We start from the raw sequence: 55934 nt of genomic DNA, 5'->3' as shown, positions 1-55934 counted from the left end.
TGAAATGCATCTCGACGAATCGACCATCGCGGTGGCGTTGCTGCACGATACGATCGAAGACACCACCGCAACTCGCGCTGAAATCGACGAATTATTCGGCGAAGACATCGGCCGGCTGGTGGAAGGGCTGACCAAGCTCAAGAAGCTTGATCTCGTCACCCGCAAGGCGAAACAGGCGGAGAACCTGCGCAAGCTGCTGCTCGCCATTTCCGATGACGTGCGCGTCCTCCTGGTGAAGCTCGCCGATCGCCTGCACAACATGCGTACCATGGAATACATGCCGGCCGACAAGCGCAGCCGCATTTCCGAGGAAACCATGGAAATCTATGCGCCGCTCGCCGGCCGCATGGGCATGCAGGACATGCGCGACGAGCTGGAGGACCTGTCCTTCCGTTATCTCAATCCGGAAGCCTATGAGACGGTGACAAACCGTTTGCAGGAACTGGAAACGCGCAATGAAGGCCTCATCAAGAAGATCGAGGACGAGCTGCGTGAATTGCTCGTGGCGAACGGCCTCATCGGCGCGGGCGTCAAGGGTCGGCAGAAAAAGCCTTATTCGGTGTTTCGCAAGATGCAGTCGAAGTCGCTCTCTTTCGAGCAGCTGTCTGACGTCTACGGTTTCCGCATTCTGGTCGACGACATTCCCTCCTGCTATCGGGCGCTCGGCATCGTGCATACACGCTGGCGTGTGGTGCCGGGCCGCTTCAAGGATTACATCTCCACGCCGAAGCAGAACGACTATCGCTCCATCCACACCACCATCGTTGGCCCGTCGCGCCAGCGTATCGAGCTGCAGATCCGCACCAAGCGCATGCATGAGATCGCCGAATTCGGTATTGCCGCCCACGCGCTCTACAAGGACGGCGAAAACGGGGAGGGCGATCTGCTTTCGCCGGAAAGCAACGCCTATTCCTGGCTGCGCCACACCATCGAATCGCTGGCGGAAGGCGACAGCCCGGAAGAATTCCTTGAGCATACCAAGCTGGAACTCTTTCAGGATCAGGTGTTCTGCTTCACGCCCAAGGGCAAGCTGATTGCCCTGCCGCGCGGCGCGACGCCCATCGATTTTGCCTATGCGGTGCACACCAATATCGGCGACACCACCGTTGGCGCCAAGATCAACGGCCGGATCATGCCGCTCGTCACCCGGCTGAACAATGGCGACGAGGTGGAGATCATCCGCTCCGGCGTGCAGGTGCCGCCCGCCGCATGGGAAGAGGTGGTGGTGACGGGCAAGGCCCGCTCGGCCATCCGCCGCGCCACCCGTATGGCCATCCGCAAACAATATTCCGGCCTTGGTTATCGCATTCTCGAGCGCACCTTCGAACGCGCCGGCAAGGCCTTCTCCAAGGAGGCGCTGAAGCCGGTCCTGCATCGGCTGGCGCAGAAGGATGTCGAGGACGCCATCGCGGCCGTCGGCCGTGGCGAGGTTTCCTCGCTCGATGTGCTGCGCGCGGTATTCCCGGATTATCAAGACGAGCGCGTGACGGTGAAGATGACCGGTGACGACGGCTGGTTCAACATGCGCAGCGCCTCGGGCATGGTCTTCAAGATACCGGGCAAGTCCCGTTCGGCGCTGGAGGATGACGGTGCGGCCGAAATGCTTGACGGGCCTGACCCGCTGCCCATTCGTGGCCTTTCCGGCAATGTCGATGTGCATTTCGGGCCGGCCGGCGCCGTTCCGGGGGACCGCATCGTCGGCATCATGGAAAAGGGCAAGGGCATCACCATCTATCCAATCCAGGCGCCGGCGCTTCAGCGCTTCGATGACGAGCCGGAACGCTGGATCGATGTGCGGTGGGATCTGGACGAAGCGAACAAGTCGCGCTTCATGGCGCGGGTGATGATCAATGCGTTGAACGAGCCGGGCACGCTTGCCTCGGTGGCGCAGTCGATCGCAACGCTCGACGTCAATATTCGCGGGCTGAACATGGTCCGCATCGGTACTGACTTCTCCGAGTTGGCGCTGGACGTGGAAGTCTGGGATCTCAGGCAGCTGAACCAGCTTCTGTCGCAGCTCAAGGATCTGGATTGCGTCTCCACGGTCACGCGTGCCTTTGATTGAGGCATTTTTGATGCCTTTGAGATAGCGGAAGGCCGCTGTTATGCGTTCTGTGCATGGCAGCGGCCTTTTCCTGTCTCTGGTGGTTAATGCGGTTTGCGACTATTTTCCTCTCAGAAATTGAAGAGAAGGAAACGCGGCGTGCCGGTGGATGAACACCGATGAGAAACGCCCGTTCCAAACCGAAAGGACCGAAAATCATGTTTACTCCGCTTCGCAAGATCGCTCGCGCCGTTCGTGGCAAGACCACCCAGGAACGCGAATTCGAATATCTCAGCGGCTCGGTATCGAATGTCGACCTCGAGTTCCGTCAGCGCGAAATCGACCGCGGCCTGTTCCGCCGGTAATGCGCTGAGCGCATGGCAGCCAATCGCCATGCGTATGGACACGGATAGCGCGGCGGTAATGGCCTGTGTTTTCCTGTGCACCGCAAGCCCAGGAGATACGCGCCTCAGCGCGTCTCCTCCATGCCGCTGTCCAGTGTGACTGATCGGGTATGCTGCATCTGCAATGATCGCGTGGGATAACCGGGCAAAAGTTCTTTGTTGCCTACCACGCTCTTGGCTCGGCCGGGGTGATGAAATAGACTGCCCCCATGCCGTTTCGCCGCCGTGAACCCCTTGGTTTTTCAGAGAAGATTCGCGACCTCTTCTGGCCGCGAACGGGTTTTTCCCGTTCGTTGCGCTATATGAAGTTGCGCCTGCTCAGGCTTTCCGCCTCTCCCCATTCCATTGCCGCCGGTGTCGCCATCGGTGTGGGTGTGGCGTGGATGCCGTTTCTCGGTGTTCACATCATCATTGCCATGGCGCTCGGTTTCCTCATGCGCGTCAACCTCGTGGCGGCGGCACTCGGTACGACTTTCGCCAATCCGCTGACATTTCCTTTCATCTGGGCCTCCACCTGGGAGCTGGGACATGTCATTCTCGGGCGAAAGACGTCGGAAAGTGCTGCGCATGTGGATTTCGTGGCGCTGTTTAGCCATCTTGAATTCCGGCAGATATGGACGCCGGTGCTGGAACCCATGACCATTGGTGCGGTTCCGCCTGCCATCATCAGCGCGGTCATCGCCTATATCGCCGTTTATGGGCTCATCAACGGTTTTCAGCGCCGCAAGATGGAAAATCTCGCGCATCGCGCCGCCAACAAGAATGCTTCTCTGGAGATGTTGAAATGATCATTGGATTGGGAAGCGACCTGATAGACATCCGGCGCGTTGAAAAATCGATCGAGCGCTTCGGCGAGCGTTTCACCCATCGGTGTTTTACCGATATCGAGCGCGCCAAATCCGATGGCCGCAAGAACCGCGCCGCGTCCTATGCCAAGCGTTTCGCCGCCAAGGAGGCCTGTTCCAAGGCGCTTGGCACCGGCCTTGCGAACGGCGTTTTCTGGAAGGACATGGGCGTCGTCAACCTTCCGGGCGGCAAGCCCACCATGGTGCTGACAAACGGGGCAGGGGAGCGACTGGCGGCCATGCTGCCCGCAGGCCATCGCGCCAATATTCACCTGACGATCACGGATGACCACCCTTACGCTCAGGCATTTGTGATCATCGAGGCGCTTCCCGTGATCGATTGAGGCCTGGGGGCACCGTTGGGCGCGCTCTATTTGCACGGCTGTCACAGAAGCGCTTCCCTTCGGGCTGGAAAGGTTCTAGAGAAGTCGCAGAAATATGAAAGCGTTGCGGGCCGCGTGAAACAGCATCACCCGCCCCAGGCGCGATAAGCAACGGCCCGTCAGCTTCTTGGATCGAAGAAGCCGGGAAACAATCAGGCAGGTCTTTAAGTGTCGGAAAAAGCGGAAAAGAAGCAGAACGCCCTTTGGGAGAACGTCAAGGTCATCATTCAGGCGCTGCTGCTGGCGATGGTCATCCGCACCGTGCTGTTTCAGCCCTTCACCATCCCGTCGGGCTCGATGATGCCGACGCTGCTGGTCGGCGACTATCTTTTCGTCAACAAGTTCTCCTACGGCTATTCTAAATATTCGCTGCCTTTCTCGCCGAACCTGTTTTCGGGCCGCATTCTGGAGTTCAGCAAGCCGAAGCGCGGCGATGTCGTGGTCTTCCGCCTGCCGCCCAATCCTGAAGTGGATTACATCAAGCGTCTGGTCGGCCTGCCGGGCGACCGAATTCAGGTCACGAACGGCGTGCTGTTCATCAACGGCCAGCCGGTGCCCAAGCAGCCCGACGGCACCTTCACGTCGGATTATCGCGCCGATCCGGGCGCCAACGTGCCCGTTTTCCGCGAAACGCTTGACAATGGCGTTACCTACGACACGCTCGATCAGTCGCCCGACTCGCGCGGCGACAACACCCGCGAATTCGTGGTCCCCGAAGGCCATTATTTCATGATGGGCGACAACAGAGACAATTCGCTGGATAGCCGCTTCGATGTCGGTTTCGTGCCGGAAGAAAACCTGATTGGCCGCGCCAGCGTCATCTTCTTCTCTTTGGGCAACGACACGCCGTTCAGCCGCATTTGGGAATGGCCGGCCAACATGCGTTGGGACCGCCTGTTCAAGGTTGTGGGATGAGCAAGACCAAGCCGCTTTCCGCGGACGAGATTGCCCGTCTGGAAGCGTTGATCGGATATGAGTTCAAGGAAAAGGCCCGGCTCGACCGGGCCTTGACCCATGCCAGCGCCCGCTCCGCCGCGGCGGGCAATTACGAGCGTCTGGAGTTTCTGGGCGACCGCGTTCTGGGTCTCTGCGTTGCAGAGCTTCTGTTCTCCATCTTCCGCAATGCCTCCGAAGGTGAGCTTTCGGTGCGTCTGAACCAACTGGTCAGCGCCGAATCCTGCGCGTCGATCGCTGACGAGATGGGCCTGCACAATTTCATCCGCACCGGATCCGACGTCAAGAAACTCACCGGCAAGGCGATGCTGAACGTGCGCGCCGATGTCGTCGAAAGCCTGATTGCCACCATCTATCTGGATGGGGGCCTCGATGCGTCGCGCAAATTCATTCTGAAATATTGGCAGGGCCGTGCCACGAGCGTGGATGCCGGACGGCGTGACGCGAAAACGGAACTGCAGGAATGGGCGCACGCAAAGTTTGCGGTCACCCCATCTTACCGGGTTGACGATCGCTCCGGACCGGATCACGATCCCCGCTTTACGGTGACTGTCGAAATTCCCGGCGTAAAGCCGGAAACCGGCGTCGAGCGTTCCAAGCGCGCGGCCGAGCAGGTGGCGGCAACCAGATTGCTGGAACGCGAAGGCGTCTGGCAGAAAAGCTCTACCTGAAACTGAGCTGACCGGCGACGGCAGCTGACTATCAAGCGCATGGCGAGCCCTCTGGCCGCATGTTGAATACCTCTGACCTTGAATGGATATCATGACCGATCACGAAAACCCCGCCTCGACAGGCGAAGACAATGCCCTTCCGACCCGCTCCGGCTTCGTTGCCCTCATTGGCCCTACAAATGCCGGTAAGTCGACGCTGGTAAACCGGCTGGTGGGCGCCAAGGTTTCCATCGTCAGCCACAAGGTGCAGACGACGCGTGCGGTCATGCGCGGCATCGCCATTCACGACAACGCGCAGATCGTGTTCATGGACACGCCCGGTATCTTCAAGCCGCGCCGTCGGCTGGACCGCGCCATGGTCACCTCCGCCTGGGGCGGCGCGAAGGACGCCGATCTCATTCTTCTTTTGATCGACAGCGAGCGCGGCCTGAAGGGCGACGCTGAGGCGATTCTCGAAGGCCTGAAGGACGTCCCCCAGAAGAAAATCCTCTGCCTCAACAAGATCGACCAGGTAAAGCGCGAAGACCTCCTGAAGCTCGCCGCCGCCGCCAATGAGACGGTCGCCTTCGACCGCACCTTCATGATCTCGGCGACCAATGGCTCCGGTTGTGAAGACCTGATGAACTATCTGGCTGCCGAATTGCCGGAAGGCCCATGGTATTATCCGGAAGACCAGATCTCCGACCTGCCCATGCGCCAGCTTGCCGCCGAAATCACCCGCGAAAAGCTGTTCCTGCGCCTGCACCAGGAACTGCCCTATGCCTCGCATGTCGAGACGGAAAAGTGGGAAGAGCGCAAGGATGGCTCGGTGCGTATCGAGCAGGTGATCTATGTCGAGCGCGACAGCCAGAAAAAGATTGCGCTCGGCAAGAACGGCGATGCCATCAAGGCGATCTCCACCGCCTCGCGCAAGGAACTCTCGGAAATCCTCGAACAGCCGGTGCATCTATTCCTGTTCGTCAAGGTGCGCGAGAACTGGGGCGACGACCCGGAGCGTTTCCGCGAAATGGGGCTGGAATTCCCGCGAGGCTGAAAGCGCGTCATTCCCGCGTTTCTGTGAGGATACAGAAACGCGGTGGGAGGAGCGCGATGTCTTTGTTCCCGGCAGGGAACCGAATATCCTTGGAACGGGTTGTTCCAAAAACAATTGGGCGCAACCTTTTTTCATGATGGATAATCATGTCACCCAAAAAACCGAACGGGATTTCCACCACCCCCTGCCAGCAATGCCCGCTGCGCGATCTACCGCATTTCAGGGACTTTTCTTCTTCGGAACTGGATTTCGTGTCCCGTTTCAAGACGGGGGAATTGGCGGTGGAGAGCGGCTCCGTCATTCTGATGGAAGGCTCGCACAGCGCTCACCTCTACACGGTGCTTGCGGGCTGGGCATTTCGCTACAAGACTTTGGAGGACGGCCGGCGGCAGATCCTGAATTACGTGATGCCGGGCGACCTCGTCGGCCTGCAGGGCACGGTGATGGGGGAAATGCAGCACTCGGTTGAGGCCTTGTCGCCGGTCACGCTGTGCGTCTTCGAGCGATCGCGCCTCAACAATCTCTTTACCGACCACCCGACGCTTGCCTATGATCTGACATGGATTGCGGCGAGCGAAGAGCGCATGCTCGACAGTCATCTGCTCAGCATCGGCCGTCGCACGGCGCTTGAGCGCGCGGCCTACCTTATCGCTTTCCTTTACAGCAGGGCGAAAGCGGTCGCGCTGCTGCAGGGGGAGGCGACGATCCCTGTCACCCAGCAGCACGTGGCCGATACGCTCGGCCTCTCCATCGTCCACACCAACAAGACGCTGAGAAAGCTCGTCGATCGCGGGCTTATCCGCTGGACGGACAAGGGCTGTCTGGTGCTGGATGACGCCGGACTGGCGCAAGTTGCGGGCTGGGAAAGCGACGGCAAGCGGCAGAGACCGTTTATCTGATCTTCCGACATGTCTTTTTTAAATGACGGGCGAGCCGCAATTTGCGACTGCTCCCATGATGTCTCACTGGAGAATCGTTTCGAAGACGACGGCTTCGAGCCTGACGGCTCTCTTTGTTAGGAAGAAAAATATGGTGCCACAACGGGTTATCATCGTTGAGGATGAATATCTGGTGGCGCTCGATGTTGAGGCGGTTCTCCAGTCGATGGGTGTGGAGACCGTTATCATCGCCACAACGCTTGCGCAGGCGAGGAAGGCTCTCGAAGAGGATGGCGCCGATTGCGTGCTTCTCGATGTCAGCCTTTCTGACGGTAAAAGTTATGATTTTGCACGCCACTTGCGGTCTGCGTCCATTCCTTTCGGTTTTGTCAGCGGTTACGGCGACACGACCGGATTCCCCGAAGATCTCCTGCATGCGCCCTTGCTCGGCAAGCCTTTCGGAGAAAATGAAATCACCGATTTCGTCCTCCGCCTCGTCGATGCGGCGCGTGTTACCGTAAAAGAATAACGTTTCGCCGCCGGATCGGTTATGATCGGGCTTGAATCGAAATTCGGACAGGTTTCATGCAGTGGCAGGATGAGGCGATCATTCTCGGCGTAAAACGCCATGGCGAGACGAGTGTCATCGCCGAGGTGATGACCCGCACACGCGGCCGCCATCTCGGCATGGTGCGCTCCGGGCGCTCCCGCAGCATGCAGCCGGTGCTGCAGGCGGGAAACCGGGTAGACGTCGTCTGGCGCGCGCGCCTTGACGATCATCTCGGAGAATACCGCATCGAGCCCCTGCAACTGCGCGCGGCGCAATTGATGGAAACGGCCACCGCCGTATACGGCGTCCAGGCCATGGGGGCGCTGCTGAGGCTTTTGCCGGAGCGCGATCCGCATCCGCATCTTTATCAGGCGCTCGATATCATTCTCGATAATCTCCACGACCCGGCCGATGCAGGCGAACTTTTCGTGCGCTTCGAGTTGGCGGTGCTGAATGATCTCGGTTTCGGGCTTGATCTTACCGAATGTGCGGCGACGGGGCTGCGCAACGATCTCATCTATGTGTCGCCGAAAACGGGAAGGGCGGTCTGCCGCACGGCGGGAGCGCCCTATGCGGACCGGATGCTGTCGCTTCCGGCTTTTCTAGGCGAAGGCCAGTCGAAAGCCGCTGATCCCGAGAGCCTTGCGGCAGCTTTTCGCCTGACCGCCCATTTTCTCAACCGCCATGTCTACGATCCGCGCGGGCTCAATGAAAACGCCGCCCGCGACGGTTTCGTGCAGGCGGCGCTGAAGGCTTTGGAGCGCAGGGGATCGCCGCCCGCACTGGACAGGGCGGGTTAATTCCGGGCCATCGCTATTGGGCGAAGGCCGGCCGTGGGGCGGGGCGTTCCTCAATGGGCCAGTGCACGACGGCCGCAAAAATCCCCATGCCGACGCCAAGCCACCAGACGAGGTCGTAAGAACCGAACCTGTCATAAAGAAAGCCGCCCAGCCAGACGCCAAGGAACGAGCCGATCTGGTGGGTGAGGAACACGACGCCGCCGAGCATGCCGAGATGGCGCGTGCCGAACATGATGGCCACCAGCGCATTTGTGGGCGGCACGGTGGAGAGCCAGAGGATGCCCATGACGGAAGCAAAGAGAATGACTGAAAGCGGCGATTGCGGCAAAAGCAGAAAGGCAGTCACGACCACGGAACGGGCAATATAGATATAGGCCAGGAAATAGGGCTTGGAATAACGCTGTGCGATGACGCCGGCGGCCAGCGATCCGATGATGTTGAAGAAGCCGATGAGCGCCATGGCAATCACCGCGTAGCGTGGTTCGATACCGATATCGCCGAGATAGGCCGGGAAATGCGCGGTGATGAAGGCCACCTGGAAACCACAGACGAAGAAGCCCGTCGTCAGCAGCAGATAGCTCTTGTGGCCAAGCGCTTCCTTCAGCGCTTCGCCCGCGGTCTGCTGGAACTGCGCCTGCGACTGGGTGCCGGAGGACGAGTTTCCGCGCATGAAAAAGGCGAGCAGCGGCACCAGCATCATCATGGCGGCGAGCCAGACGAGACTATCCGACCAGCCATAGGTGGAAATCAGCCCCTGGCTGATAGGTGCAAACAGGAACATGCCTGCCGAACCCGCCGCCGTGCCGATACCAAAGGCGAATGAACGCTGCTGCGGCGTGACATGGCGGGCGAAGGCGGAAAGGATGACGCTGAAGGACCCTGCGGCAATGCCAAGCCCCACGAGAACGCCGCCGCCGAAATGCAGCCAGAAGGGCGATGTGCCGAAGGACATGCAGATGAGGCCCGTCGCATAAAGAAAGCCCGAGAGCACGAGCACGCGGCCCGTACCGAACTTATCGGCGATGGCGCCGAAGAAGGGTTGGCCGAGACCCCAGAAGAGGTTCTGCAGCGCCATGGCAAGACCGAAGGTTGAACGATCCCAGCCGGTATCGGCCAGCATCGGCAACTGGAAAAAGCCCATGGCGGAGCGGGGGCCGAACGTCATGACCGCAATCAGCGACCCGGCTGCGATAATCAGCCAGGGCATGCTCTGGCGAGTGGCTTGCGACATGAATATTCCCCCCTCGCAGCGCCCGCCTCTGAAAGAAGCGCAAAGCATGCCGCGGATTCCACAATGATGGGATGAATATTATCTTTTGTCAGCCGGCCCCACTAGCGACTTTTCTTGACGGCCATTATTCATGCGATTGATGGAATGCGGCCTAAGAGGCGACGATGAAACAGAATATCTACGACGATCCCGGGTTTTTCGAGCGCTACAGCGCCATGCCGCGTTCCGTGGAAGGTCTGCGTCAGGCCGGTGAGTGGCACGAATTGCGCGCCATGCTGCCCCCGCTGAAAGACAAGTCCTTTCTCGACCTCGGTTGCGGTTTCGGCTGGCATTGCCGCTTTGCCGCGGAGCAGGGCGCACGCCATGTCGTCGGCGTCGATCTCTCGGAGAACATGTTGCGCCGCGCTGCCGAGATCAATGGTGGGCCCGGCATCGAATATCGCCGCGCCGCTATCGAAGACATCGATTTTCCGCGGCAGAGTTTCGATGTGGTGCTGAGTTCCCTTGCCCTGCATTACGTCCGCGATCTCGACGTGGCATTCGCAGGGATTTTCGCCGTGCTGAAGTCGGGCGGCGATTTCATTTTTTCCATCGAGCATCCCGTTTTTACGGCGCTGGAAAAACAGGACTGGTTTTACGGCGAGGACGGCGAAATCCTGCACTGGCCACTCGACAACTACCAGAACGAGGGCGTGCGCCACTCCAACTGGATGGCGGACGATGTGGTGAAATATCACCGCACCGTGTCAGCTATCGTCAACGGCCTCCTGTCCGCTGGTTTCACCCTGACGCGTCTGGCGGAACCACGACCGGATCCGGCTTTGGTGGCCGAGCGCCCGGAGCTGAAGCATGAAGACCGCCGCCCGATCTTTTTGATCGTCGGTGTGAAGAAGTCGTGACATGACCCGTGCGTTGTATCGCCGGGGTGCACAAAGATTGAGATCGGCGCGTCAGGCTCGAAGCTTGCCTTGTTCATAGTGCTCCGTCCTCTCCTTATCTCTGTGCTTGTCACAGAGATTCAGCCAGCCCAAGTCTTTGGGCTGAGGGATTGTTTCGCCGTGCAGACGCGCATCGGCTGGATTCCTGTGACAAGCACAGGATGAGGGGAGCGAGGGTTTGACGGCAGGTTAAAGCGCTGCCTGATGCCCAGAGGATTCCGTTTGAACCGGACTGACTTAGCGCCTCTTGATCGCCCAGCCTTCGGGCCTTTCCTCGATCACCTTTGCGACGTCGCCGACAGACAGCCTGCCTTCACCGCGCGGCGTCACGTTCCAGCCGAACAGCGGGCCGGGCACGCGCCGGTCTGCGGACATGCGGATGCGGCCCATGGCCTTCATGGGAGAGGGCACATCGCGGGAGCCGGTCGTCTGGTCCTGCGTGGTCATGATGCAGCGGGCGCAGGGTTTGACGAGATCGAAGCGAATGCCGCCGATCTCGATGGCCGCCCACCCGTCTTCCGCCCATGGTTCGTCCGTCTCAAGCACGATATTGGGCCGGAACCGCTCCATGCCAACGTCGTCTTCGCCATTTTCGCGCATGTTGTCGTTCAGCGCGGCGAGCGAGGCGGTGGTGGTGACAAGGATCTGGTAGCCATCCGCAAAGGTGACGGGCGTTTCATTGCCTGTCCACTCGAGGCTCGCGATGCGTTTGGAAGCGTTATCGAAAAAGGCGAGCTTCACTTCGCGTCCGAGCCATGCCGAGAGCGTGTCATTGGTCACAGCGTCGGCCATATTGGCGCTGACTATCGATTTCCATACCGCCACATCCATGCGCTCGCCGGATGGTCTTGCGACGATCTCGCCATGCTGGTCGCGCGAAAGCAACATGCCCCCGTCCTCGTGCCGCGCCAGAACCGTGGCAATGGCAGGCAATTCACGCTGGGTGATGAAGTGGCCCGACGGGTCCACAAGCATGGCGCGACGGTCACCCGGCAGACCCTCGGCCGACACGGCGCTGTCCGGGAGGGAAATGCCGCGCGCGCTTTTCAGCGGGTAGATATTAAGCTCTGTCACACGCATCATGCTTCCTCATATTTCATCGAGAAACAGGTCCAGCACCTGTTTCAGCCGCTCATGGCGGGCTCTGGCCATCTGCCTGCCGGTCTCTGTGCGAAAACCATCTGCCAGCTTGAACAGCTTGGTCTCGAAATGGTCGATGGCAAAAGCGCGGTCATCAAGCGGCCGTTCCTTCGCCAAGGGGTCGACCGGATCGTAAAGTGCGGAGCCCATGCGTCCGGCAATATAAAAGCAGCGCGCCGCGCCCACCATACCGATGGCGTCCAGCCTGTCGGCATCCTGAAGGATTTTCGCTTCCAGTGTCTGCGGTTCGATATTGGCGGAAAAGCTGTGGGTGATGATCGCATGCGTGACGGCGTCGATATCCTGCTTCTTCCAGCCGAGGCCGGCCAGAACGCCTGAAGCCTTTTCTGCCGCCAGCCGCGATGCCTGTGCCCGCAAGGGCGAGTTTTTCTCCACCGCCACACAATCATGCAGCAGCACGCTGGCCGCCAGCACGTTGCCATCGCCGCCTTCACCCGCATGGATGCGCATGGCATTGCGGAAGACACGGTGAATATGGGCCAGATCATGCGAGCCGTCGCCCGCATCGGCGGCGTGCGGGATCAAATCCTGCGCAAGCGCCGCATGGGGCGCGAAAGCCTCCGCCGCGATCATGCCTGCGGCTTCCGGGTGAGGATTTTTTGGTAGAACAGGCCGATGCCGATGAGCACCGCGCCGAGCCCGATGAAGGACAGCGCCCGGAGCACGCCTTCGAGGTTGCTCATGTCGATCAGGAAGGCTTTGGCAACCGATATCAGCACGAAGGCGGCCGATGCCAGACGCAGGCTGCGGGCATTAAAGCGCGAGCCAAGCACGAGCAGCAGGACGCCGATCAGCAGCCAGACCACCGAGTAGCTGTAGGTCTCGCCCTGCATAAAGCCCTTCCAATCAGCAATGTTCTCGCCCTGCCAGAAACGGCGCACCGAAAGCGTGGCCCAGGCAAAACCGAGCGCTGCTCCCGCCACCGCCAGCATGCTGACATAGGGCGGCGGACGTTTTCCGCGCGCGTAATAGGCAAGGCCGCCATAAGCGAATGCCGGCAAAAGGTAACCGATCAGCAGCAGGTTGAGGACCGGGATGCGGCCGGTATTCTCGCCGGTGAAATAGGGGTTGAGCGTGAAGAAATGCATCGTCAGCACGTTGATGACGGCGATGACGCCGGCGATCATCGAGCCGTAACGGAAGACGGGGCTGGGGCTTTTCAAATCCAGCGTCATCAGGACACCGGAGAAGCCGATGGTCAGCAGCGTGTAGATCGACTGCTCGCCGAGCGTCGGCACATTGCTGTCGAGCGTACCGCCATTCATTGCGTGGCGAACGAGGATGGCCACGGCCAGAAGTCCCATGACGCTGGCGATGGCCTGCAGGAAGTTCTTGATCCGCATGCCCGGCCAGTCGCGCAACAGCCACGCGGAGACGATGGCCAGCAAGGCAGGGATGCCATAGCCCGGCAGCAGCGCGTTGAAGACCGGCGTCGTGCCGAGATTTTGCGGCCCGACGATTGTCGGCTCCCAGGCGATCCGGCCAAGAACGGCAACACTTGCGACAGCCATGACCCAAGGCAGTATATCCCAGTTGCGGTAGCGGCTCGCCAGCACGTAGACGAAGCCGATGACGGACAGCAGCACTGTCGTCGCGAGCCCTTCCGTCAGCGTGTGCAGGCAGAGCGCGAAGGCGGCGAAGGAACCGAGCACAAGGATGTTCAGCGGCTTGCGATAGGCCTCACTGTTGCGCCGGTGCAGCCATTCAGCACCGGCAAGCAGCACGAAGCCAAGGCCGAGACCATAGGCCGCGTGCAGCCAGTCGCGGCCGAGATTGCCATATTCGACGAAGCTCGCCGTCGCGAGCCAGACAGGGAACAGGGCGGCAATGCCAGCCCAGAGCTGGGCGAAATCCGCATCTTCTGCGCCCTTGCGTTTCAGGAAGGAAAAGGCGCACAGCACGAAGATAGCCCCAAGGCCGAGCGCCATGGCAATTTCCGCAGCGTAGCCTGTGCCCACGGGCGGAAGCGTCACGCCGGTATCATTCACGAGACCAATAAAATCGATGCCACGCCGCGACATGAGCGACACCGCAGACTGCGCGCCGAGCGCGGCGATGATCGCCGGCCAGACGGCATAGTGACGGGCAGCACCGAGTGCTGCAAGAGCTGCAATAAGCGCTGAAACGATGAGCGCCGGGTGAGTATCGACGCTGCCTTCGGCAAAGAGGAAGCCAATGGCCGGCAGGATCACCGCCATCGATACGGTGAGGTTGAGGGCGAGCGACGGGCGCAGCAAAAGCCGCATGATGCGAATCGCGCGCCGCTCGGGAGCTGCCGTTTCGGCAGCGTCCGGAGGCGTGGTGTCGTACTGTTTTCCGGGCCAAAGGAAGATCGTGCCAGCGAGCATAATGAGCAGGGCAAGAGTCGGCGGTTCGGCACTGATTGCATCCGAAAAGCCGATATATCCGAGAGCCCAGAGGCCGAGTCCGGCATTGGCAAGCGACGGGACCACCGTCCAGCCCTGCCGACGCGCCGCTGCCGCGGTTGCGAGCCAAGAGACGGTGAGGAAGACGAAGAGCGCCCAGATATTCGGCGTTTCGGTGGAAATCAGCGCCGGCGTCAGCATCGAACCGAGAAGTCCGAGACCGGCGAGCGCCTGTCCGTGCAACAACGACAGGCCGATGGTGGCGAAGGCGACGAGGCCGAGCAGGATAAAGGCGGTGCCGGGGCCGATATAGTCGTAGATGCCATAAGCCGCATAAACCACACCGAACAGCGTCAATGCGCCGGCCGCGGTGAGCACACCCGGTATCATGGCGTTGGAGTAGGTGGTGGCGATGCCTGGCACCGCCTTGCGGCGGATCGCTTCACCGGCAAGCCCGAGAAAGACGCCGAAAATCGCGGCGAGCGACAGCCTGACCGCCGGGCTGAGCAGGCCTGATTCGATTGAATATTTGACGAGGAAAATGCCGCCGAGCGCCAGCGCCAGCCCGCCCGCCCAAACCGCCCAGCGCGCGCCGAGCAGGCTTTCGAAGCTTTCTTTCGCTGCCGGGGCAGACGCGTTATCAGAAGCCGCCACGGATACGGCATCGGCGAGTGGCGCAGCGGGGGCGTCTTCGCGCGCCACGTCTTGATCCGCCGCAGGGGTGCTGGCTTCTGAACGCTCGAAGGCGTCTTCATCCCGGATGCCCGCTGGTTCCAGCGCCGTTTGGCCTTCCGTCTCTGCTGCGAAATCAGTCTTTTCGGCGGTTTCCGTGTTTTCCGCCAGTGCCGCAGCAGGAGCGGCCACGCCCGCCGCCATCAGCCGCTTGAGGCTGTGAACCTCCCGTTCGAGCGACTTGATGCGGCTTGAATTGCGGATGCTTGCGACGAGCGTGTAGATGAAGGCCGCGACAAGGGCGAGGATAAACAGCGGGATTTCCAAACGGACTCTCCAATTATGAAGCTGTTTTTAAAGCCCTTTTGGTGAATTTATGCAAGGCCCGGTTGATGAGGTTGTGGGTAACGGGGGGAGCGAGCGCTCGCATCCGCGTCTTCTCCCCGAGGGGAGAAGTCTGCGGCAGTGGGATGAGGGGGCGAGGGTGGAAATAAACCGAGAGCTTACCCCCTCAACCGACCCTTCAGACCACTTTCTTCCCTGGGCGAGAAGAAATGGGCGGCATCCGCTCGGCTTATGCGCATCCCCCGAAAATCAGGGAACATCCGCCAGCCAGCGCCGCGCCACTTCGATATCCGTGAGTCCGAGTTCGTGCCCGTCCTCCAGCGTTTCCACCTCAACCCTTGCGCCGTTTGCCGCAAGCCTGTCCTGCAGCACGCTCGCCCCGTCGCGGTATTTGTCGCGTTCTCCCGCAACAAGCAGGAAGCTGCGGCCGGAAAGATCACTCTCCGGCCATGTTTCGAGAACAGGCATCGGGCGGTACAGCAGGGCGTCCCCGGCAAGCTCCGGATAAAGCGCGGCAAAGGCCGCATAGAAGTTCGCCCCATTGGAATGGCCGATAAACCGCAGTTTCGAACGATCGAGCCCATAGGAGCGGATTGCCCCTTCCACGAATGCGGCGAAGGCTTCCGCTTCCGAGACGATATCCTTCTGGTCGAAGCTGAAATCGGGATAACGCCGGAACCACCGGGCAATCCCTTCTTCCGTACTGCGGCCGCGGACGCCGAGAAGCGTTGCGCCCGGTGCTGCCCGGTGCGCCAGCGGCATCAGGCTTGTTTCACTTCCGCCGGAACCGTGCAGCAGAATCATGGTGCTGCCATCAGGCTCTTCGGGCGTGTAGAAACGGTGTACGAAGGGCAGGTCGCGATAGACGATGCGCTCTTCGCCAGGCATCGCAAATTGCGGCAGGGCGACACGCACGTCCGCCTCATCCTTCATGAAGAGCGGCGGGATGAACAGTTTTTCGCCGAGCGATTCCAGCGGTTCGTCCACCGTCATACCCGGCCCGTCGGTCGCCATTTCGATCAATACCCCGCCCGGTTCGCGGACGTAGAGCGAATGGAAATATTTACGGTCATGGGCGTTGGTGGTGCTGGAGTTCAGTGATTTCAGCCCGGTTAGAACCGAGTTCAACTCATCCATGTCTTTTGCGCGGAAGGCTATGTGATCCACCGTGCCGGTGCCCGGCGCGCTGGACCAGAAGCCCGTGGCGTCGCGCACATCGATAATGTCGCCGCTATCGGAAACGAGCCGGCGAATTGCGCCCGTCTGGCTTACCTGCCTATATCCGAAGTGTTTTTCGAGAAAAGCCACGGTTTCTTCCGGCACTTCGCTCAGCACGGTTGCACCGTAGATGCGGCGAATGGCGTCATCTTCGGTAATGTCTTTCGTCACGTGCGGCGTGGCGTCGTCAAACGCCTGAGTGCCGACCAGCTTGACGATCAGGCCGTCAGGGTCTTTCAGCCGAATGACGGGCTCGCCGAATTCGTCGGAGGGACCTTCCGCCCGGATGCCGAATTTCAGCGCCCGCGTCAGCCAGAAGCCGATCGCGGCAGGATCGATCGCCACGGAAATTTCCAGTGTCTGGCCATAACCCACACGGCCTTGGCCACCGTCCTCCCACACCAGAAAAGTCAGCAGGGAACCGGGCGAGGCGATATCATCGCCGTAGAGCAGATGAAGCTGCATGGCGTCTTCGAAGCCCGCCGTGCGTTTGGCCAGCCGCATGCCCAGAAAGCCGGCGTAAAAATCCACATTCGCCTGCACCTTTCGGGTGATCATCGTGATGTGGTGTATGCCCAGTGCAGAATTCATCTTGCCCCCGCTGTAGCCGCCTGCTGTTCGTGGCCTATTTGTCTCACGCTGCCCCTGATCCGCAACCCCGGCAAATGAGAACGCTGTGTTCTCTGCGTGAACGATGCTGCTCTCGCTTCGTTGCATGCGCGATGTGCAGAATGCCGGCTTTTTGCCTGGCTCGCGAGTAATTGTGCATATAAAATAAGCATACAAAATAACGGCTATTTTGTATGCAATTTTGTCTTGCCTTGGAGGTCGGAATTGGGTCTTATGCAACCAATCCAACAAAACCATCAGGGGGAACAGATGATTTTAACGCGCAGGTTGTTGACCAGAGCTCTGGCCATTAGCGCCATCGGTGTATCCGCCGGCTTTTCGCTGCCAGCGGGGGAGGCGCGGGCAGAAACGCCGGTGAAATTCACGCTCGACTGGAAGTTCGAAGGTCCGGCCGCCGGTTTCCTGCTGGCACTCGACAAGGGGTACTTCAAGGCCGAGGGCCTCGACGTCACCATCGACAGCGGCAACGGCTCGGTCGAAGCCATTCCGCGTGTCGCGACCGGCGCCTACCAGATGGGTTTCGGCGACATCAACTCGGTGATGAAGTTCCTCGATGAGGATCCGAGCCAGAAGGTCAAGGCCGTCTATATGGTTTATGAGCGGCCCACTTTTGCCGTTGTTGGCCGCAAGTCGCTTGGCGTCACCGGCGATCCCAAATCGCTGGAAGGCAAGAAGCTCGGCGCCCCGCCGCCGGATGGCGCTTTTGCGCAATGGCCGGCTTTCAAGCAGGTCGCCGGTCTCGATGACAGCAAGATCAAGATCGAATCGATCGGTTTCCCGGTGCGTGAGCCGATGCTCGCCAAGGGTGATGTCGATGCCGTTTTCGGTTTTGCCTTTTCGGTGATCCTCAATCTCAAGAAGCAGGGCATCGGTGACGATGATATCTCGACCATTCTGATGGCCGAGCACGGCTTGAATCTCTATGGCAATGCAGTGCTGGTAAACACTGATTTCGCTGAGAAAAACCCTGAAGCGGTGAAAGGTTTCCTGAAAGCGCTGGCCAAGGGCTTTGCTGATTCCGTCAAGAACCCCGAAGAGGGCGTGGCTGCTGTTCTCAAGCGCAACGAGACACTCGACAGCGCCATTGAGCTTGAACGCCTAAACATGGCCAACAGCATGAACATCAAGACGCCCTATGTGGTGGAAAACGGCATGGGCGGCGTCGAGCCAAGCCGGCTTGCCGCCTCGCTGGAGACGCTCAAGGTGTCCATGGGCCTGAAGGGCAACGTCAAGGCGGAGCAGGTCTTCGACGCGACCTACCTGCCGGCCAAGGCAGAACGCATGCTTCCCTGATGGGTAAAATGAGTGGGTGCCGCAGGTTTCTTCTCCCCGCCGGGGAGAAGTCCGCGGTAGCGGGATGAGGAGGCAAGCTCTCGGTCTACCGCTGACGTTTCCCCCTCATCCGCCCCTTCGGGCCACCTTCCCCCCCTCGGGGAGAAGAAACAAGCGGCAACGCCGGGTATGGCCGGCAGCCTAAGGAATTGCGGCGGGAGTAACGAAGGCCATAAGCGCCCGTTCCAGCCTGAAAATGGGGATCGCGATGTCACATCTCGTGGAAATAGATAATGTCGACATGCGCTACGGCGGGTCGGCCGGCACGCTGGCCGTCTCCGGCTTGAACCTGACGGTCGACAAGGGTGAATTCGCGGCCGTGGTCGGCCCGTCTGGCTGCGGTAAGTCGACCCTGATGAAACTGGTGACGGGGCTGCATATTCCGCAGAAGGGCAATGTCATCGTCGCCGGACGGCAGGTCACGGAGCCGGTTTCCATTGTCGGCATGGCGTTTCAGAACCCGACGATGCTGCCCTGGCGCACGACGCTCGAAAATATCCTGCTGCCACTGGAGATCGTCGAAAAACATCGCCGTCGTCTGCGCGCCCACAAGGCGGAATATGTCGCGAAAGCCGAGCGACTTCTGGAAATCGTCGGCCTCAAAGGTTTTGGCTCGAAGTATCCGTGGCAGCTTTCCGGCGGCATGCAGCAGCGCGCCAATCTTTGCCGTGCGCTGATTCACGAACCGGAACTGCTGATGCTGGACGAACCTTTCGGTGCGCTCGATGCCTTCACCCGCGAGGAATTGTGGTGCGTCATACGCGACCTGCACGCCGCGCAGCGCGTCACGATCATCCTGGTGACCCACGATCTGCGCGAGGCGACATTTCTGGCCGACAAGATTTTCGTGATGAGTGCGAGGCCGGGCCGGGTGCTCGCCGAACACCGCGTGCCATTTGCACGCCCGCGCCAGCTCGACATCATGTATGACAAGGGTTTTAACGACATGGTGCAGGAACTGCATGGCGAAATCGCGCAGGCGAGGGTGGCGGCATGAGCGCGATCGTGGAAAGCACCGTGGCGGCCGAACCGCCGAAGCCGCTGATTGCCCGCGTCAACTGGGTGAAAGCCGCTCCCTGGCTTTATACGCTGGCGCTCTTCGTGGTGTGGGAACTGCTCGTCCATGCGCTGAAAATGCCGCCCACGATCCTGCCATCCCCGGTAAGGGTGGGCCAGGCCATCATGCAATATTGGTCGCCGATCTGGAAAAACTCGCTGCAGACACTTTATACGACGACGCTGGGCTTTGCCCTTGCCGTGGTCGCCGGTCTTGCTATTGGCCTGTTCATTGGCTGGTCGAAAACCATCTATGCCGGGCTTTATCCGCTGATGATCGGTTTCAACGCCATCCCCAAGGTGGCGCTGGTGCCCATCCTCGTCATCTGGTTCGGCATCGGCACGGTTCCCGCCGTTCTGACAGCCTTTTTGATCTCCTTCTTCCCGATCGTCGTTAATGTGGCGACCGGGCTTGCCACCATTGAGCCGGAAACCGAAGACGTGCTGCGGGCGCTCGGTGCCAAGAAGATGGACATCATGTTGAAGGTCGGAATTCCGCGGTCCATGCCCTATTTCTTCGGCTCGCTCAAAATCGCCATCACGCTCGCCTTCGTCGGCTCGGTCGTCTCGGAAACCGTCGCCTCCAATTATGGCCTCGGCAACATGATGAGTTCGGCGCAGAGCCAGTTCAATGTGCCGCTGGTCTTTGCCGGCCTGCTGATGCTCGCGGTGGAAGGCATCGTCATGTATGCCATCATGGCCTGGCTCGAAAAGCGCATGACGGGCTGGGCGCATCGCTCCACCATGGGGCAGTGAATCTTTCTTCTTCCCCCAGGGAAACGGTGGCCCAAAGGGCCAGATCAGGGGGCGACGGCAGAGATATGCGGAGAGCTTGCCTCCTCAACCCGCTGCCGCGACCTTCTCCCCGGCGGGGAGAAGGCGAAAGACGTGTTTGCTCGGCATTCCTCACGCTCCGGAAAGCCGCGAGCCTGCTATAGTTCAATGCGCCGCCATTTCCTTGACGATATCGGCGCCGTCCATCAGGAACGGATAATACGTTGGCCAATTGGTCACTTCGTCCAGCAATGCCTTGCGGTCGTTGCCCCAATAGAGATGGTAATGGCCGGCCTTGACCGGGGCGATGGAGTGATCGCTGAACTGAATGAATTGCGGTGCGGCCTCATCGCCGCCGGTTTTCTTGAAGATGTAGCGGACCCCACGATTGCCCTTCTTGTAGGTCAGGATTTCGTGGCCGTCGCTGACATAGGTGCCTTCAGCGGGTTTGCCATCTTTATAAAACGCCACGCTGTCGCTCTTGATGACGATACGGTTCACGTCAGTCTTGTAGCCGACCTCGTAGTAGGCGCGGTATTCGGCGGCCGTCTTGTCGCCATGAGCCGCCTTTTCCGCCATGACGGGATCGAGCGAGCCGTTCAGCAGGTAGGGATAAACGGATTGCCAGTCGCCTTCCCAATCGGAAAGTGTGCGTGGTTTCACCTGGGCATCCTCGAAATAACCCTTGTAGATCTGCTTTTCAGCTTCGGTCATCTGATGGCCGTGATCGTGCCCGTGCTCATGGCTGTGGGCTGCGGATTTGTCGCCACCGGCAGCCATTGCCGTGGTCGCCGCCAACAGCATGGAACCAAGTGCGACAGCGCCGGTGAGGCGGGTGATTGTCTTCTGCATTGTTTCGGCTCTCTCCTAAGACAAGTTACGTAATAACATTACGTATGAAGCTATAGAGATCGCATCAGCCGGATGCAAGTGCGCTACAGGGCGAGGCAACGAAAAAGCGCGACGGCTCTTGCAGCCATCGCGCTTGCAGCAAAATGGGGGTGACGTCTCAGGCCGGCTGTGCGCTCACTTCCGCCTTACGCTCGTCGAACGCGAGTTTCATCGCTTTCGTCACATCGCGGGTCGTCGCGAAATAGCTGTCGCTACGCACCCAGTAACGCAACTTGACGGTGGCGCTGTCGGCGCTCACAGAATCGACAAAGGTGACAGGGGCTGGGTCAAGCAGCACCCGGCTTTCCGAGCGTACGACATTCATCAGCATGTCCTGCGCAGCGGCGAGATTCTCATCGTTTTTCACCGTCAGGCTCAATTCGTGACGGCGAGAAGGAAAGCGGCTGAAATTGGTGATCGGCACGTTCCAGAGCGTCGAGTTGGGCGCCAGACGGTAAAGGCCGTCGCTGGTCTTCAGCTCGGTCGCAAACAGCCCGATCTCGATGATCGTCCCGCTGACGCTGCTGGTTTCGATATATTCCCCGACCCGGAAGGGACGCAGCACCAGCAGCATGATGCCGGCGGCAATGTTCTGCAGCGTTCCCTGCAGCGCGAGGCCAATGGCAAGACCGGCGGCGCCGAGGGCCGCCAGAATGGAGGCCGTCTGCACCCCGAATTGGCCCAGCACCATCACGATGACGAGAATGAGGACGACATAACGAATGGCGCCCGCGAAGAATCCGGCGAGCGTCGCATCGAAGCCGCGAATGCGCGACAGGCCCTGAAAGGCCCAGCGTTGAAGAAAGGCAGCGGCCAGCCAGCCGACGATTAACAGCAGAAGTGCACCGATCACCGAAAAGGAATATTGCACCGCCAGTGCGCTCGCCTGTCTTACGGCCGCTTGCGATGCGACAATGATATCCGTTGCCTGTTGTTCCATGAATCGTCCCGTGATTTTATTTGCGTTCAGGGTTGGTAACGACTGCGTTCCGAAGGGGTTCCGCCAAAACCGGTTGTCAACTGCGAAGTGGCAGCACGAAAGGCACATTGCCATCTGTGTCCGCGCCCCTGCCAATCGCCTTGATAGCCGCCTCCAGACGACCCTTCCGGCCGAGCAGCCGGTCGCCGATGGCGATGATGCGGGCATTCGGAGTGGCATAGGGCGAGGCGGCGCGCAGACGCAGCGCAAGTTCAGTCTCATCCTGATCAGGGTAAAGACTGAGCGCGGCGATGACGGCAGCCGCAGGCGAGCGCGAAACGCCCATCCAGCAATGGATAAGCAACGGGGCCGTCTGATCCCATTCATGCGCGAACTCGATGAGCTTCAGCACATGCGCATCGTCAGGGGCGATAAGATTGCCGGTGCCCTTGAAGGAGATGTCGTTCATCGCAAGCGTCAGATGCCGTTCGGCGGCAATAACCGCGGGGCGGTGAAATGTCTGCTCCCTGGCGATCAATGTCACCATTTCCCGGGCCTTGTGCTTCACGGCCATTTCCGCGATCCGTCCGAGCGGTGAAACCACGATGGCCGTCATTTGGCACCCCCGGGGTTCGTCCCGCGCATGGCCTCGATGGCCTCAAAACGCTGGATGAACAGCTTTTGCGCTTCCGTGGAGGGAAGCGGCGTGATGTCGAACATGTCGCGGGTAATACCGCGTGGCAGGCCGAAAAATTTTTGCGCCTCGGCCGTGGAAAAACCGGCAAGCTCCGTCGCCTCGAAAAAGGCGGCGACCGTGTCGGCCTTCTTGATGCGGTCCTTCAATTCGCGCGATGCATGCGGCGGCAGGCCGAAGCGCAGATGCACGGCGGCCTCAAGCCGCTTTTCCACAGTCTTGTAACCGCCGCCGACCACGGATTTGAACGGAGAGATCATGTCGCCGATCACATATTCCGGCGCGTCGTGCAGAAGCGCCATCTGCATTTCATCGGGGGTCGCGGCCGTGCACATGCGGCAGAAGATCGTCTCGACGATGAGGCAGTGCTGAGCGACTGAAAAGGCGTGGTCGCCACGCGTCTGGCCGTTCCAGCGGGCAACGCGGGCAAGCCCATGGGCAATATCGGCGATTTCCACGTCGAGCGGCGAAGGGTCGAGCAGATCGAGCCGCCGTCCGGACAGCATGCGCTGCCAGGCGCGCGGGCCTTTGACGGAGGCCACCTCTATTCCTCCGCCTGTGCCGCCGGATCGGCCGCCGGGAAGGAAAGACCGCTCCAGGCGGGCAGGGCAACGGCGACGGGAACAGTTTCCGCGAGAAGCGGCGTGCCGGACGCGAGCGCCGCGGCAATGCGGTCGATGCGCACGATGGCGAGTGCCTTGTTGCCGCAGACGGTGCCGAGCGTACCGACGGATTTGCCCTGTGCGGTAATGTCCACGCCGCTGCCGGGGAGGGCGTCCTGCGCTGAAACAAGGACAACACGCCGCCTTGCCGTGCCGCGATGTTTCATGCGCGATACAACTTCCTGGCCGACAAAGCAGCCCTTCTTGAATGACACTCCGTCGTTCACATCCATCAGCACGTCATGCGGAAAGGCATCCTGCAGCGCATAGTCGCGGCCAGCTTCGGCAATGCCGTATTCGACACGCAGCACATCATAGACGGCTGCGTCGCCAGCGGCAGTTGCGCCCGGAACGCGGAATAGATCGAGACCCGCCTTGGCGAAACGCCCGTCCCTTAACGCCGGCTGAGGTGCCTGTTCCCCCCAGAAAACGCTCACACCTTCGGCGGCTTCCGCTTTCAGATCGACGGGAGCTCGCAGCTTGTACATCGTCAGGCGGCGCAACAGCGCTTCCTGTTCGGAAGCGGTGATCTCGATGAGATAGTCCGTTCCGTCGCGCGCGATGAGGAAATCGAACAGGATCTTGCCCTGAGGGGTCAGAAGGGCGCAGGCGCGGGCTTCCCCTTCAGGCAGATGCTCCACATCGGTAGTAATGAGATTGTTGAGAAACTCCTCGGCGCCGGTGCCGGAAACCCGGATCAGGCGGCGGTCGGCAAGAAAAGCGGAAGGCATGGCGTCACCGTTCGGTTCGTCGAGACTATGCGTCTGGGCAACAGCACATGTACCGGTGCCGGACGCTCATTCCGCACAGTTAGGATTTTTGCAAAAGAACGGCAAGCGCCGGGATAGGATCAATCGCCGGCGGTGAAGAACTTCCACTTGCCATCAGGCGAGATGCCGATGCGATAGAAGCTGTAATTGCCGTATTCCTGCATATCCGCAAGGTCGCCGGCGGTGATGATGCGCAGCAGTTCCACTTTTTCCGGCGGCGTCAGCGTGTTGAGCGGCTTTCCGGCGAAATAGGGGAAAACATAGGCTTCGTCCGGCGTGCCGGCATCAATATGGGCGTAACCGGTCGACAGGAGGTCGATGATGATCGCCAGCACTTCCAGCCCGTCGGTATCTCCTGAATAGCTTTTCAGCGCTGCGATCGGGTCTTCGCCGTCATTGCCGTCGATGCGGAACTCTTTCTGGCCGGCAGCGATGAATGGCCGCAACTTTTCAATATCGCCCGTCGCTGCCGCGTCGATGATCTGTTGGCGCAGCTTGCGTACGGCTTCCGGTGCCTTGGAAATATCGTGTTCGATGACCACTGACATTTCGGGGGTATTGTCCGGCTTGGAGGATTGCTGGTTCGTCTGGGCGGCAGATCGGTCGACCAGAGGGTCGGGCAGGGGGATGCCTTCCGAATCGCCCTCGATTTCGTCCGGCTCGGCGGGCGCGGTCTGCTCAGGCTGTTCGCCCTTCTGAGCCTGTGGCTCGCCTTCGTTGTTCTGGGCCGGCTTCAGCTCGGAAAGCGCAAAGGCTTGGCCCGGCAGGCCAATCGACCCGGCGGTCAGAGCGAGCACGATGGATAGCAGGGCGGAAGAGCGCAAAAGCCCCTTGCTCAGGCAAGACATGATAGACCCCGGCTTTACTGTATCACCCGCTGCGGAGAAAATTCGCCTTGAAGCATGCGCTGACGCAGCGATTCCAGCATTGCTTCCGCGCCAGCCTCGCCGTGGATCCGGATGGTTTCGCGCATGGCCAGAGCGATTGCAGCATCGGCGATGATCTCCGGCTCGATGCCGTCGGCCATGCCGTCAGCCCATGCCTCGTTCTGGTGTTCCAGAGCGACCTGCATCTTTTCATGCACGATCATATCGTCGATTTCGTTACGGCTTGTCTGCATTTTTCATCCTCGACAGGGCGGGCAAGTCCTTACCACCCTGTTAACAACACTAGCAGCCTTTTATCAAAACGGCACGGGCTGCGGCGAAAAGAGGTTAATAATCCTCTAATTTCCGAACCTGGACGCGATTTCCTGAGCGAGTGTTGCCCCTTCGTTACGGTAGTTCTCTTCTGCCATGATGGCGGCGCGTGTGCAACTGGTGTGGATGGCCGCAAAGGAGCGGTATCCACGGTTGAATGCAGCCGTCATGCGCTGACGTCGTTCAGGTTCGTTGGCCGTGTCCGCAGCCAGAAGGTCGCCCATCGATTTGCGCCAGTCCTCCGGTCCGGAAGAAGGGCACAGCGTTCTCAGATATTGCACCGCACCCAATATTTCCGACAGCCGTGCCAGCTTGTCGTCATAGGGCGCGGGTTTGGGAGGTGCCGTTTCCGCAGGACGTGCCTCGGATGCTGCCTTGGAAGGCTGCGCGTAAACGGCGCCGTTTTGCCCGGTCGGCAGCATGGTCAGGAAAAGAGACAGGAAAATGGTTGGTCGTATCAAAATTTTATTCTGCCCCACACATACTCGTGAACATCCGGCGGGCGGACGGGTCTAGATAATCGCGATTCTGTCCTGCTGGCAATCATGCTAGCAGCCGCTCGGCGCATTCCACCACGCTTTCTGGGGCCGGCAGCCGGCGGATTTCCGCAAGCGTGTACCAGCCTGCGTCCGCTGCGTCATCACCGACGGTCACAAGCGGATCGGCATCCGTTTCCACGGTGAAGACGGAGAGCAAAAAATGGCTCGTCAGGGTCCCATTTGCATCGTGCGAGGGAAGATCGTAGGTCGCGAAAAGTTGCGGATGGCGTGCGACAATGCCGGTTTCCTCGTGCAGTTCACGTAGCGCCGTCTCGGCCGGTGTTTCGCCTTCCTCGGCCCGTCCGCCGGGAAAGGCGAACATGTCCTTCGAGGGCGGATTGATGCGGCGCACGAGCAAAAGCCGGTCGCCATTTCTGACGATGGCGGAGGAGGCGAGGCGGGGCTTGATACGAACGGTCATGTAAGGTTTCGCGTGTCTCGGTCGGACGGTCTGGAAAAATCGATTCCGGTTTCTGCGCCGATGTTATAGTCCAGAATCGGTTCGATTGTGCAGGCAGAAGACGGTGGAATGAAGATCTATCTTATCTATGCGTTGGCGGCTCTTGCCGAAATTGCCGGCTGTTTTTCCTTCTGGGCCTGGCTGAAACTTGGCAGAACGGCGTGGATATTGTTGCCGGGCATGTTGTCGCTGGCCGCCTTTGCCTGGCTCCTGACGCTGGTGCCAGCGGAGGCCGCAGGCAGGGCGTATGCCGCTTATGGCGGCATCTATATCGCCGCTTCGCTTTTGTGGCTCTGGGGCGTCGAGGGCCACGCGCCGGACAAATGGGATATCGCCGGCGGTGCCGTTTGTCTCGCAGGGGCCGCCATCATCCTGTTCGGGCCGCGGGGTTGAGGAGAAACATATGTGCGGACGTTTCGTCCTGAAAGCGACGCCGGAAGAGATTGCCGATTATCTTGACCTGATCGGGCTAGAGGATTTCCCCGCCCGCTTCAATATCGCGCCCACGCAGCCGATATTGATTGTCATGGAGGGTGAACGGCAGGAGCGCGGCAGCAACCTGCCCAATCGCCGGGCAGTGCTGGTTCGGTGGGGTTTCCTGCCCGGATGGGTCAAGGACCCGAAGGATTTTCCGCTGCTCATCAACGCCCGTTCGGAAACGGCAATCGGCAAGGCCTCCTTCCGCGCCGCCATGCGCCATCGCCGTGTGCTCGTGCCTGCGACCGGCTTTTATGAATGGCGACGTCCGCCGAAGGAAGAGGGCGGCAAACCCCAGCCCTATTTCATTCGCCCGAAGAAAGGCGGCATCGTCGCCTTCGCCGGTCTCATGGAGACATGGTCTTCGGCCGATGGTTCGGAGGTCGATACCGGCGTTATCCTCACCACGGCCGCCAATGCCGCCATCGCGCGCATTCACGACCGCATGCCCGTTGTCATCGCGCCTGAGGATTTCAGCCGTTGGCTCGACTGCAAGACCCAGGAACCACGCGAGGTCGCGGATCTGATGCGGCCGGTTCAGGATGATTTCTTTGAGATGATTCCCGTCTCGGACAAGGTCAACAAGGTCGCCAATGTCGGCGCCGATCTCATCGAGCCAGTGCCGGAAAGCGTGCCGCTGGCAAAGATCAAACCGGCGAAGGACGAGGGGCAGATGTCGCTGTTTTGACGTCTTTGCGCAGCGTGTGAGGCTGGTTATCTAAGCTCTGACATTGCCGCCAATTCTTCTCCCCGAGGGGGAGAAGGTGGCCGAAGGGTCGGATGAGGGGCTACGGCAGAGATATACGGTGGACTTGCCCCTCATCCCGCTGCCGCGGGCTTCTCCCCGGCGGGAAGAAGAACAAGCCTCATCCGCTCGCTCCCCATGCCTCAGTTCCGGAATAAACTCAGCCGTTCCGCCCGATCTTCTGCAAACCTTCCTGGATCATGATATCGGAATAGACGCGGTTGCGGCCGTTCGCCTTGGCGAGATAGAGCAGCTGATCGGCGGCATTCAACTGGTTGTCGAAGGGCTCGCCCTTCTCGATCTCTACGACGCCGAGCGAAATCGTCAGTGCGAGGCTGCTGCCGCTCAATTGTCGGCCGCTTTTTTCCACATGGGCGCGTAATTCTTCGCAGAACGCATAGGCGGCGTGGGCATCCAGGCCGCGCAGGAAGACCGCGAATTCCTCGCCGCCCAGACGGGCGGGAATGTGGCGGTGCGCGTCGCACTTGTCATGCAGAAGCTCCGCCAGCTTTTTTAGAGCCCGGTCGCCCGCATCGTGCCCCAGCGTGTCGTTGATCTTCTTGAAGTGATCGATGTCGAGGATGGCGACGGCGCCATTTTCGTCATTGTCATTGATAACGTCCATGAGCGCACGGGTGCGCTCGAAAAAGGAGCGGCGGTTTGGCAAGCCTGTCAGATGATCGCGCTCGGCCAGCTCGCGCAGGCGCTTGAGCTGTTTCAGCGTTTCGATGTTGTTGTCGATACGGCACTGCAACTCTTCCGGCACGAAGGGGCGATAGACGAAATCCGACGCGCCCGCTTTCAGGAAGCTTGCTGAAAGCAGCCGGTCCGTGGAGGATGATATGCCGATCACGCGCAGATCCTCCGAGGAGCGGCTGTCGCGAATGCGGCGCGTAAGTTCGTAACCGTCCATATCGGGCATGTGATAATCGGTGATGACGAGCTGGATGGACGGGTCCTGCGCCAGGATTTCCAGCGCGCGATTGCCCGAATGCGCCTCGCTGACCTTGAAGTTCTGCCGTTCCAGAATTTCCACGAGGCCGGAGCGCGCGGTCCGCGCATCATCGACCACCAGAACGGAAAACTGCCTGTTGGTCAGAATCCTGTCGACGGTTTTGACCACCGCGTCGACGGTGCGGTGACCGTCCTTGACGATATAGTCGATGATCTTCTTCTCGGCATAACGCTTGCGCGCCTCCTCATCCACTGTCGCGGTGAAGACGATGGCGGGCACTTTGCGTTCGGAGAGCAGCGCCAGAATTTCACCCTTCGGAGCGTCGGGAAGATTGAGACCCGTCAGCGCCAGCGTGAAATCATGGGCGCGCAGCAGGGTATCGGCCGCGGCCATGCTGTCGCAATGGATTACCTCGGCCTGCGTCTCTTCCGAAAGGCGCGTCTTCAGCAGCATGGACAGAGCAACGGAATCTTCAATCAGAAGGATTTTATCCTGCATGCCGCCCAAGCCCCCCATGGCCGTCTTCATGATGTCTCCACGAAACCTCATTCTTTCGCCACCGCAAGTCACGGTATTGAAAATCTTGGTAACCGCAGAGGACTGAATCTCTAAAGTAGAAAATTTGTAATTTCTCAGTAATTGATGCGAGACTGTCCGTACAGTCGTCTCGTGGAAGTCGAATACTTTAGCATGGTTTTGTTGCAGTCACGTTACACTATAACGGATCGGCTCCATGGTCCGGACCGGAATGGCGCATGACGGCGGCAAAAGAAAACGGCGCCATTCACAGCGCCGTGTTTTGCTCGGTTATCCCGGATTGACCGTCTCCGGTCAGCTGACCTATCACGCGTCGACCTGTCCGATTTAAGAAAAATCGTTTATTTTCAAGCGGTTTTGGCTGCAGGCTTGCGCTTCAACATCAGCGTCGCGGCCGCGACAGCCTTCAGCCCGAGCGGGCGGTAGTGGCTTTTGAGGTCCGGCTTTGCCTGCGGCTGTGCCTTCGTCTCGTTCGTCATTTTCTCTCTCCACAATTCACGCCAAACGCCGTTGCGATGCGTGTGAGCCCCTTCTTTCGCGGCTAATCTTGACGGATTCGAGGCGGAAAACGCGAAGCCGGCCGTTCAGGGTGCGACATTTTGCGCCACGGCGCAAATCGGGGAAGCAAGAAAAATGATACCTGCGGTTTTAAATGCTGCGATCGAGGCCATTGCCGCCATTTCCGTCGTCATGCGCGTCCTCTTCGATCGTCAGCGTACCGTAGCGGCGGTGCCAGAGCCGCGCGCTGATGGGAATGAAGACGAGATAGGCGGCAACGGTGAGAACCAGCACCTCCCAGGTGAAGCTCATCAGCATGGCCACATAGAGAACGACGACGAGGATCATCGGCAGCACGAGATCGCGGCGGATACGGCTTGTGCCTGATTTTCCCGACCAGACCGGGAGGCGGCTGATAAGGAGATAACCGATCAGCACGGTATAGGCGGCAGCGACATAAGCGAATGGCTTGTCCGGCTCGACGCCGAGGAAGCCGAGATAGACCGGCAGCAGCACCAGCATGGCACCCATCGGGGCAGGGACGCCGACAAAAAACTCGTTCTGCCATGGCGCCTTGACCGGCCGTTCGATCATGACGTTGAAGCGCGCCAGGCGCAGACCCGCGGCGATGACATAGATGAGGGCGGCGATCCAGCCGATCGACCGTGCCTGATCGAGAAGATAGGCATAGACCACCAGCGCGGGCGCGACACCGAAATTGACGATATCGGCCAGACTATCCATCTGTTCGCCGAATTTGGACGTCGCTTTCATCATGCGGGCGATGCGCCCGTCTATGCCGTCGAGGAAGGCCGCGAGCAGCACCATGCCAACGGCGAGTTCGAAACGCCCTTCGATGGCCAGCCGCACGCCGCTGAGGCCGGCGCAGATGGCCAGAACGGTGATGAGATTGGGAACAAGCAGGCGAAAGGGAATTTCTCTCAGGCGCGGCCCGCGGCCGCTATCCTTTCTGCCCTCATGTTTTCCGTTCTGCGGCGGTTCGGCGATCGGCGTTTCCATGGCGCATGTCTTTCCTGATCGTCATCAGCCGCGGCGGCTGAGGAGCGGACCCTTGGCGGAACCGAACTCTGCCAGCACGGTCTCGCCGGCGATTGCCGTCTGACCCACGGATACACGCGGCTGGAAGCCTTCCGGGAGGAAGATGTCAAGGCGCGAGCCGAAGCGGATAAGGCCGAAACGCTCGCCGGCATCGACGGGCTCGTTTGGCTTGACCCAGCAGACGATGCGCCGAGCGACCATGCCGGCGATCTGCACCACGCCGACCTTGCCATGCGACGTTTCGATGACGAGGCCGTTGCGCTCATTGTCTTCGGAAGCCTTGTCCACCTCGGCATTGAGAAACAGGCCGGGACGGTAGGCAACATTGACGATGCGGCCGCGGACCGGCGAACGGTTCACGTGGCAGTTGAAGACGTTCATGAACACCGAGATGCGCACCATCGGCTCCTTGCCCAGCTCCAGTTCCAGCGGCGGGATGACGGTCTGTACGGCGGAAACCCTGCCATCGGCGGGGCTGATGATCAGGTCGTCATCCTGCGGCGTCACGCGCTCGGGATCGCGGAAGAAATAGGCGCACCAGGCCGTCAGCACCAGGCCGACCCAGAACAGCGGTTCGGCGATCCAGCCGAGCACCAGCGATGCCACGAAGAAAGCGGCTACGAAGACATAACCTTCCTTGTGGATCGGTACGATGGTGTTGCGAATGGTGTCGAACAGATTCATATGGTTCCTTGCTCCGGTTTTGTCTGTCGCGTCTATATGTGGTCGTGATACGACATGATCCATACGGACGTGCGACAAATTTTGCCTAGCTGGTTACAGCCAAACGGACCGCCCGGCAATGGTCCCCTTGCCATGCGGGGGCCGTTATCAGGCGTTTATGCGCCTCAATGCGCTGGTTCGCCGCGGTCCACGACACCGAGATCGTCGGTTTCGCGAACATGGCGCAGCATCTCTTCTGCCCGGATAGCTTCGCGCTGGCGGCTCCACATCGAGGCGTAAAGACCGTTCTGGGCCATCAGGGATGTATGCGTGCCGCGCTCCGCGATCAGCCCTTCCTTCAGCACGATGATTTCATCTGCGCCGATCACCGTCGAGAGCCGGTGGGCGATGACCAGTGTGGTGCGGTTTTTCGAAACGATATCAAGCGCGCTCTGGATTTCCTGCTCCGTATGCGTATCGAGCGCCGAGGTCGCCTCGTCGAGGATCAGGATCGGCGGTGCCTTGAGGATCGTCCGGGCAATCGCCACACGCTGCTTTTCGCCACCGGAGAGCTTCAGCCCGCGCTCCCCGACCATGGTGGCGTAGCCATCCGGAAGCTTTCCGATGAAGGCGCTGATCTGGGCTGCATCCGCTGCCGCCGTGATGTCTTCGTCATTCGCCGAAGGGCGACCGTAACGGATATTGTAGGCCAGTGTATCGTTGAACAGCACCGTATCCTGCGGAACCATGCCGATGACGGAACGGAGGCTCTTTTGCGTCACGTCGCGGACATCCTGCCCGTCAATCGTGATCGCCCCTTCCTGGATATCGTAGAAACGGTAGAGCAGCCGCGAGATCGTTGATTTTCCTGCACCCGAAGGCCCGACAATGGCAACTGTCTTGCCCGCCGGCACGTCGAAGGAAATGCCCTTCAGGATCGGTCTCTCGGCATCATAGGCAAAATGCACGTCGCGGAACGAGATCGCGCCGGGACCGGCGGCGAGCGGCGTCGCACCCGGCCTGTCGGTAACCTCGGCTTCCACTTCCAGAAGCTCGAACATCTGCTCGATATCGGCGAGGCCCTGGCGGATTTCGCGATAGACGAAACCGATGAAATTGAGCGGCACGGAAAGCTGCAGCAAAAGTGCATTGATGAAGACGAAATCACCGATCGTCTGTTCGCCGCGCTGCACGGCAAGCGCCGACATCACCATCATGACGGTGGAGCCAAGGCCGAAAATTACACCCTGGCCGAAGTTCAGCCAGCCGAGTGAGGTCCAGATCGAGATCGCCGATTTTTCGTAACGCGCCATTGCGACATCGAAGCGCTGCGCCTCCATCTCTTCATTGCCGAAATATTTGACGGTCTCGAAATTCAGCAGCGAGTCGATTGCCTTGGTATTGGCATCGGTGTCGCTGTCGTTCATCGCGCGGCGGATGGAGATTCGCCAGTTGCTGGCCCGGACAGTGAACCAGATATAGGCCCAGACGGTGATGACCGTGACGAGAACGTAGGAAAAGCCGTAGGACGCCCAGAAGATGATTGCCGTCAGCAGGAATTCGATGAAGGTCGGTGCGGTGTTGAGGATGGTGAAGCGGACAATGGTCTCGATGCCCTTGGTGCCACGCTCGATAACCCGCGAGAGCCCGCCGGTCTTGCGCTCCAGATGGAAGCGCAGCGAAAGCCGGTGCATGTGTACGAATGTTCTGTAGGCCAGCTGGCGGACCGCGTGCTGACCGACGCTGGCGAAAAGCGAATCGCGCAGCTGGTTAAGCCCGACCTGTATCAGCCGCGTCAGATTATAGGCGATGACAAGGGCGACCGCGCCCAGCAGGAAGACCGGGACCAGCCCCGCCATATCGAGCCTGCCATTCAGCGCGTCTGTCGCCCATTTGAAGAAATAGGGGACGGAGATGAGGACCAGCTTGGCGACAACAAGGTATACGGTGGCCCAGACCACCCGCATCTTCAGATCCCACCGCCCCTCCGGCCACATATAGGGCCAGAGATTGATCAGCGTCTGGGTGGGATTGCTGGAATCCGCAGAAATGGTTTTTTTCTTCGTGGCCATCATACTCTCCGGTCACTGCCGGAAGCCGACAGCATGACGGCGGCTTTGGTCAAGCCGCCGCGCGCGTCACAGATAGGATCGTTGCGGATTTACCGCAACGGTTCAGTTGCTCAAGAGCCACCTTTCAACCGCTTGCGGTGAAGTTCTTCCGCATTCGGCAGCGCCTCTTTCGGCACGCCGAAAATCTGGCCGGGCTCGATCAGGTCAGGGTTTTTGATCTGGTCCTCATTGGCGAGATAGATCGTGGTATAACGGACGCCCTGACCATAGACGCGGCGCGAAATCTGCCACAGCGTGTCACCACGGCGGATGATGACGCTGTTCTGGCTTTCGGCCAGCGGCGCCTGCTCGAAGGTCTGCGGACCGGCTGGCGCCTGTGGCGCGGGAGCGGGCGGCGCGGTGATGTGGAGTTCGGCAAGCCTGCTGGCCAGCGAAGCCAGCCCCTTGCCGATTGCCGCCACGTCATTCGGCCAGGCTTCGACCGAGGTCAGCAGCTGGCGCGCCTTGGCGGCGATGTCGCCGGCGAAGGCTGTGAAGTCCGGCTCGGTGGCTGCCGCGGTGCGGAACTCCGAAAGCGATTTCAGCGCGATCACCACGGCAGAGCGGCCGGCTATTGCCTGATCGAGCGCCGGTGTCGCCTGGTCCCTGTAGAGATTGGAGAGGATGCCGAAGGCCTTGGCGACATCGGTGCGCAGCTTTTCGAAAGCGGCGCGGTCGCTTGCCGTGCTCTGGTTTTCGGCCGGCACTGCGGTCGTTGCCGCTGACGAAGAAGCAGACGGCGTCTGCATCGCGACGGTTGCCTGGTCGGTCTGCGGCCTTTCGAACGGAACGCGCACGCGCACTTTCGCGGTGCCGTCGGCATTCAGCTCCTCGACGGTGATGATGTGGCTGCCAACGGCGAGATCGACGTCACCTTCGATGACAAAATGCCCGGACGCTTCCGTCGTGGCCTTGCCGATTTCCCTGTCATCGACCAGCGCGCGAACCGTCGAACCGGCGGGCGCGGAACCCGCGACGAAAATCTTTGATCCCTCGAACTCGACGGCAGTGACCTGGACGCTCGACGTCAACGGAGCGGCGGCAGCGGCCGCGCCGGCAAGCGGTACGGAGGCCGCATTGGCGTTGGTCGCAGCCGTTGCCGCAGGCTGTTGTGATGGCGTTTGCGGCTGAAGCGACGGAGGGGCCGCCTCCGGCATGGCGAGGACCCGGCTTGCCTTGCCGGGCTTTGAAACCATGGCCAGAAGCTCGCCGGCCTTGCCTTCCGGAACGGAAACCGTCGCCACTTCCTCAGACTGCGTCGCCTTGCCGGCGGTATCGGTCGAACGCAGCACCAGTTCATGGTCGCCGGGCGGCAGGGGATTGTCGAAAACGGCTGCGAAATCGCCGGAGCCGTCGATCGTTGTCTGGGCGACGACCTTGCCGTTGCTCAGGATTTCAAGTTTCGCACCCGGCTGCGCCTTGCCGGCAACAACCGCCGAACCATCAGGCTCGACGCGCAGGACGTCGAAAGTCGGCGCGCCGGAAGAGGTCTGCGCGGCATCGGCTGGCGCCGCCGCCGGCTTCGCCGCTTCGGGCGCGCCATCGTCGGTGCCGGCGAAGACGCCCGCGAGACGACGCACCTGCGCCGCCGCTGCCGCCGCATTGTCAGGCAGGCCGCGCAGGAAGGCCGTGGTGCGCTCGGCGGCGGTGCGGGCCGTGGTGATGAGACGCGACGTCGTTTCATCCAGCGACTCGGGAATTTCGATATTCGTCAGTTCCTTGAGCGAGGTCTCGACCTTCTTGCGCGCCGCTGCGAAATCGGCGTCAGAGGGAACCTTGCTGTCGGCGAAAAGCGTGGTCAGATCCTTGATCGACTGTGTGGCGGAAGCCGCCAGACGGCCGACCTTGTCGGCGATATTGGCGGTTTCTTCTGCCGCATCGGACAGGATGTCGCCCGCCTTGTCGGCGCCCATTTCCACGCTGTTCTTCACGGCGTTGCCCGCCTCGTTGATGGCGTCGCCGATCGGCTTGCCGTCGTTTGAAATCCGCGGCAGGACGAAAAAGATCATGAGCAGGGATGCAATCCCCAACACGATCAGCGCCAGCAAACCGGCTTTATTGTTTTTCATCCTGGGTGCTCCGGATAATTCAAGCTTTTCACACGAGTTGAGATTGCTAGCGTCTTACCTTGCGCCAGACAAGCGGTGAGTGGCCAAAAGGCCATATTTGCAAGGGATTTCCCAAATTTTCTTGACGTGTCGCATCGCACATAGTTCCTTCCCTTCATGACGGACAAAAATACAGCGATTCGATCCATCTGCGTTTATTGCGGCTCCCAGCCCGGACGTGATCCCGCCCACATGGAAGCAGGCCGTGCGCTTGGGAAATCCATTGCCGAAAACGGCATTCGCCTGGTTTATGGTGGTGGCACCAAGGGCATCATGGGCGCAGTTGCCAGCGGCGTTCTTTCCAATGGCGGCGAAGTGACGGGCATCATACCGGAATTTCTGGTCGACATGGAGGCAACACGCCATTCTCTCGGACAATTGAACGAGCTTGTCATCACCAAGGACATGCACGAGCGCAAACACATGATGTTCGAGCGCTCGGATGCTTTCGTCACCCTGCCGGGCGGTGTCGGCACGCTGGAAGAGATCGTGGAGATCATGACCTGGGCGCAGCTCGGCCGTCACGCGAAGCCAATGGTCTTTGCCAATATCAACGGTTTCTGGAACCCGATGCTAGAACTCGTGCAACATATGCGCGACCAGGGCTTCATCCACCGTGCGCATCTTCTCAATCCGCTCATCATTGACGAGGTGAAGGACATCGTCCCCGCCATCATCGACCGCGCGCTGGCCCAGCAGAACCCTGAAGGCGACCCTTCGGTGATTTCGCGCCTGTAGGCCCGGCGATTGTTAACGGCCGCTCGGGCGGCTCGTTACAATTTTAAATGTATATTAATATAGATTTAACGGCGGCATCCTTCCGCCCGTCCTTTTCGTGGCCCGGCGACTGATCCTGTGTCACCGTTTCCCAGGCGTTGGTTATCGCGGAATTTTGCTCCGCCGCCTCGGGTGGGTGTCATCGGCAATGATTGCTTTCGTGATGCGGCTGAAGAGCCGGACGCATTTCATTATCAAGAGAAACCCGCTGCGGGGCAGGGAGGTCGTGTTCGGTTCGGTCGCCCGCCGCCGGGCGGAGGCAAAGACGCGGCTTGCGATCGTCATCGCTGTCTTCATTGCGATTTACGCCGTCGCCGCGGCGCGCCTCGTTCAATATGGGCTTGCCGAACCCGTTTCCACCGCATGGATCAATACCGGCGTCAACGCCATCGCCTCACGGCCTGACATCGTCGACCGCAACGGCACGCTTCTGGCGACCGATCTCAACATGGTATCGCTTTATGCGGATCCGCGCAGGATCGTCGATCCGGACGAGGTGGTGGAAAAACTCGCGACCGTTATTCCCAATCTGGACTGGCGCGAGACGCATCGTAGATTGCGTTCGGATACAGGCTTCCAGTGGTTGCGACGCCAGCTGACACCGCGGCAGCAGGCGGATATTCTCAATCTCGGCATACCGGGTATCGGTTTCCGCCCGGAAAAACGGCGGTTTTATCCGGGCGGCCCAACCGCTTCGCATATTATCGGCCACGTCAATGTCGACAATCAGGGTCTCGCCGGCATGGAGCGTTACCTGGACCAGCAGGGGCTGGCCGATCTGCGCGCTGTGGGTCTTGCCAGCGGCACGCCACTGGAACCGGTGCGGCTGTCCATCGATCTCAGGGTACAGAACATCGTTCGCGACGTGGTCGTGAAGGCGAAAAGTGCCTATCAGGCCGAAGCCGCCGGTTCGGTGATCCTCGATGTGGAGACGGGCGAAGTGCTGGCCATGGCTTCCGTCCCGGATTACGATCCGAACGAACCTTCCCGCACCCTCGCTGATGGCAGCGTCGACAAGGAGTATGAAAAAGGCTGGTTCAACAGGATGAGCAACGCCACCTTCGAGATGGGCTCCACATTCAAGAGCTTCACGCTCGCCATGGGTCTGGATGCCGGGGCGATTACGCTCAATTCGGTGGTGGATGCGTCGCGGCCGATCCGCATGGGCGGCTTCACCATCAGGGATTTCAAGGGAAGAAACCGGCCGCTCTCCATTCCGGAAGTGTTTCAATTTTCATCGAATATCGGCACGGCGGCGGTGGCTGACAGGGTCGGTGTCGAGGGCCATCAACAATTCCTGACGAAGCTTGGTCTGCTGACCAGAATGGACACGGAAATGCCCGGCGTTGCCACGCCGACCCAGCCGAGAAACTGGAAGAAAATCAATTCCGTCACCATCTCCTTCGGCCATGGCGTTGCTACCACTCCGTTGCAGACGGCGGTGGCCGCTGCAGCCCTTATCAATGGCGGAAGCCTGATCTCTCCGACCTTCCTGCCGCGTTCGAAAGAGGCTGCGGCATCGCTCGCGCGCAGCGTCATCAACGACAGGACGAGCGCCGACATGCGTTACCTGTTCAACTGGAACGGCATCAAGGGTTCCGGCCGTGGCGCACAGGTGGAGGGGTTTCATGTCGGCGGCAAGACGGGGACGGCAGACAAGGTGATCAATGGCCGTTACGCCAAGGACATCAATTTCAACGCCTTCGTGGCCGGTTTTCCCATGCACAAGCCGAAATATGTCGTGCTGACCATGATCGATGCGCCAAGGACCGGCGTGAATGGCGGCCGCACGGCAGCCTCGACAGCGGCCCCCATGACGCGCGAGATCATCGCCCAGACGGCGGGCCTTCTGGGTGTCAAACCGCGCTTCGGCTATGAGGGAAACCCGCAATTGCTGGTGGATTACTGACGCCTGGCTACCTCACTCCTGTTTCAGGGAGCAGGAGTGAGAAAGGATTTGGTCATCGCTTGAGCCGCAGCAGGCTTGAGCCGGTGTAGATCGCAAGCGCCACCCAGATCATTGCGAAAGCCGCCAGACGCACCATGTCGAACGGCTCCTTGAAGACGAAAATGGCTATCAGGAAGATCATCGTCGGCGCGATATATTGCATGATGCCGATGGTGGAGAGCTTCAGCAGTTTCGCACCATTGCCATAGAGAATGAGGGGAACGGCGGTGATGAGACCGCTTGCCGCCAGAAGCCAGGTATCGGCGGAATTGCCGCCCATGAAATGCGCCTGTCCGCTGAACGCAAGCCAGATCATGACCAGCACGGCGGGAATAGACAGCAGCATGACTTCCAGCAGGAAGCCCTGCGTCGCGCCTATGGGCAGGGTTTTGCGGAAAAAGGCGTAAAAGCCCCAGGAAACGGTGAGCGCGATGGAAACCCACGGCAGGCTGCCCGCATGCCAGGTGAGGATGGCCACCGCAACCGCCACGAGGCTGATGGCGGCGATCTGCGCCGGATAGAGTTTTTCCTTCAGCAGTACGGCACCGAGGAAGATGCTGAACAGCGGATTGATGAAATAGCCGAGCGCGGCATCAAGTGCGCGGCCCGCGCCGATCGACCAGATGTAGACGCCCCAGTTGATACTGATGAGCGCAGCCGTAAGACTCGCCATCGCAAGCATCTTCGGACTTCTCAGCGCCGTACGGATTTCAGCCGTGCGCCCGAGCACGATCAGCACCACCGCTGCGATCGGCACCGACCAGACGACGCGATGCACGATGACCTCGATCGGTGAAATATGTGCAACCGCCTTCATGTAGAAGGGCAGGAAACCCCACAAAAGATATGCGGAAAGCGCGAAAGCAAAACCGCGCGCGCTGTCGCCGCCCTCTTGGGCTGGAAGCGTTTTGTCGAGTGCCATGGGAGTACCGCCAATTGTTCGGATGGCGTTTTATAACGGATCGGCACAATGGCGGCCAATTCATTTCCGTGAAGGGTTCATGAGAAAAACTGCATGAATAAAAGGCGCTTTGCCTTTCAAACGTGCTGATCAGCGCCGGGTAAATGATTCCCGCAGGAAACCCCTGCGTGAATCATCATCTTATCCTGCCGCCACAACGTGCTGAAATAAATACTATTTTCCGGCAAAACGGTCGTTAGCGCGGATCAGCTGGTCGAGAATGCCGGGCTCGCTCATCGCATGTCCCGCGGCCTCGATAATGTGGAAATCCGCGTCCGGCCATGCCTTGGCCAGCTGCCAGGCATATTTCAGCGGGCAGGGCATGTCGTAACGTCCATGCACGATGACACCGGGAATATTCCTGAGCTTGCCGGCATCGCGCAGCAATTGTCCTTCCTCAAGCCAGCCGCCATTAACGAAGAAGTGGTTTTCGATGCGGGCGAAGGCAATCGCGTATTTGTCTTCACCGAAATCCTCGACGCGGTCGGGATCGGTGACGAGTGCAATGGTCGCGCCCTCCCATTGGCTCCATGCTTTCGCGCATTCCAGCTTCTTCGTTTCGTCAGTGCCTGTGAGATAGCGATTATAGGCCTGCATCATCTCGCCGCGTTCGGATTCGGGAATGGGTGCGATGAATTTTTCCCATTGATCCGGATAGATTTCAGAGACGCCGAACTGGTAGTACCAGTCGAGTTCCGGCCGGGTGACGGTGTAGATACCGCGCAGGACCAGTTCGCTGACGCGGTCCGGATGGGTTTCGGCATAGGCGAGCGCCAGCGTCGAACCCCAGGAGCCGCCGAACACCAGCCATTTCTCGAAGCCGCAGAGTTCACGCAGTCGTTCAATATCGGCAACCAGATGCCATGTGGTGTTGGCTTCGAGTTCCGCGTGTGGCGTGGAGCGACCGCAGCCGCGCTGATCGAACAGGATGACATCGTAAAGATCGGGATCGAATACCCGGCGATGGGTGGGGTTTACCCCGCCGCCCGGGCCCCCGTGCAGGAAGACCGCCGGCTTAGCGCCGCGTGTGCCCACCCGCTCCCAGTAGATCGTGTGGCCGTCACCCACGTCGAGCATGCCGGTCTCGAAGGGTTCGATCTCTGGATAAAAGCCGCGCAGTTCTTCAGTCATGTTTTATCGTTCCTCAGGCGGCCATTCGGCCGTGTCATGATCCGGATGTTGGTAGGAGGTGATCTCGGCCTCATCGACGCCCTGTTCGACTGCCGGTTTGGCGAAGAGCTGCTCGATCCACGGCATACGCTTGTGGATGTTCACCTGCACCTGCGGCTCTATCTTCTCGGGATGGTCGAAAGCGCCGATCGCGATCTCCACGCCGCCGGGATAATGATAGGTCAGCGGTGTGCCGCACTTGTTGCAGAAACCGCGATGGATTTTCTGCGACGAGCGGAAGAGGGCAGGCTGGCCGCGTGTCCAGGTCAGATGTGCCTGATCGGCAGTCACAAGTGCGCCAAAGAAATTGCCGAAATGTTTCTGGCACATGCGGCAGTGGCAGATGGAGGCCCTGCCGAGCTTACCCGCATGGAACCGCACGGCGCCGCACTGGCAGCCGCCGGAAAAACCCGTTTCGCTCATTGTCTGTTCTCCGGTGGCCAGTTTTCGGTGTCGTGGTCGGGGTGCTGATAGGAAACGAGATTGGCAAGGTAGTCCACCTGCGTCAGGTCGTCCTCGGTCGCAACGGCGGGCAGGGTGTGGAGGCTGTCGACAAAATCGATCTTCCGTTCCACGCCCCACTGGATGGTTGGCGGCAGCGCGGCGGGATCGTCGAAGGCGCCGGCCGCCACCGCAATGCCATCCGGGGCCTCATAGGTTAGCGGCGTGCCGCATTCGGGGCAAAAGCCGCGCTTCACGACGCTGGAGGACTGGAAGCGTTTCGGCTCGCCGCGCGTCCATTTGAACTCCACATTGCGAACTGAAACCAGTGGCGCGTAATAAGCCCCGAAAGCCTTCTGGCACATGCGGCAGTGGCAGATGGAACTGTCTTTCAGGTCGCCAGTGGCGCGAAAACGGACCGCGCCGCATTGGCATCCGCCGGTATATGTCGTCATCTTCGGTCCTCCCGGATCGTTCTGATAATGTGGAGACAGACATTATCTAAGTCTGTGAGGACCTCGTGGTTCCAGAAGCGGAGGATGGTCCAGCCGTCTTTTTCAAGCCGCACGGTTCTTTCATGATCGTAGTGTAATGCTGCCTCGGATGTATGTTGAGAGCCATCGATCTCGATAATAAGTCGATGATCGGAACAGGCGAAATCGACGATAAAACCGGCAATCGGCATTTGTCTACGGAAACTCAAGCCTTCCAGGCGATGGGCGCGAATTGCGTTCCAGAGTTTCAGCTCGGCATCCGTCATTACTTTCCGCATTTGCTTCGCGTATTTGCGATGCATTGGGTCTACATCTGCATGCGGCATGATCTGGCTCGCCGTTTAGTGCCTCGCCTTAGATTGGTTGAGGGAACTTAAAATCGCAAGCGTATTGTGGTGGGCGAGGATACCCCCCTCTGCCCTGCCGGGCATCTCCCCACAAGGAGGGAGATCGGCATGACGCGCCTGCGTCGCTCCATTTCGACCGAAGAGAAATGCCGGGGCCTAACAACGAGTCGATCTCCCCACCTGTGGGGGAGATGCCCGGCAGGGCAGAGGGGGGTAAACCGCAAGCCGCAGCCTCAAGCGCTGGACGCAAGCCCTACCGCTTCAACTCCCAGGTCGTCGTCCGCTCCCCGGTCTCCTTGTCCTTGCCATCCTTCAACTGAATGCCCTTCTCCGAAAGCTCATCGCGCAACCGATCGGCCTCTGCAAAGTTCTTCGCCTTCAGCATCTCAAGCCGCAATTGCACCAGCGCATCGACAGCCGAAACGATGGCCTCGTCCATTTCTGCCTTCTTGGGCAAGACACCGAGCAGTGCAGCGCTGGCGGCAAAGGCTGGCAGCTTGGAAGGGTCCACATTGGCCGCATGCGCCAATGCATGCAGCGCCTGCACGGCCGCAACCGTATTGAGATCGTCGGCAAGCGCCTCGAGCACGGTTTCATCCGGCGCGGCATCGGAGGCTTCCGCCGCCGGCCATTTGGCGAGCAGGCGTTCGGCCTCTTCCAGACGCTTTACCGAAAAATCGATCGGCTCTCTATAATGCGTCATCAGCATCGCAAGACGCAGAACCTCGCCCGGCCATTTCCGGCCGCCGAATTTCTCCGTGTGCAGCAATTCATAGATCGTCACGAAGTTGCCCTCGGACTTCGACATCTTGCGGCCTTCCACCTGCACAAAGCCGTTATGCATCCACACGTTCGCCATGACATGCGTGCCGTGCGCGCAACGGGACTGGGCGATTTCGTTCTCGTGATGTGGAAAGATGAGGTCGAGCCCGCCGCCGTGAATGTCGAAAACGTCACCGAGGTAGCGGCCGGACATAGCCGAGCATTCGATATGCCAGCCGGGACGGCCGCGGCCCCAAGGGCTTTCCCAGCCGGGCTCGTTGTGGGAGGAAAGCTTCCACAGCACGAAATCGCCGGGGTTCTTCTTGTGGGCATCCACCGCCACGCGCGCGCCCGCCTGCTGCTCGTCCAGCGGACGCTTCGAAAGCTGCCCGTAATCCGCCATGGAGCGAGTGTCGAACAAGACCTCGCCACCGGCCGCATAGGCGTGGCCGCGTGCGATCAGTTTCTCGATGATGTCGATCATCTGTGCGATATTGTCGGTCGCGCGCGGTTCGACACTTGGCTGAAGGCAGCCCAGCGCCGCGACGTCCGCATGGAACTGGTCAGCCGTCTTTTCCGTCACGGCGTGGATGGCATCGTTGAGCGGCAGATGCGGATAGTCCCGCAGCGCCCGCGCATTGATCTTGTCATCAACGTCAGTGATGTTGCGGGCATAGGTGACGTGATTTTCGCCATAGACATGGCGCAGCAGCCGGAAGAGAACATCGAACACGATGACGGGTCGCGCGTTGCCGATATGGGCGAAATCATAGACCGTCGGGCCGCAGACATACATGCGCACGTTTTCAGGATCGATGGGCGCAAATTCCGCCTTTTCGCGGGTCAGCGTGTTGTGAAGTTTCAGGCGCAAGGACATGCGGCAATTCCCTAGAGGCAGTCAGTTGTCCTGACCGGGCCGTTTGTCTGTAAGACCTTGCGGGAGACGAAAACGAGCCGGCCGGTGGCGAACCAGCAAAATTATTTCAGCAGCAGGTGCAGATCGTCGTTTTCATGACTTGCGTTATGGCGCGGCGGTCATGCGCGGTCAAGCGTTTCTCTCGTGACGTTGGCTGACCCGCCGACCGGCATCACTCCGGCGGACGGTAATCCACGAACCGGTTTTCCCGGACCAGGAAGAGCTTGCCGGTCTCTTTGAGATCGGGCGAAGCAAGCGGCAGGATGGCAGCGGCTACCTCTGACGGATGCGGCACGGTGGCGGGATCTTCGCCGGGCATGGCCTGCGCGCGCATTGCCGTGCGCGTGGCGCCGGGATTGATGCTGTTGACGCGAAGCGCGCTCTTCTGCGTCTCCGCCGCCCAGGTGCGGGCAAGCGCTTCCACAGCTGCCTTGGAGGTGGAGTAGACGCCCCAGAAGGGACGACAGCTATGAGCGGCACCCGAGGACAGGATCAATGCCCGACCGGCGTCAGATTTGAGAAGCAGCGGCTCGACCGAGCGGATCAGCCGCCAGGTGGCGGTGACGTTGATGGTCATGACCCTTTCGAAAACCTTTGCCTCGATATGGCCGACCGGCGAGATGACGCCGAGGACACCGGCATTGGCGACCAGAATATCCAGCTTGCCCCAGCGCTCGTAGATATTGGCGCCCAGCGCATCGATGGCTTTCATGTCGGAGAGATCGAAGGGAACCAGCGTCGCGGTGCCGCCGACGGCCTTGATGGCGTCGTCCAGTTCCTCAAGGCCGCCCACCGTGCGGGCGCAGGCGATGACATGCGCGCCGGCCCTGGCGAGTTCCAGCGCGGTGAAATAGCCGATGCCGCGCGACGCGCCGGTGACGAGAGCGATGCGGCCCTTGAGATCGATAGTCATGGTCTCCCCCGAAATAATTGCGCTTCCTTGTACGAAGCCGCAGCCGCCTGCTGCAAGCAATTAAATTGCCGCAGCTCGCGGGCCGATAAAAGGCAAGAAAAAAGCGGCCACCGGAGACCGGTGGCCGCTTGTTTTGTCGGGATTATCAGCCGTTGCTGGCCAGCATGGAAATCTTGCTGCCCATCGCCTCGCCGTTCTTGTCGAGGAGGCGGGTCGGATAATCGCCGGTGAAATAGTGGTCGGTGAACTGCGGCCGCGCCGGATTGCGGTTCTCACCGCCCACAGCGCGATAAAGCCCGTCGATCGACAGGAACGCCAGCGAATCGGCGCCGATATATTGCGCCATCGCCTCGACATCCGCATACTGGTTCGCCAGCAGCTTGTCGGCATCAGGCGTGTCGATGCCATAGAAATCCGGATGGAAGATCATCGGGCTGGCGACGCGGATATGCACTTCCTTGGCGCCGGCCTCGCGGATCATCTGCACGATCTTGACCGAGGTCGTGCCGCGCACGATGGAATCATCCACCAGCACTACGCGCTTGCCTTCGATCATCGCCCGGTTGGCGGAATGCTTGAGCTTGACGCCGAAGGCGCGGATCTGCTGGGTCGGCTCGATGAAGGTGCGGCCGACATAATGGTTGCGGATGATACCGTATTCGAAGGGAATGCCGCTTTCCTGCGCAAAACCGAGCGCTGCGGGCGTGCCGCCATCGGGAACGGGCACCACCACATCGGCTTCGAGCGGTGCTTCCTTGGCAAGGTTCATGCCCATGTTCTTGCGCGTCGTGTAGACGTTGCGGCCGCCAACGACGGAATCGGGACGGGCGAAATAGACATATTCGAACAGGCAGAGACGCTCGGGCTGCGGCTTCGACGGCTTGCGCGCATCGATGGTGATCGAACCGTCAGGCTGGATCTCGCAGATGATGACTTCGCCGTTTTCAACGTCGCGCACGAATTTCGCGCCGATGATATCGAGAGCACAGGTCTCCGAGCAGAAGATAGGCTTGCCGTCCAGCTCGCCCATGACCAGCGGGCGGATACCGATCGGGTCACGCGCGGCAATCAGCTTGGTGCGGGTCATCGCCAGCATCGAGTAACCGCCTTCCATCTGCCTGATGGCATCGATGAAACGGTCGGCGGTGGAGGAATGACGGGAGCGGGCGATGAGGTGCAGCACGACTTCGGTATCGGAGGTCGACTGACAGATGGCGCCTGTCGCGATGATCTGGCGGCGCAGTGTCAGGCCGTTGGTGAAGTTGCCGTTATGGGCAATCGAAATACCGCCTTCTTCCAGTTCGGCAAACAGCGGCTGTACGTTGCGCATCGCCACTTCGCCCGTGGTGGAATAACGGGTGTGGCCGATGGCGATGGAGCCGGGCAGGCGGGCAAGCGTTGCCGGATCGGTGTAATGATCACCGACGAGGCCCATATGGCGTTCCTGATGAAAGCGCTTGCCATCGAAGGAGACGATGCCGGCTGCTTCCTGGCCGCGATGCTGCAGGGCATGCAGGCCAAGCGCGGTCAGCGCCGAGGCGTCGGCATGGCCGAGAATGCCGAAAACGCCGCATTCTTCATGCAGCGTATCGCCGTCGATCTCTTCCTTGAAAGTGGCCTCAGGAAACTTGGAATGCGAAAGCGGCTCAATCATCCGGCTTGCCCTTGCTCTCTACCGAGAAAAAAGAAAGACCATTCCGGTGAGTGTTTCCCCCGGTCGGTCCGTCTGTGTCGTGCTTGATATTTAGCACAAATAGCGCGCCTTGCATGCATTGCAAGACGCGACACTGTGTCAATTATTCGTTGCCGGCGGATTTGTTGCCGGCACATCTTCGGCAGGCGCCTGCGTGGTCGTCTGTTCCTGCGGTTTTCCAAGGATGCGAGCGCGGATCTGCGGCTCGATATCGTCAGGCAGAACCGCCTCCAGCTTGCCAACCAGCCCGTCAAGGAAGGGCTTGGACTTCGCCTGCGTCACCCATTCCGGCTGTGTCTTCACATCCACCAGCCAGTTCCAGAAGGCGACGGCGACCACTAGAAGCAGGATGCCGCGCGCCGCGCCGAACAGGAAGCCCAGCGTGCGATCCAGTGCGCCGATGCGGCTGTCGATGATGAAATCGGCAATACGCGAGGTGATGAAGGAAATCACGATCAGCGAGACGAGGAAAACGACGCCCGCCGAACCGGCAATGGCGATCTTGTCGTCATCGGTATAGTTGCGCGCATAGGGCAGCAGGACCGGATAAAGATAATAGGCGGCGGCGACCGAACCGGCCCAGCTCGCAATCGACAGGATTTCGCGGGAAAAACCGCGGACCATCGCGAGAATGGCGGAGAAAAGAACAACGGCGATGACGATGCCGTCGAAAATTGTAATGGGCATATACCAACTCCGGAGGTGCGACGCCCTGTCAGGCGCTGCCTTGCCAATTTTGCGATCCTCTTACACCACTGTTTCCTTTGGCGAAAGGATCAATATTCGTCGTCCTCAACCTGTTTGAACCGGTTGCCGGAGCCGGCGATGCGGGCCACGAGGTCCGGAAGGCTTTCGATTTCCGTCCAGCGCCCCTTGCCGCCTTTCGGCAATTCAGCCGAAGCAGAAGGCAGAAGTGCGGCGGAAAAGCCGAGTTTTTCAGCTTCTTTCAATCGCTGGCCCGTATGCGAGACCGGGCGCACCGCGCCCGACAGGCTGATTTCGCCGAAATAGACGCAATCGGCGGGCAGGGCAAGACCGGCAAGCGAGGAAACCAGCGCAGAAGCAATAGCCATATCGGCGGCCGGTTCGGAAATCCGGTAACCGCCGGCGACGTTGAGATAGACATCGTGCTGACCGAGCTTCACGCCGCAATGGGCCTCCAGTACCGCGAGGATCATGGCGAGTCGCGACGAATCCCAGCCGACCACCGCGCGGCGCGGTGTGCCGAGCGAGGTTGGCGCGACCAGCGCCTGCACTTCAACGAGCACGGGGCGTGTGCCCTCGATGCCGGCAAAAACCGCAGCGCCCGGTGATTTTTCGTTGCGTTCTCCCAGAAACAGTTCGGATGGATTGGACACTTCCCTGAGGCCGCGATCCGACATTTCGAACACGCCGATTTCATCGGTCGGCCCGAAGCGGTTCTTGACGGTTCGAAGAATGCGGTAATGGTGGCCACGGTCACCTTCGAAATAAAGGACGGCATCGACCATGTGCTCCACCACGCGCGGGCCGGCGATCTGGCCTTCCTTGGTGACATGGCCGACAAGCACCATGGTCGCGCCCGTCTGCTTGGCGAAACGGATCATCGCCTGCACGCCGGTGCGCACCTGTGTCACCGTGCCGGGGGCGGAATCGGCGGTATCGCTCCACAATGTCTGGATGGAATCGATGATGACGAGATCGGGCCGCTTGCCTTCGGAAATCGTCGCCAGAATATCCTCGACATTGGTTTCCGCCGCCAGAAGCACATCGGTGTCCGCAGCCCCCAGACGTTGCGCACGCAGACGCACCTGCGCCACCGCCTCTTCGCCGGAGACATAGATGATGCGATGGCCGCGCCGCGAAAGGGCGGCGGCCGCCTGCATGAGGAGCGTCGATTTGCCGATGCCGGGATCCCCACCGATCAGAACGGCCGAACCGCGCACGAAACCGCCGCCGGTCGCCCGATCAAGTTCGCTGATGCCGGTCGGGATGCGGGGGGCTTCTTCGATTTCACCGGAAAGCGAGGTGAGTGTGACTGGCCGGCCCTTCTTGGGAGCCTTGCCCGGGCCGGATCCGATGCCGCCCATCGGGTCTTCCTCGACGATGGTATTCCACTCGCCGCAGCCTTCGCATTTTCCCGCCCATCGGGTATGAACCGTGCCGCAGTTCTGGCACACGAATTGAGTCTTGGCTTTGGCCATCTATGTCAGTTTTCTTCTTGTTTGAAATGTTCTGCGGAGATGTCTTGGTGGCCGTGGAGGACGCGCAGGACCGTAAGCTCATTCTCGTTGATGCGGAAGAAAATCACGCGGCCCCGATAGGCAATGCTGCGAAGCCCTGCTCCATAGCTGCTTCGTGAGACGCCGGACAGGCCGAGCGCCGCTAGCGATTCGACCTTGTCAAAAATTTCAAGCGCGAGACGGTCGGCCGCGGCCGGATTTTCCACTGCGATATAGGCGTGATCTTCAGCGACGTCCTGCCTTGCCCGCGCGGTCCAGATAACGGTCCGGATATTAATGATCGGTCCCCGTTTTTTGTTGCGCGGACAGGTTCTTGATGTCGCTCAGGAAAGCATCTCGCGACCGATAGCTGTGAACACGGCCGGCGTCAGCATCATCAATTCCTTCCTGCAGCAGCAGCTTGAGTGCCGCTTTCTTTCCCTCATCGCTGCCCAGCAAGCGAAGTCCAGCAGAAATCACTGCATCCGCATCGCTATAGACGCCAGCCGCCACCTGCTCCTCGATGAATTTCTCGTCCTGCTCGCTCAAATGGATTTCGGGCATTTCGATCTCCTTTTGTTCTCTTTTAACACAGGTCGCGTGAGCTTTCCAAGCGCTAAAGGCGCGTCTCAGTCATCCGCCATCAGATATTGCCGCTCATATCGCAGACCAAGTCCTGTCAACATCTCATAGCCGATCGTTCCTGCCGCCCGTGCACTCTCGTCTACGGGCACATTGGGACCGAAAAGCTCGACATAGTCTCCGGTTCGAATGGCATTGGCCGGAACATCCGTCACGTCGAAGATGGTGAGGTCCATTGTGACGCGGCCAGCAACCGGCACCTTGTGGCCGTTGACGACACCGTATGCGCCGCCATGGCCCATTTCGCGCAGCGGAATGCCGGAACCGGACAGCGAACGCTGGTATCCGTCCGCGTAACCGACAGTCGCGATGGCGAGGCGGCTTGCGCGTTTCAGCAGAAAGGTGCCGCCATAACTGACGGTCTGGCCTTCGCCCGCATCGCGGATCTGGATGATGCGCGCTTCGGCTTTGGCGACCGGCCGCATGGGATTTGCAACGTTGTTGACCGCCTCTCCGCCATAGAGCGCTATGCCGGGACGGGTAAGGTCGAAATGATAATCCGGGCCGAGAAAGATACCGGCGGAAGCCGAGAGGCTTGATTCGATACCTTCGAAAGCAGTGCTAACCATCCGGAATGATTCGAGCTGAGCCCTGTTCATCGGCGAGGAGGGCGTGTCGGCACAGGCGAGATGGGACAGCACCAGAACCGGGTCAAAACTTGCCGGCCGGGTCACGTCGTCGGCCAGAAACAGGGCATCGTCGAGCGGCAATCCGAGACGGTTGAAGCCGGTGTCCACATGCAGTGCGCAGGGGTGATCACCACGCTCGGCTACCGTCGCCATCCAGAAGGAGAGTTGCTCCTCGGAGGCGAGAACCGGCACCAGATCATTGTCGAAGACCTGCCGTTCCTGGCCCTGCCAGATGCCTGACAGGACGAAGATGCGTGCTTCAGGTGCATAGGAACGCAGGGTCTCACCCTCGGCAACCGTTGCCACGAAGAAGTCGCGCGCGCCGGCATGGTAGAGCGCTGCGCCGCAATCCTCGATGCCGAGGCCATAGGCATCGGCCTTCACGACGGCCGCTGTCCGCGCCTTGCCGGAGCGTCTCCTCATGTCCCGCCAATTATCGGCCAGCGCACCGAGATCGACGGTCAGCCGCAGTGGCGCTTGTTCGAAAGCGTCGGTTTCGGTTTCAGCGAATGTATCCTCGAAGTCGTCTGTCATGCCATGCGTCCGGTTGATTTTGGAACCGACCAGACCCTAGCACTTTTGTTCAAGACGGTAAGGATCGAATGCTCTAAACTTCGCTCATGCACAATGTTTCGCAGGAACAGGCCCTCGATTTCATGCCCGTCGCCACGACGGAAACCACGCGTTTTTGGCGGGACGGACGTTTTGGCGGCATGGAATGCCTGAGCGCTACGTTTCTCACCCATGAATATTCGCCTCACGCCCATGACACGTTTTCGATAGGCGCCATCGAAAGCGGCTCGCAGATTTCCACCATTCAGGGCACCACCGAACAGACGGGGCCGGGGCATCTCTATCTCATCAATCCGGACGAGATTCACGATGGTGCACCAGGCGGCGGCGGTTACCGTTACCGGATGATCTATCCTGACACGGCACTGCTGCGCGATATCATCGAGGATGTGACGGGCAGGGCCTTCCACGGTACGCCGTCATTCCCGAAGTTTCTGCCGCGCGATCCGCAGATGGCGGCCGCCTTTCAGATGGCGCACCGGCGTCTGGAGGAGAAATCCGGTGCCCTCGAGGCGGATGAGGGCATGTTCTCGGTTCTCGCCGCCCTTTTCGGCAGGCATGGCAGCGTCATTATCCTGCCGGTCGAAACGCGCGAGAAAACGGCGGTTTACACCGCCCGCGACTATCTTTCCGACAATTACGAGACCGATATCGGCCTTGAGGAACTGGCTTCCATTGCCGGTCTCAGCCGCGCACATCTTATCCGTGCTTTCAGGAAAGAGTTCCACATCACCCCGCACGCCTATCTGACCGACGTGCGCATCCGCAGGGCGCGTCGGCTTCTGCGCGCCGGCGAGATGCCGGCCGAGGTGGCGGCGATGTGCGGTTTTGCGGACCAGGCGCATTTCACCCGGCATTTCAAGGCGCGCACCGGCATTACCCCGGGCCAGTTTCGCATGGGGTGATGCCGGCACACGCATTCCTGTGTGACGTCACTTTCGTACAAGACCGGTGGATGTCTTACGCGTAATCGCTCTCCTGAAAGGGAGAAAGCGATGTCGATATGGGATAAAAGGACGGAATTCGTCGCGGGATTACGGGCCGCCGCGCCATTGCTCGTGGCCATGGTGCCGATCGGCGTCGTGTTTGGCGCGGTCGCCATCGGCAAGGGCCTGTCGCCGCTCGAAGCCTCGCTGATGTCGCTGCTGGTCTTCGCCGGCGGCTCGCAATTCGTGGCGATGGACTTATGGACCCATCCGGCTAGCTGGAGCGCGCTCGGCTTTGCGGCGCTGCTCGTCAATCTGCGCCACGTGCTGATGAGCGCTTCCATCGCCGGCAAGCTGGACGATTTCCGGGGCTGGCGGAAATATGCGGCCATGCTGGTGCTGACGGATGAATCCTGGGCGTTGTCGGAGTTTCGTGTCATTGCAAACAGGCTGACGGCGGCCTTTTTCACCGGCGCTGCGCTCTCGATCTATCTCGTCTGGAACCTCGCAACCCTTGCCGGCGCGCTGCTCGGCTCAGTGGTGGGGGATATGTCGGTCATCGGTCTGGATTTCGCCTTTCCCGCCGTCTTCATCGTGCTGCTCATGGGGTTCTGGAAGGGCAGGGAAACCGGTTTCGTGCTTCTGGCAAGCGCCGCCGCCGCCTATCTCACCCACGCGCTGGTTCCCGGCGCGTGGTATATCGCCGCCGGCGCGCTGGCGGGTCTCGCCGTCGCCGCCTTCGGCCACGAGGAACAGGCGGAGCAGCCGGCATGACGCTCGACCCGAATACGCTGCTGACAATCCTTGCCATGATGGCGGCAACCGTCGCAACACGCCTCGGCGGCCTGTTGCTGGTCACTCATTTTACGCTGACACCGCGCCTGAAAAAGGCGCTTGGCGTGGTGCCGCCCGCCGTCCTGATGGCCGTGGTGACGCCGACGGCGCTCGCCAGCGGGCCGGCGGAAACCATCGCCTGCGCAATCACTGCGGTTGCAGCGCTGCGCCTCAGCCTTCTGCCGGCCGCAACGCTCGGTGTTGCTGCCGTGGCGCTGCTGCGTGGAATCGGATTGTAAGAAAAAGCCACAAACGTCTTGAAAGGACTCGAGCCTTGTTTCCGGAACGTGGGAAATAGCCGAGACGGTAAACATACCCTCTCGGCAATTATTGCCGCCTCAATGTTCTTCGTATTGGCTGAAGCTCGGATCGGCCAGGTCCGTAAAGCGGGTGAATTCGGACTGGAAGGCAAGCTTCACGGTGCCGGTCGGTCCGTGACGCTGCTTGGCGATGATGACGTCAGCCGTGCCTTTTACCTTGTCGAACAGCGCTTCCCACTCGGCATATTTCGGATCGGCAGGATCGCGCGGCTCCATGTTCTTGACGTAATATTCCTCGCGGAACACGAACAGCACCACGTCGGCGTCCTGCTCGATGGAACCTGATTCACGCAGGTCGGAAAGCTGCGGGCGCTTATCTTCGCGGCTTTCCACCGCACGGGAGAGCTGTGACAGCGCGATGATCGGAACATTGAGTTCCTTGCCCAACGCCTTCAGGCCCGTGGTGATCTGGGTGATTTCCTGCACGCGGTTTTCGCCGCTCTTGCCGGAGCCGGTCATCAGCTGAACGTAGTCGACCACCAGAACATCGAGGCCGCGCTGGCGCTTCAGGCGGCGGGCGCGCGCGGAAAGCTGGGCAATCGAGATACCACCGGTCTGGTCGATGTAAAGCGGCACCTTCTGCATCATCTGTGAGCAGGCGACGAGTTTTTCGAAATCGGCCTCGGTGATGTCACCGCGACGGATTTTCGACGAGGAAACTTCGGTCTGCTCTGAAATGATACGCGTTGCCAGCTGTTCGGAGGACATTTCGAGCGAGTAGAAACCGACAACGCCGCCATTTTTCGCCTTGAACGAGCCGTCCGGCTGCACTTCCTGCTCATAGGAAGCGGCGATATTGTAGGCGATGTTGGTCGCAAGCGAGGTCTTGCCCATACCCGGACGACCGGCAAGCACGATAAGGTCGGAACGCTGCAAGCCACCCATGCGGGCGTCAAGCGAGTGGATGCCCGTGGAGATGCCGGAGAGGTTACCGTCGCGCTCGAAGGCCGCGCCCGCCATGTCGATCGCCAGCGCCACCGCGTCGTTGAACGACTGGAAGCCGCCGTCGTAACGGCCGGTTTCCGCCAGTTCGAACAGGCGCCGTTCGGTGTCTTCGATCTGTGCCTGCGGCGGCATGTCCAAGGGCGCGTCATAGGCGATGTTGACGACATCCTCGCCGATCTGGATCAGCGCGCGGCGCAGCGCCAGATCATAGATCGCCCGGCCGTAATCTTCCGCGTTGATGATCGACACGGCTTCTGCCGCCAGACGCGCGAGATACTGCGCCACCGTCAGGTCGCCGATCTTGTCGTCGGCCGGCAGGAAGGTTTTGATCGTCACCGGATTGGCGGTCTTGCCCATGCGGATGATATCGCCTGCCACCTCGAAAATCTTGCGGTGCAGCGGTTCGTAGAGGTGAACGGGCTTCAAGAAGTCCGATACGCGGTAATAGGCGTCGTTATTGACGAGGATGGCGCCGAGCAGCGCCTGTTCGGCCTCGATATTGTTCGGCGCTTCGCGGTAATGCGGTTCCGCCGGTTGCGCGGGGGTGATCTTTCTCACAGCGTCGTTCATGGTTTGCGCGATCTCCCTTTGCCTGTTCTTACACCTCGGGTTTGGCTTTCTGTGCCATTGCAGTCAATGATATTGTTGCAACACTCCATGGCAGGCCGACGTCCGCTGAGCGAAGTCGGATCACATCTTCAGTTGTCCCCAGCAATCCACAGGCGGGATGGGGACAAAGCGGGAAATTTCCCGGCAACGTGATTCGCCGCCATGAGTTTACCGCATGGCAGACCCGGCACGAAAGAAACTTGAAAATCGTCAGCCTTACGAATAAATAGGCAGAAAATAAGTAGTGTACTAATTATAAGGCTTGCTGACATGTCCCGCGAGACCGACAAGGAACAGCTTCTCGATGAAGTTTCCGCTTTTACCCGCAAACTGCGCGCGTTTTTCGATGCGCGGGTAGGGGAAAGTGGGCTGACGCTGGCGCGTGCGCGTGCGCTTTTCGCGCTCTCGCGGCGCGGACCGTTGACGCAGACGGAGCTCGCGGAGGAAATGGAAATCGAGACACCGACACTGGTGCGGGTGCTTGATGGCATGGAGAAGCAGAACCTCATCGAACGCCGATCCGATGAGAACGACCGGCGTGCCAAACGTATTCACATGACGGCGGAGGGCGAAGAAACCTCGCAGACGGTGCAGGAAATGGCAAAGTCGCTGCGTTCGGAAATCGCCGCCGATATCTCCTCGCAGGAGCTGGCAATGGCGCTGGATGTCATGCGGCGGCTTTCGGCCAATCTGCAAAATCTTGCAGCGGGGAGGGCGCAATCGTGAGCACCTCTTTACCGCTAACGGCAGCGTCGGACGCCGCCGAAAAGGACAGGCCCGCCAATGGCCCCATAGAAACGACGGGCCCGGCTCGATCACCGGACGCCGGCGCCGGGAGCGGCACGCAGGCTCCGTCTGCCGCAGCTGCACCTCAGCCGGTGGAGCGGCCATTGTGGCTGCGGCTGTGTTTCATTTTTGCAGGCCTGTCGTTTTTCATTACGCAGGGCCTCGGCATGAACCTCGTCATGGCCAATATCTACCAGCTGCAGGGCGAGTTTTCGGCGACGGTGGCCGAGGTTGCCTGGTTATCCGCTGCCTATATGGCACCCTATGCCACTTTTTCCATCGCCTTGTTCAAGGTGCGCGCGCAATATGGCCTGAGGCCCTTCGCCGAACTTTCGATCATCGCCTTCGTGGTTGCTTCCTGCCTCAACCTCTTCGTGACGGACCTGCATTCGGCCATCGTCATCCGGTTCGTCAGCGGCATGGCGGCCGCGCCGATTTCATCGCTCGGCTTTCTCTATATTCTTGAGGCCTTTCCGCCCGCACGAAAATTCTCGCTGGGATTCAGCATTGCACTGACAGGTACGCTGTTGTCGGCGCCGCTTGCGCGCATGGTGTCACCCTCGCTGCTGGCGATCGATGGCTGGAATGCCCTTTATTCGATGGAAGTCGGTTTTGCGCTGATTTCCTTCGCCATGATTTACGTCCTCAAGGTCACACCGCCGCCGCGTGCGAAGGTGATCGAGCGTATGGATATCCTCAGCTATCTCCTGTTTGCGGGCGGTCTCGGTTGCCTTGCAGTCATGCTGACGCTCGGCCGGTTCTACTGGTGGTTCGAAACCTGGTGGCTTGGCGCGCTGCTGGCGACATCCATCGCGCTTCTGACACTGATGGCTTTCATCGAATTGCCGCGTAAGAACCCGTTGCTCGACCTGCGCTGGATTTTCTCCAAAACCAACCTGCACGCCATTGCCGTCCTGCTTGTCTACCGGGCGGTCTCGTCGGAACAATCCTCCACCGCGGTCAGCTTCTATCAGCAGCTTGGCTTGCTCAACGACCAGACCACCATGCTTTATGCCCTCGTGCTGCTTGCCACCATTCTTGGCGGGGCGGCCTGCGCATGGCTGATGTTGACGAAATATGTCGAAACCGCCCATGTCATTGCGTTGACACTGATCGCGGCTGGTTCATTTATGGACAGCCAGTCGACGAACCTCACCCGCCCCGAACAGATGTATCTCAGCCAGATGATGATCGCCTTCGGTGCGGCCATGTTCCTGCCGCCTGTCATGGCGAAGGGTTTCGGCGCAGCACTGGCACGGGGTGCGCCTTATCTGGTGAACTTCATCACCATCTTCCTATTTACGCAGATCACCGGTTCCATGCTGATGACGGGCCTGCTCGGCAGTTTCGTAACGCTGCGGGAGAAATTCCACTCCAATGTGCTGGTGGAGAATATCCTGCTCACCAACCCTCTCGTTGCCCAGCGTGTCTCCCAGCTTTCCGGTGCTTACAGCCATGTCATCACCGATCCGGCA

General features: G+C 60.1%; 57 protein-coding genes (2 of these 57 cut by a window edge). 23 read left to right on the top strand and 34 right to left on the bottom strand.

What is annotated here, in order from left to right; all coding sequences use genetic code 11:
• The 10 genes from BLU28_RS18435 to recO all read left to right on the top strand — a co-directional run.
• A protein-coding gene (locus BLU28_RS18435; RefSeq protein WP_004440906.1) for a RelA/SpoT family protein crosses the window boundary here: on the top strand, positions 1 to 2065 show its 3' portion. 170 nt of this gene lie to the left of the window's left edge; only the last 2065 of its 2235 coding nucleotides appear in the window; the start codon falls outside the window, past its left edge; the stop codon is at positions 2063 to 2065.
• 197 nt (positions 2066 to 2262) lie between these two features.
• Positions 2263 to 2409, top strand: coding sequence for a hypothetical protein (locus BLU28_RS18430; RefSeq protein ID WP_003496944.1), 147 nt, complete (start codon positions 2263 to 2265; stop codon positions 2407 to 2409).
• Positions 2410 to 2657: 248 nt separating this feature from the next.
• Positions 2658 to 3236: a DUF2062 domain-containing protein gene (locus BLU28_RS18425; RefSeq protein WP_006699396.1), complete on the top strand. Its 579-nt coding sequence runs from the start codon at positions 2658 to 2660 to the stop codon at positions 3234 to 3236.
• Positions 3233 to 3637: a holo-ACP synthase gene (gene acpS / locus BLU28_RS18420; protein WP_004440912.1), complete on the top strand. Its 405-nt coding sequence runs from the start codon at positions 3233 to 3235 to the stop codon at positions 3635 to 3637. The genes BLU28_RS18425 and acpS overlap by 4 nt, the downstream gene beginning before the upstream one ends.
• A 207-nt stretch (positions 3638 to 3844) precedes the next feature.
• Complete coding sequence (gene lepB / locus BLU28_RS18415; protein ID WP_003509951.1) at positions 3845 to 4591, top strand: signal peptidase I; 747 nt, start codon at positions 3845 to 3847, stop codon at positions 4589 to 4591.
• On the top strand, positions 4588 to 5301 hold the full coding sequence (gene rnc / locus BLU28_RS18410) for a ribonuclease III (protein ID WP_045534157.1): 714 nt from the start codon (positions 4588 to 4590) through the stop codon (positions 5299 to 5301). Before lepB ends, rnc begins: the two co-directional genes overlap by 4 nt.
• 82 nt (positions 5302 to 5383) lie before the next feature.
• Complete coding sequence (era, locus tag BLU28_RS18405) at positions 5384 to 6334, top strand: GTPase Era (protein WP_022555902.1); 951 nt, start codon at positions 5384 to 5386, stop codon at positions 6332 to 6334.
• 146 nt (positions 6335 to 6480) lie between these two features.
• A complete protein-coding gene (locus tag BLU28_RS18400; RefSeq protein ID WP_004440919.1) occupies positions 6481 to 7233 on the top strand; it encodes a Crp/Fnr family transcriptional regulator in 753 nt (250 codons plus the stop codon).
• A 130-nt stretch (positions 7234 to 7363) separates the two neighbouring features.
• Positions 7364 to 7741, top strand: a complete 378-nt coding sequence (locus BLU28_RS18395) for a response regulator (protein ID WP_004440922.1) — start codon at positions 7364 to 7366, stop codon at positions 7739 to 7741.
• 56 nt (positions 7742 to 7797) lie between these two features.
• Positions 7798 to 8562, top strand: coding sequence for a DNA repair protein RecO (gene recO, locus BLU28_RS18390; RefSeq protein WP_006699397.1), 765 nt, complete (start codon positions 7798 to 7800; stop codon positions 8560 to 8562).
• Positions 8563 to 8575: 13 nt separating this feature from the next.
• On the opposite strand, the gene BLU28_RS18385 is transcribed toward recO, so the two are convergent.
• Entirely contained in the window at positions 8576 to 9793 is a 1218-nt protein-coding gene (locus BLU28_RS18385) for an MFS transporter (RefSeq protein ID WP_004440927.1), read from the bottom strand.
• Between the two features lie 164 nt (positions 9794 to 9957).
• Here BLU28_RS18385 and BLU28_RS18380 point away from each other — a divergent pair, with 164 nt between their 5' ends.
• Entirely contained in the window at positions 9958 to 10692 is a 735-nt protein-coding gene (locus tag BLU28_RS18380) for a class I SAM-dependent methyltransferase (RefSeq protein ID WP_077987756.1), read from the top strand.
• 276 nt (positions 10693 to 10968) lie between these two features.
• Here the strand turns inward: BLU28_RS18380 and BLU28_RS18375 are convergent, their stop codons facing one another.
• From BLU28_RS18375 to BLU28_RS18360, 4 genes are all read right to left on the bottom strand, one after another.
• A complete protein-coding gene (locus BLU28_RS18375) occupies positions 10969 to 11811 on the bottom strand; it encodes an MOSC domain-containing protein (protein ID WP_004440933.1) in 843 nt (280 codons plus the stop codon).
• A gap of 9 nt (positions 11812 to 11820) precedes the next feature.
• Positions 11821 to 12465 carry an HD domain-containing protein gene (locus tag BLU28_RS18370; RefSeq protein ID WP_077987757.1) on the bottom strand — a complete coding sequence of 215 codons (645 nt, stop codon included), beginning with the start codon at positions 12463 to 12465 and terminating at the stop codon, positions 11821 to 11823.
• On the bottom strand, positions 12462 to 15257 hold the full coding sequence (locus BLU28_RS18365) for a DUF2339 domain-containing protein (RefSeq protein ID WP_168247131.1): 2796 nt from the start codon (positions 15255 to 15257) through the stop codon (positions 12462 to 12464). The genes BLU28_RS18370 and BLU28_RS18365 overlap by 4 nt, the downstream gene beginning before the upstream one ends.
• Before the next feature lie 267 nt (positions 15258 to 15524).
• A complete protein-coding gene (locus BLU28_RS18360; protein WP_077987758.1) occupies positions 15525 to 17084 on the bottom strand; it encodes a VOC family protein in 1560 nt (519 codons plus the stop codon).
• Positions 17085 to 17372: 288 nt separating this feature from the next.
• Between BLU28_RS18360 and BLU28_RS18355 the strand changes: the two genes are divergently transcribed.
• The 3 genes from BLU28_RS18355 to BLU28_RS18345 all read left to right on the top strand — a co-directional run bounded on the left by BLU28_RS18355 (position 17373) and on the right by BLU28_RS18345 (position 20267).
• Positions 17373 to 18416: an ABC transporter substrate-binding protein gene (locus BLU28_RS18355; RefSeq protein ID WP_077987759.1), complete on the top strand. Its 1044-nt coding sequence runs from the start codon at positions 17373 to 17375 to the stop codon at positions 18414 to 18416.
• Between the two features lie 247 nt (positions 18417 to 18663).
• On the top strand, positions 18664 to 19452 hold the full coding sequence (locus tag BLU28_RS18350; protein ID WP_004440947.1) for an ABC transporter ATP-binding protein: 789 nt from the start codon (positions 18664 to 18666) through the stop codon (positions 19450 to 19452).
• Positions 19449 to 20267 (top strand): ABC transporter permease, encoded by an 819-nt coding sequence (locus tag BLU28_RS18345; protein WP_037088925.1) that lies wholly within the window; start codon positions 19449 to 19451, stop codon positions 20265 to 20267. Before BLU28_RS18350 ends, BLU28_RS18345 begins: the two co-directional genes overlap by 4 nt.
• Before the next feature lie 183 nt (positions 20268 to 20450).
• Here BLU28_RS18345 and BLU28_RS18340 read toward each other — a convergent pair whose 3' ends face one another.
• From BLU28_RS18340 to BLU28_RS18300, 9 genes are all read right to left on the bottom strand, one after another.
• Complete coding sequence (locus BLU28_RS18340; RefSeq protein WP_004440952.1) at positions 20451 to 21137, bottom strand: ZinT family metal-binding protein; 687 nt, start codon at positions 21135 to 21137, stop codon at positions 20451 to 20453.
• Between the two features lie 157 nt (positions 21138 to 21294).
• Positions 21295 to 22116, bottom strand: coding sequence for a mechanosensitive ion channel family protein (locus BLU28_RS18335; protein WP_004440955.1), 822 nt, complete (start codon positions 22114 to 22116; stop codon positions 21295 to 21297).
• 76 nt (positions 22117 to 22192) lie between these two features.
• On the bottom strand, positions 22193 to 22711 hold the full coding sequence (locus BLU28_RS18330; protein WP_004440958.1) for a tyrosine phosphatase family protein: 519 nt from the start codon (positions 22709 to 22711) through the stop codon (positions 22193 to 22195).
• Positions 22708 to 23331 (bottom strand): YfbR-like 5'-deoxynucleotidase, encoded by a 624-nt coding sequence (locus tag BLU28_RS18325; protein WP_006699404.1) that lies wholly within the window; start codon positions 23329 to 23331, stop codon positions 22708 to 22710. Before BLU28_RS18325 ends, BLU28_RS18330 begins: the two co-directional genes overlap by 4 nt.
• A 2-nt stretch (positions 23332 to 23333) precedes the next feature.
• Complete coding sequence (gene ygfZ / locus BLU28_RS18320) at positions 23334 to 24182, bottom strand: CAF17-like 4Fe-4S cluster assembly/insertion protein YgfZ (RefSeq protein ID WP_077987760.1); 849 nt, start codon at positions 24180 to 24182, stop codon at positions 23334 to 23336.
• A 119-nt stretch (positions 24183 to 24301) separates the two neighbouring features.
• A complete protein-coding gene (locus tag BLU28_RS18315; protein ID WP_004440964.1) occupies positions 24302 to 25069 on the bottom strand; it encodes a hypothetical protein in 768 nt (255 codons plus the stop codon).
• Between the two features lie 14 nt (positions 25070 to 25083).
• Positions 25084 to 25341: a hypothetical protein gene (locus BLU28_RS18310; RefSeq protein WP_003501987.1), complete on the bottom strand. Its 258-nt coding sequence runs from the start codon at positions 25339 to 25341 to the stop codon at positions 25084 to 25086.
• 105 nt (positions 25342 to 25446) lie between these two features.
• Positions 25447 to 25881, bottom strand: coding sequence for a TIGR02301 family protein (locus tag BLU28_RS18305; protein ID WP_037088929.1), 435 nt, complete (start codon positions 25879 to 25881; stop codon positions 25447 to 25449).
• Between the two features lie 82 nt (positions 25882 to 25963).
• The gene (locus BLU28_RS18300; RefSeq protein WP_077987761.1) at positions 25964 to 26380 is read right to left on the bottom strand and encodes an NUDIX hydrolase; all 417 of its coding nucleotides are present in this window, start codon (positions 26378 to 26380) and stop codon (positions 25964 to 25966) included.
• Between the two features lie 108 nt (positions 26381 to 26488).
• On the opposite strand from BLU28_RS18300, the gene BLU28_RS18295 reads away from it, so the two are divergent.
• The gene (locus tag BLU28_RS18295; protein ID WP_035210145.1) at positions 26489 to 26812 is read left to right on the top strand and encodes a YnfA family protein; all 324 of its coding nucleotides are present in this window, start codon (positions 26489 to 26491) and stop codon (positions 26810 to 26812) included.
• A 10-nt stretch (positions 26813 to 26822) separates the two neighbouring features.
• On the top strand, positions 26823 to 27584 hold the full coding sequence (locus tag BLU28_RS18290) for an SOS response-associated peptidase (RefSeq protein ID WP_035210144.1): 762 nt from the start codon (positions 26823 to 26825) through the stop codon (positions 27582 to 27584).
• Between the two features lie 217 nt (positions 27585 to 27801).
• Here BLU28_RS18290 and BLU28_RS18285 read toward each other — a convergent pair whose 3' ends face one another.
• From BLU28_RS18285 to BLU28_RS18265, 6 genes are all read right to left on the bottom strand, one after another.
• Positions 27802 to 29094: a GGDEF domain-containing response regulator gene (locus BLU28_RS18285; protein ID WP_034496256.1), complete on the bottom strand. Its 1293-nt coding sequence runs from the start codon at positions 29092 to 29094 to the stop codon at positions 27802 to 27804.
• A 386-nt stretch (positions 29095 to 29480) separates the two neighbouring features.
• A complete protein-coding gene (locus BLU28_RS26795) occupies positions 29481 to 29612 on the bottom strand; it encodes a hypothetical protein (RefSeq protein WP_022555915.1) in 132 nt (43 codons plus the stop codon).
• A gap of 169 nt (positions 29613 to 29781) precedes the next feature.
• A complete protein-coding gene (pssA, locus tag BLU28_RS18280) occupies positions 29782 to 30651 on the bottom strand; it encodes a CDP-diacylglycerol--serine O-phosphatidyltransferase (protein WP_004440987.1) in 870 nt (289 codons plus the stop codon).
• Positions 30652 to 30675: 24 nt separating this feature from the next.
• Positions 30676 to 31437: a phosphatidylserine decarboxylase gene (locus BLU28_RS18275; protein ID WP_153775372.1), complete on the bottom strand. Its 762-nt coding sequence runs from the start codon at positions 31435 to 31437 to the stop codon at positions 30676 to 30678.
• Positions 31438 to 31538: 101 nt separating this feature from the next.
• Complete coding sequence (locus BLU28_RS18270) at positions 31539 to 33425, bottom strand: ABCB family ABC transporter ATP-binding protein/permease (RefSeq protein ID WP_077987762.1); 1887 nt, start codon at positions 33423 to 33425, stop codon at positions 31539 to 31541.
• Between the two features lie 110 nt (positions 33426 to 33535).
• On the bottom strand, positions 33536 to 35533 hold the full coding sequence (locus tag BLU28_RS18265; RefSeq protein WP_077987763.1) for a LysM peptidoglycan-binding domain-containing protein: 1998 nt from the start codon (positions 35531 to 35533) through the stop codon (positions 33536 to 33538).
• 156 nt (positions 35534 to 35689) lie between these two features.
• Between BLU28_RS18265 and BLU28_RS18260 the strand changes: the two genes are divergently transcribed.
• Positions 35690 to 36310, top strand: coding sequence for an LOG family protein (locus tag BLU28_RS18260; protein ID WP_006700139.1), 621 nt, complete (start codon positions 35690 to 35692; stop codon positions 36308 to 36310).
• A 187-nt stretch (positions 36311 to 36497) separates the two neighbouring features.
• Positions 36498 to 38258 (top strand): peptidoglycan D,D-transpeptidase FtsI family protein, encoded by a 1761-nt coding sequence (locus tag BLU28_RS18255; protein ID WP_077987764.1) that lies wholly within the window; start codon positions 36498 to 36500, stop codon positions 38256 to 38258.
• Positions 38259 to 38310: 52 nt separating this feature from the next.
• Here BLU28_RS18255 and rarD read toward each other — a convergent pair whose 3' ends face one another.
• The 13 genes from rarD to alr all read right to left on the bottom strand — a co-directional run bounded on the left by rarD (position 38311) and on the right by alr (position 50000).
• Positions 38311 to 39219 (bottom strand): EamA family transporter RarD, encoded by a 909-nt coding sequence (gene rarD / locus BLU28_RS18250; RefSeq protein ID WP_034495824.1) that lies wholly within the window; start codon positions 39217 to 39219, stop codon positions 38311 to 38313.
• Between the two features lie 213 nt (positions 39220 to 39432).
• Positions 39433 to 40389 carry a prolyl aminopeptidase gene (pip, locus tag BLU28_RS18245; protein WP_006700141.1) on the bottom strand — a complete coding sequence of 319 codons (957 nt, stop codon included), beginning with the start codon at positions 40387 to 40389 and terminating at the stop codon, positions 39433 to 39435.
• Between the two features lie 3 nt (positions 40390 to 40392).
• Positions 40393 to 40851, bottom strand: a complete 459-nt coding sequence (locus BLU28_RS18240) for a GFA family protein (protein WP_004441005.1) — start codon at positions 40849 to 40851, stop codon at positions 40393 to 40395.
• Positions 40848 to 41324 (bottom strand): GFA family protein, encoded by a 477-nt coding sequence (locus BLU28_RS18235; RefSeq protein WP_077987765.1) that lies wholly within the window; start codon positions 41322 to 41324, stop codon positions 40848 to 40850. Before BLU28_RS18235 ends, BLU28_RS18240 begins: the two co-directional genes overlap by 4 nt.
• The gene (locus BLU28_RS18230) at positions 41321 to 41689 is read right to left on the bottom strand and encodes an endonuclease domain-containing protein (RefSeq protein WP_060942534.1); all 369 of its coding nucleotides are present in this window, start codon (positions 41687 to 41689) and stop codon (positions 41321 to 41323) included. Before BLU28_RS18230 ends, BLU28_RS18235 begins: the two co-directional genes overlap by 4 nt.
• Before the next feature lie 274 nt (positions 41690 to 41963).
• Entirely contained in the window at positions 41964 to 43349 is a 1386-nt protein-coding gene (gene cysS / locus BLU28_RS18220) for a cysteine--tRNA ligase (RefSeq protein WP_077987768.1), read from the bottom strand.
• A gap of 211 nt (positions 43350 to 43560) precedes the next feature.
• Entirely contained in the window at positions 43561 to 44301 is a 741-nt protein-coding gene (locus tag BLU28_RS18215; RefSeq protein WP_006700145.1) for an SDR family NAD(P)-dependent oxidoreductase, read from the bottom strand.
• 145 nt (positions 44302 to 44446) lie between these two features.
• Positions 44447 to 45955 carry an amidophosphoribosyltransferase gene (gene purF / locus BLU28_RS18210; RefSeq protein ID WP_077987769.1) on the bottom strand — a complete coding sequence of 503 codons (1509 nt, stop codon included), beginning with the start codon at positions 45953 to 45955 and terminating at the stop codon, positions 44447 to 44449.
• A 138-nt stretch (positions 45956 to 46093) separates the two neighbouring features.
• Positions 46094 to 46681: a CvpA family protein gene (locus tag BLU28_RS18205; RefSeq protein ID WP_004441017.1), complete on the bottom strand. Its 588-nt coding sequence runs from the start codon at positions 46679 to 46681 to the stop codon at positions 46094 to 46096.
• An 89-nt stretch (positions 46682 to 46770) separates the two neighbouring features.
• On the bottom strand, positions 46771 to 48177 hold the full coding sequence (radA, locus tag BLU28_RS18200; RefSeq protein ID WP_077987770.1) for a DNA repair protein RadA: 1407 nt from the start codon (positions 48175 to 48177) through the stop codon (positions 46771 to 46773).
• A gap of 5 nt (positions 48178 to 48182) precedes the next feature.
• The gene (locus BLU28_RS18195) at positions 48183 to 48476 is read right to left on the bottom strand and encodes a type II toxin-antitoxin system RelE/ParE family toxin (RefSeq protein ID WP_045534190.1); all 294 of its coding nucleotides are present in this window, start codon (positions 48474 to 48476) and stop codon (positions 48183 to 48185) included.
• 13 nt (positions 48477 to 48489) lie between these two features.
• Complete coding sequence (locus BLU28_RS18190) at positions 48490 to 48759, bottom strand: type II toxin-antitoxin system ParD family antitoxin (RefSeq protein WP_006700150.1); 270 nt, start codon at positions 48757 to 48759, stop codon at positions 48490 to 48492.
• Positions 48760 to 48824: 65 nt separating this feature from the next.
• On the bottom strand, positions 48825 to 50000 hold the full coding sequence (gene alr, locus BLU28_RS18185; RefSeq protein WP_077987771.1) for an alanine racemase: 1176 nt from the start codon (positions 49998 to 50000) through the stop codon (positions 48825 to 48827).
• Between the two features lie 86 nt (positions 50001 to 50086).
• Here alr and BLU28_RS18180 point away from each other — a divergent pair, with 86 nt between their 5' ends.
• The 3 genes from BLU28_RS18180 to BLU28_RS18170 all read left to right on the top strand — a co-directional run bounded on the left by BLU28_RS18180 (position 50087) and on the right by BLU28_RS18170 (position 52038).
• On the top strand, positions 50087 to 50944 hold the full coding sequence (locus tag BLU28_RS18180) for an AraC family transcriptional regulator (protein WP_175477709.1): 858 nt from the start codon (positions 50087 to 50089) through the stop codon (positions 50942 to 50944).
• Positions 50945 to 51034: 90 nt separating this feature from the next.
• On the top strand, positions 51035 to 51739 hold the full coding sequence (locus tag BLU28_RS18175; RefSeq protein WP_077987772.1) for an AzlC family ABC transporter permease: 705 nt from the start codon (positions 51035 to 51037) through the stop codon (positions 51737 to 51739).
• Positions 51736 to 52038, top strand: a complete 303-nt coding sequence (locus BLU28_RS18170; RefSeq protein ID WP_077987773.1) for an AzlD family protein — start codon at positions 51736 to 51738, stop codon at positions 52036 to 52038. The genes BLU28_RS18175 and BLU28_RS18170 overlap by 4 nt, the downstream gene beginning before the upstream one ends.
• 99 nt (positions 52039 to 52137) lie before the next feature.
• Here the strand turns inward: BLU28_RS18170 and BLU28_RS18165 are convergent, their stop codons facing one another.
• On the bottom strand, positions 52138 to 53634 hold the full coding sequence (locus tag BLU28_RS18165) for a replicative DNA helicase (RefSeq protein ID WP_004441029.1): 1497 nt from the start codon (positions 53632 to 53634) through the stop codon (positions 52138 to 52140).
• Between the two features lie 309 nt (positions 53635 to 53943).
• On the opposite strand from BLU28_RS18165, the gene BLU28_RS18160 reads away from it, so the two are divergent.
• Both BLU28_RS18160 and BLU28_RS18155 read left to right on the top strand, forming a co-directional pair.
• Positions 53944 to 54399: a MarR family winged helix-turn-helix transcriptional regulator gene (locus BLU28_RS18160; RefSeq protein ID WP_004441032.1), complete on the top strand. Its 456-nt coding sequence runs from the start codon at positions 53944 to 53946 to the stop codon at positions 54397 to 54399.
• Positions 54396 to 55934, top strand: the 5' portion of a protein-coding gene (locus BLU28_RS18155; protein WP_168247129.1) for an MFS transporter. The gene runs 204 nt beyond the window's last position; only the first 1539 of its 1743 coding nucleotides appear in the window; the start codon lies at positions 54396 to 54398; its stop codon lies off the right edge, out of view. Before BLU28_RS18160 ends, BLU28_RS18155 begins: the two co-directional genes overlap by 4 nt.

Origin of the sequence: Agrobacterium pusense, from assembly GCF_900102105.1 — a bacterium.
Classification (GTDB): domain Bacteria; phylum Pseudomonadota; class Alphaproteobacteria; order Rhizobiales; family Rhizobiaceae; genus Agrobacterium; species Agrobacterium pusense.
This window is presented reverse-complemented; position numbering and strand designations above follow the sequence as displayed.

Excerpts from the sequence above, each read along its gene's own strand:
- BLU28_RS18430 (WP_003496944.1), top strand. The coding sequence starts at position 2,263 with ATGTTTACTCCGCTTCGCAAGATCGCTCGCGCCGTTCGTGGCAAGACC.
- BLU28_RS18425 (WP_006699396.1), top strand. The coding sequence starts at position 2,658 with ATGCCGTTTCGCCGCCGTGAACCCCTTGGTTTTTCAGAGAAGATTCGC.
- acpS (WP_004440912.1), top strand. The coding sequence starts at position 3,233 with ATGATCATTGGATTGGGAAGCGACCTGATAGACATCCGGCGCGTTGAA.
- rnc (WP_045534157.1), top strand. The coding sequence starts at position 4,588 with ATGAGCAAGACCAAGCCGCTTTCCGCGGACGAGATTGCCCGTCTGGAA.
- era (WP_022555902.1), top strand. The coding sequence starts at position 5,384 with ATGGATATCATGACCGATCACGAAAACCCCGCCTCGACAGGCGAAGAC.
- BLU28_RS18400 (WP_004440919.1), top strand. The coding sequence starts at position 6,481 with ATGTCACCCAAAAAACCGAACGGGATTTCCACCACCCCCTGCCAGCAA.
- BLU28_RS18395 (WP_004440922.1), top strand. The coding sequence starts at position 7,364 with ATGGTGCCACAACGGGTTATCATCGTTGAGGATGAATATCTGGTGGCG.
- recO (WP_006699397.1), top strand. The coding sequence starts at position 7,798 with ATGCAGTGGCAGGATGAGGCGATCATTCTCGGCGTAAAACGCCATGGC.
- BLU28_RS18385 (WP_004440927.1), bottom strand. The coding sequence starts at position 9,793 with ATGTCGCAAGCCACTCGCCAGAGCATGCCCTGGCTGATTATCGCAGCC.
- BLU28_RS18380 (WP_077987756.1), top strand. The coding sequence starts at position 9,958 with ATGAAACAGAATATCTACGACGATCCCGGGTTTTTCGAGCGCTACAGC.
- BLU28_RS18375 (WP_004440933.1), bottom strand. The coding sequence starts at position 11,811 with ATGCGTGTGACAGAGCTTAATATCTACCCGCTGAAAAGCGCGCGCGGC.
- BLU28_RS18370 (WP_077987757.1), bottom strand. The coding sequence starts at position 12,465 with ATGATCGCGGCGGAGGCTTTCGCGCCCCATGCGGCGCTTGCGCAGGAT.
- BLU28_RS18360 (WP_077987758.1), bottom strand. The coding sequence starts at position 17,084 with ATGAATTCTGCACTGGGCATACACCACATCACGATGATCACCCGAAAG.
- BLU28_RS18355 (WP_077987759.1), top strand. The coding sequence starts at position 17,373 with ATGATTTTAACGCGCAGGTTGTTGACCAGAGCTCTGGCCATTAGCGCC.
- BLU28_RS18350 (WP_004440947.1), top strand. The coding sequence starts at position 18,664 with ATGTCACATCTCGTGGAAATAGATAATGTCGACATGCGCTACGGCGGG.
- BLU28_RS18345 (WP_037088925.1), top strand. The coding sequence starts at position 19,449 with ATGAGCGCGATCGTGGAAAGCACCGTGGCGGCCGAACCGCCGAAGCCG.
- BLU28_RS18340 (WP_004440952.1), bottom strand. The coding sequence starts at position 21,137 with ATGCAGAAGACAATCACCCGCCTCACCGGCGCTGTCGCACTTGGTTCC.
- BLU28_RS18335 (WP_004440955.1), bottom strand. The coding sequence starts at position 22,116 with ATGGAACAACAGGCAACGGATATCATTGTCGCATCGCAAGCGGCCGTA.
- BLU28_RS18330 (WP_004440958.1), bottom strand. The coding sequence starts at position 22,711 with ATGACGGCCATCGTGGTTTCACCGCTCGGACGGATCGCGGAAATGGCC.
- ygfZ (WP_077987760.1), bottom strand. The coding sequence starts at position 24,182 with ATGCCTTCCGCTTTTCTTGCCGACCGCCGCCTGATCCGGGTTTCCGGC.
- BLU28_RS18315 (WP_004440964.1), bottom strand. The coding sequence starts at position 25,069 with ATGTCTTGCCTGAGCAAGGGGCTTTTGCGCTCTTCCGCCCTGCTATCC.
- BLU28_RS18310 (WP_003501987.1), bottom strand. The coding sequence starts at position 25,341 with ATGCAGACAAGCCGTAACGAAATCGACGATATGATCGTGCATGAAAAG.
- BLU28_RS18300 (WP_077987761.1), bottom strand. The coding sequence starts at position 26,380 with ATGACCGTTCGTATCAAGCCCCGCCTCGCCTCCTCCGCCATCGTCAGA.
- BLU28_RS18295 (WP_035210145.1), top strand. The coding sequence starts at position 26,489 with ATGAAGATCTATCTTATCTATGCGTTGGCGGCTCTTGCCGAAATTGCC.
- BLU28_RS18290 (WP_035210144.1), top strand. The coding sequence starts at position 26,823 with ATGTGCGGACGTTTCGTCCTGAAAGCGACGCCGGAAGAGATTGCCGAT.
- BLU28_RS18285 (WP_034496256.1), bottom strand. The coding sequence starts at position 29,094 with ATGCAGGATAAAATCCTTCTGATTGAAGATTCCGTTGCTCTGTCCATG.
- BLU28_RS26795 (WP_022555915.1), bottom strand. The coding sequence starts at position 29,612 with ATGACGAACGAGACGAAGGCACAGCCGCAGGCAAAGCCGGACCTCAAA.
- pssA (WP_004440987.1), bottom strand. The coding sequence starts at position 30,651 with ATGGAAACGCCGATCGCCGAACCGCCGCAGAACGGAAAACATGAGGGC.
- BLU28_RS18275 (WP_153775372.1), bottom strand. The coding sequence starts at position 31,437 with ATGGATCATGTCGTATCACGACCACATATAGACGCGACAGACAAAACC.
- BLU28_RS18270 (WP_077987762.1), bottom strand. The coding sequence starts at position 33,425 with ATGGCCACGAAGAAAAAAACCATTTCTGCGGATTCCAGCAATCCCACC.
- BLU28_RS18265 (WP_077987763.1), bottom strand. The coding sequence starts at position 35,533 with ATGAAAAACAATAAAGCCGGTTTGCTGGCGCTGATCGTGTTGGGGATT.
- BLU28_RS18260 (WP_006700139.1), top strand. The coding sequence starts at position 35,690 with ATGACGGACAAAAATACAGCGATTCGATCCATCTGCGTTTATTGCGGC.
- BLU28_RS18255 (WP_077987764.1), top strand. The coding sequence starts at position 36,498 with ATGATTGCTTTCGTGATGCGGCTGAAGAGCCGGACGCATTTCATTATC.
- rarD (WP_034495824.1), bottom strand. The coding sequence starts at position 39,219 with ATGGCACTCGACAAAACGCTTCCAGCCCAAGAGGGCGGCGACAGCGCG.
- pip (WP_006700141.1), bottom strand. The coding sequence starts at position 40,389 with ATGACTGAAGAACTGCGCGGCTTTTATCCAGAGATCGAACCCTTCGAG.
- BLU28_RS18240 (WP_004441005.1), bottom strand. The coding sequence starts at position 40,851 with ATGAGCGAAACGGGTTTTTCCGGCGGCTGCCAGTGCGGCGCCGTGCGG.
- BLU28_RS18235 (WP_077987765.1), bottom strand. The coding sequence starts at position 41,324 with ATGACGACATATACCGGCGGATGCCAATGCGGCGCGGTCCGTTTTCGC.
- BLU28_RS18230 (WP_060942534.1), bottom strand. The coding sequence starts at position 41,689 with ATGCCGCATGCAGATGTAGACCCAATGCATCGCAAATACGCGAAGCAA.
- cysS (WP_077987768.1), bottom strand. The coding sequence starts at position 43,349 with ATGTCCTTGCGCCTGAAACTTCACAACACGCTGACCCGCGAAAAGGCG.
- BLU28_RS18215 (WP_006700145.1), bottom strand. The coding sequence starts at position 44,301 with ATGACTATCGATCTCAAGGGCCGCATCGCTCTCGTCACCGGCGCGTCG.
- purF (WP_077987769.1), bottom strand. The coding sequence starts at position 45,955 with ATGATTGAGCCGCTTTCGCATTCCAAGTTTCCTGAGGCCACTTTCAAG.
- BLU28_RS18205 (WP_004441017.1), bottom strand. The coding sequence starts at position 46,681 with ATGCCCATTACAATTTTCGACGGCATCGTCATCGCCGTTGTTCTTTTC.
- radA (WP_077987770.1), bottom strand. The coding sequence starts at position 48,177 with ATGGCCAAAGCCAAGACTCAATTCGTGTGCCAGAACTGCGGCACGGTT.
- BLU28_RS18190 (WP_006700150.1), bottom strand. The coding sequence starts at position 48,759 with ATGCCCGAAATCCATTTGAGCGAGCAGGACGAGAAATTCATCGAGGAG.
- alr (WP_077987771.1), bottom strand. The coding sequence starts at position 50,000 with ATGACAGACGACTTCGAGGATACATTCGCTGAAACCGAAACCGACGCT.
- BLU28_RS18180 (WP_175477709.1), top strand. The coding sequence starts at position 50,087 with ATGCACAATGTTTCGCAGGAACAGGCCCTCGATTTCATGCCCGTCGCC.
- BLU28_RS18175 (WP_077987772.1), top strand. The coding sequence starts at position 51,035 with ATGTCGATATGGGATAAAAGGACGGAATTCGTCGCGGGATTACGGGCC.
- BLU28_RS18170 (WP_077987773.1), top strand. The coding sequence starts at position 51,736 with ATGACGCTCGACCCGAATACGCTGCTGACAATCCTTGCCATGATGGCG.
- BLU28_RS18165 (WP_004441029.1), bottom strand. The coding sequence starts at position 53,634 with ATGAACGACGCTGTGAGAAAGATCACCCCCGCGCAACCGGCGGAACCG.
- BLU28_RS18160 (WP_004441032.1), top strand. The coding sequence starts at position 53,944 with ATGTCCCGCGAGACCGACAAGGAACAGCTTCTCGATGAAGTTTCCGCT.